Below are 41,928 nucleotides of genomic sequence, written 5' to 3'. Positions count from 1 at the left end.
CGGCGCGGCCCAGGGCGGCGGCGCGGCCCGGGGCGGCGGCGCGGCCGGCGGGACCAGCCCCGCCAGCTCCAGCAGCAGGGCTTTCACCTCGGTCGCGGCGACCCGGTCCCGGGCGGCGGACGGATCGGAGCAGAGCAGCACCGGCCCGTCGGCCGGGTCGGCGGGGAGCCGCCCGTGCGACCCGCGCACCGCCCGGGCGCCGGCGTCCAGCCCGACCACACTCATCAGGTAGCGCATTCCGAGCTTCTTGCGGGCCAGCGCCACGGCGGCGCGGCGCTTGGCGGCCCCCGGGGCGGCGGGGTCGAAGAAGAGTTCGGCGGGGTCGTAGCCGGGTTTGCGGTGGATCTCCACGAGGCGGGCGAAGTCCGGCGCGCGGGTGTCGTCGAGCCAGTAGTAGTACGTGAACCAGGCGTCCGGCTCGGCGACGAGGACGAGTTCTCCGGCGCGCGGATGGTCCAGCCCGTACGCGGCCTTGCCGTCGGCGTCGAGCACCTCGGCCACCCCGGGCAGCGCGGCGCAGAGCTTCGCCACCGCCGGCACGTCGGCCGGGTCACGGACGTAGACGTGCGCGACCTGGTGGTCGGCGACCGCGAAGGCCCGCGAGGTCCACGGGTCGAGGTACTCCATGCCGGCCTGGGTGTGCACCCGCAGCAGCCCCTCGGCGCGCAGCAGCCGGTTGACGTCGACCGGGCGGGAGGCGTCGGTGATGCCGTACTCGGAGAGCACCACCACGGTGGCGTCCCGGGCCCGGGCGGCGTCCAGCAGCGGCCCGAGGACCCCGTCCAGCTCGGCCGCCGCCGCGGCGGCCTGCGGGGAGGAGGGGCCGAAGCGCTGCAGGTCGTAGTCGAGGTGCGGGACGTACACCAGGGTCAGGTCCGGGGACTGCCCGGCGAGGATCCGCTCGGCGGCCCGGCAGATCCACGCCGACGACGCCAGCCCTGCGCCCGGCCCCCAGTAGCTGAACAGCGGGAAGGTGCCGAGCCGGTCGGTGAGCGCGTCGTGCAGCTCCGGCGGGTCGGTGTAGCAGTCCGGCTCCTTGCGCCCGTCGGCGTGATAGACGGGACGCGGGGTGACCGTCCAGTCCACGTCCGCGCCCATCGCGTACCACCAGCAGACGTTGGCGACGGTGTAGCCGGGCTCGGCGCGACGGGCGGCCTGCCAGAGCTTCTCCCCGCCGACCAGCGCGTGGTGCTGGCGCCAGAGCAGCACCTCGCCGAGGTCGCGGAAGTACCAGCCGTTCCCGACGATCCCGTGCCCGGCCGGGGGCAGCCCGGTGAGGAAGGTGGACTGCACCGAGCAGGTCACCGCGGGCAGCACCGTGCCGAGTTCGGCGCGGAAGCCGGTGTCGGCGACCGCGCGCAGCCGCGGCATGTGCGCCAGCAGGCGCGGGGTCAGCCCCACCACGTCCAACACCACCAGCCGCCGGCTCATGTCGGCACCTCGCTCCGCTCGGCGCCGCCATGAGGCAACCCGGCGCTGTGTCGATGATTCACTCGCGGACGCTCGCTCATCCCGGCACCTCGCTCCGCTCGGCGCCGCCATGAGGCAACCCGGCGCTGTGTCGATGATTCACTCGCAGACGCTCGCTCATCCCGGCACCTCCGCCGGACGGGTCGCCGGAGCCAGGCCGAGGGCGACCAGCTCGGCGTGGGCGAAGGCCAGCTCCGCGGCGATCCCGGCGGCCAGCTCCGCGTCGGTGCCCGGCCGCCGCGCCGCCGGCAGCACCCCCCAGGTGTACGTCTCGACGTCGAGGTGGTCGCAGCCCGCCTCGGGCCCGGCGTAGAGCGCGGCCAGCGCGGCGCGCAGCACCGGCAGGGTGGAGTCGAGCGGCGGTTCGGGCGGGGCGTGCAGTGGCACGTGGTAGTGCACCCGCCACGGCCCGGGCAGCCGCGCGGCCAGGGCGGCGTCCAGGTCGTCGGCGGCGTGGGCGGGGTGGGCCGGATCCGCCGCCCCCGCGCAGCCGGCCGCGCGGGTCTGGTGCAGGAAGCGCGGCTCCACCCAGCGGCGCAACGCCGCCGTCGCCTCGGCCGGCGCCTCGATGGCGGCCGATACCTGCACCTTCACCACCGGCAGGCCGGCGGCCCGCAGCCGGCGCAGCGCGTCGGCCGGCTCCTCCCAGGCGCAGGCGAGGTGGGCGAGATCCAGGCAGACGCCGAGACGGTCGGTGTCCACGCCGGACAGTGCCGCGACGGCCTGTCCGGTGCTCTCCACCACGCAGCCCGGCTCCGGCTCGAAGCCGACCCGGACCGGTCGGCCGGTGTCCCGCTCGACGGCCGCGAGACCGGCCGCGAGTTGGTCGAGCCGGCGGCGCGCGGCGTCCGCCCGGCCGGCGTCCCAGGGCCGCCGCCAGGCCAGCGGCAGGGTGGAGACCGAGCCCCGGGCCGCGTCGTCCGGCAGCAGGTCGGCGAGCACCCGGGCCAGGTCCAGGGTGTACGCGAGCCGCCCGCCCGTGGTCCAGTCCGGGTGGTAGACGTCGCCCTTGACCACCGGCGCCTGGAAGGCCGCGTACGGGAAGCCGTTGAGCGTGACCACCTCCAGCCCCCGGACGGTCAGCTCGGTACGCAGCCGGCGACGGGCCGCCGGGTCGGCGGCCAGCTCGGCGGCGACCGGGGCGGCCAGCCACAGCCCGAGGCCGAGCAGGTCCGCGCCGACCCCCTCGCGGACGGGCACGGCGTAGGTGTCCAACTGGCGGAGGATGCCGGCGAGGTCCTCGGCGGGGTGCACGTTGGTGCAGTAGCCGAGGTGGACGGTGTCGCCGCCGGCGTGCCGCAGCCGCATCAGCTGCCGCCGCGCAGGATCGAGTTGCCGGCCCAGGTGCCGGTCGGCGGGTCGACGTCGGCGCGGTCCAGGTCGGTCAGGTCCAGCCGCCCGGACTGGCCGTAGAACTCGACCGGGTTGCGCCACAGCACCCGGTCGACGTCGTCGTCGGTGAAGCCGGCCAGCAGCATCGCCTCCCCCGTGGCCCGGGTGAGCAGCGGGTCCGAGCGCCCCCAGTCGGCCGCCGAGTTGACCAGCACCCGCTCGGTCCCGTACGCCCGCAGCAGCTCCACCATGCGCGGCGGCGACATCTTGGTGTCGGGGTAGATGGAGAAGCCCAGCCAGCAGCCGGTGTCCCGGACCAGCTTCACCGTCACCTCGTTGAGGTGGTCGAGCACCACCCGGCCCGGCTCGATGCCGGACTCGGCCACGACGGCGAGGCTGCGCTCGACGCCCCGGGCCTTGTCCCGGTGCGGGGTGTGCACCAGCGCCGGCAGGTCGTGCGCCACGGCCAGGGCCAGTTGGGCGGCGAAGGCGTCGTCCTCCTCCGGCGTCATCGAGTCGTAGCCGATCTCGCCCACCGCCACCACGCCGTCCTTGTCGAGGTAGCGCGGCAGCAGGTCGAGCACCGGGCGGCAGCGCGGGTCGTTGGCCTCCTTCGGGTTCAGCGCGACCGTGGCGTGGTGGCGGACCCCGAACTGCCCGGCCCGGAACGGCTCCCAGCCGATCAGCGAGTCGAAGTAGTCGGCGAAGGAGGCGGCGCTGGTGCGGGGCTGGCCGAGCCAGAACGCCGGCTCCACCACCGCCCGGACGCCGGCCGCGGCCATCCGCTCGTAGTCGTCGGTGGTCCGCGAGGTCATGTGGATGTGCGGGTCGAAGATGCGCATCACGCCTCCCTGGCGGTGATCGGGACGGGACCGGTGGTGAGCCGGCCGAGCAGCGCGGTGGCGTCGGCGGGCATCGTGCGGCCGGCGGCCTGCCGCTCGGCGGCCAGCCCGGCGAGCATCGCGGCGAGTTCCGCGTCGGCGCGGGCGTCGAGGTCGTGCACCACGGCCAGCGGCACGCCCGTGAACACGCACTTGAGCACCGCCTGCCGCCAGGCGGCCGGGTCGAGGTGCCGGGCGTACGGGCCGAGGGCGGCGGCGACCAGCCGGGTGTCGTTGGTGCGGATCGCGTCGTGCAGCAGCGGCACCCCGGCCGCACCGATCGGCAGCAGCGGCAGGGCCTTGAGCACGGCCCGCTTCTCGGCGGCGTCGCCGTGGCGGTAGAGCGACTCGGCGTGCGGGGCGTGGTCGGCGGGCAGCGCGGTCAGCAGCAGCGCCCGGGCCGCCTCGTCGGCGCTCCAGCCGGCCGGCTCCGTCAGCGGGGCCCGGCCGCAGCGCCGGCCGGCAGCCGCGAAGAGCCCGCCGATCGCCGCCGGTTCCGCCGCCACCCGCCGCACCGCCGCGTCGAGCCAGTCGGGCTCGGGTACGCCCCGCAGCGCGGCCCGCAGTGAATCCGGTGTCATCCCGTCTCCTCTCTCGTGCTGCCCCGCGCGTGGCCCCGTCACCGATCCCGTTGCGCGGCTTCCTTCGTGGCGGTGCGCAGGAAGTCGAGCGAGCGGGCGGCGACGGCGGGTGCGACGTGCGAGTGCCGGGGCAGCTCCACGGCGACCAGCCCCCGGTAGCCGGCGTCGGCCAGGGCCCGCAGCACCGGCGGGAAGTCGATCTCGCCGGCGCCGAACTCCAGGTGCTCGTGCACGCCCCGGCGCATGTCGTCGATCTGCACGTTGACCAGGTGCTCGGCCACCTCGTGCACGCACGCCGGGACCGACCGCGGCTCCAGGCAGCGGCAGTGTCCGATGTCGAGGGTGATGCCGAAGTGGGCCGGGTCGCCGAGCGCGCCGCGCAGCCGGCGCCAGCCGGCGATGTCCTCGACCAGCATTCCCGGCTCCGGTTCGAAACCGAGGGTCACCCCGGCCACGTCGGCGGCGTCGACCACCGTCGCGCAGCCGGCGACCAGGCGGTCCCAGGCCGTCGGCGGCGGGACGGCGTCGGGGCGTACGCCGGCCCAGAAGGAGACGGCCTCCGCGCCCAGGTCGGCGCCGATCCGCACGGCCCGGCGCAGGAACTCGACGCGCCGCGTCGGGTCGTCGTGCAGCAGCGTCGGGGCGTGCTTGTGCCACGGGTCGAGCAGGTACCGCGCGCCGGTCTCGACGACCACGGCGAGGCCGAGCGCCGCCAGCCGGCGGGCGACGGCGGCCACCCGCCGCGCCAGCGCGGGCGCGAACGGGTCGAGGTGGTCGTGGTCCAGGGTGAGCGCGACGCCCTGGTAGCCCAGGTCGGCGATGACCGCCAGCGCGTCGGCCAGCCGGTGGTTGGCGAACCCGTTGGTCCCGTAGCCGAACCGCAGCCCGCCGTCGCCGCGGCCGGCCGCCCCGGCGCTCCGGGGTTCCTGGGCCGCGTGCCGGGGGCGCGGGGCGGTCATGTCGGGGAGACCTTCCGGGCCAGCCGGCGGCCCAGGGGCGCGGCCGCCGCCACCGCCAGTCCGAGCAGCCCGGCCCCGGCGCGCGCGGCCAGGGCGCCCTGCAACGCGGGCAGCCCGGTGATCCCGGCCCCCACCGCCGCACGCACCCGGGCGGCGGAGGGATCGGCCACCACCCGGGCCTGGGCCGCGCCGTAGCGGGCCGCGTACGAGCCGGCCAGCAGGGCCGGCAGCATCTCGACGCCGGCCGGGCCACGCCGCCGTCGGGGCATCGCGCGACCGGCGGGCCGGGCACGCCCCGTCGGGACGGTGGCGGCGCCGGCGGCGACCAGGGCGGTGCCGGCGAGGGTACGCAGCGGCAGCGCCGCGTCGGCGCCGGTGACCTCCCGGCGGGAGAGTGCCGTGACCGTCCACGTGTGGGCGGCCACGGTGACCGCCGCCGGCACCGCCCGCAGCACCCGTCCACCCGTGGCGCCGAGCAGCACGTCCAGCCCCCGACACGCGGCCATCACGGCCGGTCCGGCGGGGGTGTCCTTCGCCGCCAGGTCGTACCCCCAGACGGCGGCGGCGAGCGGGACGGCGACGCTCGCGGCGCGCCGGCCCCCGGCGGTGGCGGCCAGCGCGACCCCGGCGGCGGTGAGCCCGGCAGCGAGGCCGAGCGCCGTCCCGGGGGCGACCCGGCCGCTGGGGATGGGCCGCTCGGGGCGTTCGACGGCGTCCAGCCGCCGGTCGGCCCAGTCGTTGGCGGCCATTCCCGCCCAGTACAGCAGCACGGACGCGGCGGCCAGGGCGGGCGTACGCCGGTCGAGCGCACCGGCCGCGGCCGCGCCGGCGACGACGTCGCCGGGCACCGAGAGCGCGGCCGGGGCCCGGACCAGCTCGACGAGGTCAGTCACGCGGGGCATCGGCACCTCCCGTGTGCAGCCGGCGGGCGAAGCCGCACAGCCGGGCCCACTGGTCGGCCAGCGAGTGGGTGGACGCGCCGAGCGGGTCCTTGAAGAAGAAGGCCAGGTCGGGCAGGGGGCCGGTGTGGCCGGCGGCGTGCGCGGCGGCGACGAGCCGGGCCAGGTCGAGCACCAGGGGCGCGGCCAGCGCGGAGTCGCAGCCGTGCCAGGTGAACTCCATCCGCATCCCGGTGCCGAGGAAGCCCGCGAAGGTGACCAGGTCCCACGCGGTCTTGAAGTCGCCCAGTTCCTCGACGTACTCGATCCTGGTGCCGCCCTGCGGGAGGTAACCGAGTGTCTCGCCGAGCACCCGTTGCTTGCTCTCCACCTTGGCCGCGTTGGCGGCCGGGTCGGCGAGGGTGGCGCCGTCGCCGCCGCCGAGCAGGTTCATCCCGGACCAGGAGCGCACCGCCAGGTGCCGCATCGCGAACATCGGCGCGAGCACCGACTTGACCAGGGTCTCCCCCGTCTTGCCGTCGTGCCCGGCGTACGGGATCCCGCGTTGCGCCGCCAGCGCGGCCAGGGCCGGCAGCCGCAGCCCGGTGGACGGGGTGAAGTCGACGTACGAACAGCCCGCGTGCACCGCCGCGTACGCGTAGAGCGAACTGGGCGGCAGCACCTCCTCGGGACCGGCGAGCGCGGCCCGCAGCGTGTCCGGGTCGGCGTGTGCCGGGTGCGGTCGGGCGACCGGTTCGGTGGCCGAGACGTTGACCACGACCACCCGGTCCAGCTCGTGCCGGCCCCGGAAGTCGGTGAGGTCGCGTACGGTCGCGGCGGCCCGGTCCGCCTGGGTGCCGGCGGTGGGGGCCGCGCGCAGCTCGCGCTCGACGGCGGCCAGTTCGTCGGGGAGGGCGGCGACCAGCCGGCCGGGCAGCACGCCGGCGGCGGCGAGGGCCTCGGCGCGTTTGGCCAGCGGGACGGTGGCGACGTCGTGTCCGCCGAAGACCAGGTCGGTGAAGGCCGGCAGGGCGGGCCCACGCACGTCGGGCAGCTCGGTGACGCAGCCGGTCGGGCCGGTGAGCCCGGCTCGCAGGGCGAGCGCCCCGACGATGCTGGTGGTCGCGACCGAGCCGCGCGCCCCCACCAGCCAGACACCCGTACGCATGGTGCTCCTTCCCGTCAGGAGGAACCAGCCGTGCATTGGCTTACATGGATATCAGAAGTTTGTTCGGAAAGATACGGATCTGTACGGATGGGCCCCGTCCGCCGGCCGTACCCGGGGGAGCCGACCGGCCCGGTGACGACGTCGGCGGCGACGACGCCGGACCGACTCCCGGTGCGGGCGCGGACGGACGGGGCTGGCAGGCAGGGTCGGTCGGCGTCTCGCCCCTGCCTCCCCCGCATCCGCCGGCCGGGGCGACGGCGCGCCCCGACCGGACGTCGTGGGGTGACGCGGCCCGGCGGGATCGCCGGGTGGTGGCGGTCCTCCGGTGCGACTGGGGAATCCCGGTCCGGCCGCACCGGACGACCGTCCTGCTCGTGCGCCACCGGGCCGTGGCGACCCGGCTGCACGTCCTCCGGTGCCGACCTCGTCCCGGCCGCGGGGCGCAACCGCGGCCGGTCCCTCGCCGGTCGACGCCGGAGGTGGCTCAGACGGCCACCGAGGCCAGCGCGGGCTCCACCTCCGTCCACGAGGAGCCCAGCTCCGCCGACCGGGCGACCGCGTCCAGCACGAGCTGGACCTGGAGCCCGTCGGCGAAGGAGGGGGCCGGGTCGACGCCGGTGGCGACCGCCTCGACGAAGTCCCGCATCTGGTGCGTGAAGGAGTGCTCGTAGCCGATGATGTGGCCGGGCGGCCACCACGCCGACATGTACGGGTGCTCCCCCTCCGTCACCAGGATGCGGCTGAAGCCCTGCTCGGCGGCCGGTCGCGTCGCGTCGAAGAACTCCAGCTCGTTGAGGCGTTCCAGGTCGAAGGCCACGGTCCCGAGAGAGCCGTTGATCTCCACCCGGAGCGCGTTCTTGCGGCCGGTGGCGAACCGGCTCGCCTCGTACGTGGCCAGCGCGCCACCGTCGAGCCGGGCCACGAAGACCGCCGCGTCGTCGACGGTGACCGTGCCGGTGGCCGGGCGGTGCCCGTCGGCGCCGTTGCCGTCGACCGCGCCCCCGTCCACCGTGGCCGCCAGCCCGCTCGACCCGCCCGGCAGCGGGCGCTCCTTGACGAACGTCTCCGTCACGGCGCTGACCCCGCTGATCCGCTGCCCGGTGACGTACTGGGTCAGGTCGATGATGTGCGCGCCGATGTCACCGAGCGCGCCGGAGCCCGCCCGGTCCCGCTGCAACCGCCAGACCAGGGGGAACTGCGGGTCCACGATCCAGTCCTGCAGGTACGTCGCCCGGACGTGCCGGATCACCCCGAGCCGCCCGTCGGCGACGAGCTGGCGCATCATCGTGACCGCGGGCACCCGGCGGTAGTTGAACCCGCACATCGACCGCACGCCGGACGCCCGCGCCGTGGCCGCCGCGGCGGCCATCGCCCGGGCCTCGGCGACCGTGTTCGCCAGCGGCTTCTCGCACAGCACGTGCTTGCCGGCGGCCAGCGCGGCGAGGGCGATCTCGGCGTGGCTGTCCCCGGGTGTGCAGACGTCGACCACGTCGATGTCGTCCCGGGCGACGAGGTCGCGCCAGTCGGTCGTGTACGCCTCCCAGCCGAGCCGGTCGGCGGCGTCGGCCACCTTCCCGGCGTCCCGGCCGCAGATGAGCGCCATCCGGGCCCGTGTCGGCAGGTCGTACACCCGGTTCACGGTGCGCCACGCCTGCGAGTGCGCGGCGCCCATGAACGCGTAGCCGACCATGCCGACCCGCAGTTGCCTGTCTGTCGTGGACAAGGTGGGTCTCCCCCCGTGTGTCAGAACCCGAGCTTCAGGTAGTTGCCCGCGTTCTCCTTGGTGATCGTCTCGGAGGCGAGGACGATCTCCTTGGGCACCTGGAGTTCCACCAGGTCGGACATGCCCTTGCCCTGGCCGATCAGCCGGGCCAGGGAGATCGCCGAGGAGGCCATCGACGGGCTGTAGGTCACGGTCGCCTTGAGCACCGTGTTGTCGGCCTGGATGTCCTCCATCGCCTTCTTCGAGCCGGCGCCGCCGACCATGAAGAACTCCTTGCGGTTGGCCTGGTTGATCGCGGCCAGCACGCCGATGCCCTGGTCGTCGTCGTGGTTCCAGAGGGCGTCCATCTTTGGCAGGGCCTGGAGCAGCTGGGAGGCTTCCTGCTGGCCCGAGTCGGCGGTGAACCGGGCCGAGCGGCGGTTGGCGACCTTCAGCCCCGCCTGGGCCAGCGTGTCGGCGAAGCCCTTCGACCGCTCCTGGGTCAGCTCGAGTTCCTCCATGCCGGCTATCTCGCCGATCACCGGGTTGGTGAGGTTCTTGGCCTTCAGCTGGGCGATGATGTACGTGGCGGCGGCCACGCCCATGCCGTAGTTGTCGCCCTTGATCTGCAGCCGGTAGGCCTTGGCGTCGGGGAACGCCCGGTCCAGGTTGACCACCGGGATGCCGGCCTTCATCGCCTCCAGGCCGAAGGCGTTGAGCTCCTTGCCGTCGTGCGGCAGCAGCACGATCACGTCGGGCTTCTGCGAGACCAGCGTCGACAGCGCCGCCCGCTGGGCCGCGGCGTCGGCGCCGGCCTCGACCGTCTTGAACTCCACGTCGGAGTACGTGCCGGCCTGCGCCTTGGCGTTGTTGGTGATGGCGGCGATCCAGCCGTGGTCGGCGGCCGGCGCGGAAAAGCCGATCGTCACCCGCTTGCCGGGCTCGCTGTTGCCGCCGGGGGCGCCCGCGGCCTTGGTCTGCGCCTCGGTGGGCTGGGTCTCGTTGCTGGTGCAGCCGGCGAGCAGCACGCCGGCGCCGACGGCGGCCCCGCCGAAGAGCAGCCGGCGGCGCGACAGGTCGCGGCTGTGCTGGGTCATGACGACCTCCTGTTTTTTACGGGGGGTGAAGGGGGATTTCGGGTGTGCGAGGTCCGGCCACCGTCGTCTGTTCGGGTGGCCCAGGTGCGGCAGGTTGTCACTCGAAGGGGGTCAGGTGGTGGTGAGCCGGTTTCGGCCGAGGAACTGCGTGAGGCTGCGGAACTGCACCTGCTGGACCAGGACGGCCGCGACGATGATGCCGCCCTTGACCATGTTCTGGGCCTCGGTGGTGAGGCCGTTGATCGCGAAGAGGTTGGTGATCGTGGCGAAGATGATCACCCCGAGCAGGGAGCCGATGATGGTCCCCCGCCCGCCGCTGAGCAGCGTGCCGCCGATGATCGCGGCGGCGATCGCGTCCAGCTCGTAGAGGTTCGCCATCGCCGCCTGGGCCGAGTTGGCCTGGGCGGTGAGCATGACGGCGGCGATGCCGCAGCAGAGGCCGGAGAGCGCGTAGAGCAGCAAAGTGTGCCGCTTGACGTTGATGCCGGCGAGCCGGGCCGCCTCCGGGTTGCCGCCGACGGCGACCGTACGCCGGCCGAAGGTGGTGCGGTTGAGCAGCACCCAGCCGGCGGCCACGACGGCGGCGAGGATGTAGACCAGCAGCGGGATGCCGAGCAGGTTGTTGCTGGCGAGGCCGTTGATGAAGCCGTTGTCCGAGACCTGCGTCTGCTTGTCGGAGATCTCGGCGGCCAGCCCCCGGGCCGCCACCAGCATCGCCAGGGTCGCGATGAACGGCACCAGCCGCCCGTACGAGATCAGCAGCCCGTTGATCAGGCCGACCGCCAGCCCGACGGTGAGCGCGCTGAAGATCATGCCGCCGGCGCCGTAGCTCTGGGTCGCCACCGTCGTGCACCAGACCCCGGCCAGCGCGACGATCGCCCCCACCGACAGGTCGATGCCGCCACCGATGATCACGAACGTCATACCGACGGTGACCACGCCGACCACCGAGGCGAGCTTGAGGATGCTGAGCACGTTGTCCCAGACCCAGTCCGGGTTGGAGTAGAGGTCGGAACGGGTGAGGGCGCCGATCACGATCAGCGCGACCAGCACTCCGATCAGGGCGAGGTTGCGGAGGGCGCCCTCGCCGGCGTCGCCGTGCCACCAGGAGAGCCGGCCGGTGGCCTTCTCGCTGGCCAGGGCGGTCTCCGCCGGGTCGACCGGCGGTGACTGCGCCGGAAGGTCCGTACCGCGCCCCGGCGCGGCGGTGGAGGTGGGCACTGTGTCGCTCATGCCGGTGCGCCTTCCATCAGGGACCCCGCCATGACGAGGTCGAGCACGGTGTTCTCGTCGAGTTCGGCGGCCGGGGCCTCGCGAACCACCCGGCCCTCGCGCATGACCAGCACGCGGTCGGCCAGGCCGAGCACCTCCGGCACCTCGCTGGAGACCAGCAGCACCCCGACGCCGCGGGCGGCTAGGGAGCGGACGACCTGGTACAGCTCCGCCCGGGCGCCGACGTCCACGCCCCGGGTCGGCTCGTCCAGCAACAGCAGCTTCGTGTCGCCGAGCAGCCACCGCCCGACCACGACCTTCTGCTGGTTGCCGCCGGAGAGCGTGCGCACCGGCCGGCGGACGTCGCGGGGGCGCAGGTCGAGGCTCTCGGCGATGCGGTCCGCCTCGGCCCGCTCCTTGCCCGTGTCGGTGAAGCCGCCCCGGGCGTACCGGCCGAAGGTGGCCAGCGTGACGTTGCGGTAGATCGGTTCGCCCAGCAGCAGCGCCTGGCTCTTGCGCTCCTCCGGGGCCATGCCGAGGCCGGCGCGGACCGCTGCGCCCACGCTGCCCGGACGCAGTGCCTTTCCGGCCATCGTGACGGTGCCGGCGTCGGCCCGGCGGGCGCCGTAGATGGTCTCCAGCAGCTCCGATCGGCCGGAGCCGACCAGCCCGGCGATGCCGACGATCTCGCCCGCCCGCACGGACAGCGACACGTCGGCGAACTCGCCGGCCCGGGTCAGCCCGTCGACGCGGAGCAGCCCTTCGCCGGCCGCCGCCTCGGCGGGGCGGTCCGGGAAGACGTACTCGATGGTGCGGCCGGTCATCCGGGAGACCAGGTCGCGGGTCGGGGTCTCGCGGGCCGACAGGTTCGCCGCCGTGGTCCGCCCGTCCTTGAGGACGGTGACCCGGTCGCCGATCTCGCGGATCTCCTCGAGCCGGTGGGAGATGTAGATGACCGCGATGCCCTGGGCGGTCAGCTCCCGGATGATCCGGAACAGGTTGCCGACCTCGTCGTGCGCCAGCACCGCGCTCGGCTCGTCCATGATGATCAGCCGGGCCTCGTGCGACAGCGCCCGGGCCATGCTGACCACCTGCTTGGCGGCCGCCGGCAGCGAGCGGACCATCCGGTTCGGCGGGATCTCGGCGTGACCCAGCCGACCGAGGATCTGCCGCGTCCGGCGGGCCATGTGGCCGCGCTGGACGAAACCGAACCGGCGCGGCTCGTGGCCGAGGAAGGCGTTCTCCGCGACGGATAGGTCCTCGACCAGGTCGAGTTCCTGGTAGATCGTGGCGATGCCGGCGCGCATGGCGGCCTGCGGGTTGGCGAAGCCGACCGGCTGGCCGCGCCACTCGACCTGCCCCGAGTCGGGGCGGTGCACCCCGGCCAGCACCTTGATCAGGGTGGACTTGCCGGCGCCGTTCTGCCCGAGCAGGCAGTGCACCTCGCCGGCGCGCACCTCCAACTGCACCCCGTCCAGCGCGCGTACGCCGGGGAAGGTCTTGACCACGTCGGTGAGGCGCAGGACCACCTCGCCCGCGACGGCGTCGGCGGGCGCCTCGACCAGCGGAGTGTCGGCGGGGACGACATCCGCCGGCGTGGTGGAGGCCGTCTTCTCGGGCTGGGCCACGTTCTCCTCCTCGCGCTCGTTCACGACGCCTCCGCGAAGGCCACGTCGCTGGCCAGGACGGCGGCGCCGGCCACGCCGGCGCGGGGCCCCAGCTCGGACAGGACGACCGGGAGATTGCCGGTGGCCAGGGGCAGCGACCGGCGGTAGACCACGCTGCGGATCTCGGCCAGCAGGATGTGCCCGAGCTGGGCGAGCCCGCCGCCGATCACGATCATCGACGGGTTGGTGAAGCTGACCAGCCCGGCCAGGACCCCACCGACCCGCCGACCCCCGTCGCGGATGAGCTGGATGCAGGTGACGTCGCCCTCGCCGGCGCCCTCCGCCACGTCCCGGGCGGTCACCGCGCCCCGCGCGGCGAGCCGCTCGGCCAGCGCGGGCGAGGTGCCGGCGCGCGCCGCGGCGGTCGCGTCCTTGGCCAGCGCGGCGCCGCTGAACAGGGCCTCCAGGCAGCCGAGGTTGCCGCAGGAGCACATCGGGCCGTGCGCGTCGACCTGGATGTGGCCGATGTCGCCGGCGCAGCCGTCGGTGCCCCGGTAGACCTCGCCGCTGAGGTAGATCCCGCACCCGATTCCGGTGCCGATCTTCACGAAGAGGAAGTCGTCCACGGAGTGGGCGACCCCGCCGTGCCGCTCCCCGATCGCCATGATGTTGACGTCGTTGTCGACCACCGCCGGGCAGCCGTGCTCGCGGGTGAGCAGCTCGCGCACCGGGAACCGGTCCCACCCGGGCATGATCGGCGGGGAGACCGGCACGCCGTCGCGGAAGCTGACCGGGCCGGGCACGCCGATGCCGACGGCGTCGAGCCGCTCGTAGGCGCCGTCCACCCGGGCCTTGTGCAGCAGCTCGTTGACCCGCTGGAGGGTCACCTTCGGTCCGGTGCGGATGTCGGCCGGCTCGGCGTACGCGGCGACCGGCTCCAGGCGGCCGTTGACCACCTCGACGTCGATGGAGCTGGCGCCGAGGTCCACGGCGGCGAACCGCAGGTGGGGGCTCAGCTCGACGAGGGTGGAGCGCCGGCCGCCCCGGGAGGCCGCGAGCCCCGCCTCGGCGACGTAACCGAGGCCGACGAGCCGTTCCAGCTCGGCCAGCAGCCGGGGGCGGGGCATCTGCAACCGGTCGCCCAGCTCGGCCCGGGACACCGCCCCCTCGTCGCGGAGCAACCGCAGCAGCCGGACGTGCAGGGGGTCGACCGTCCGCACCGGACTCACCTCTTCCCGCGCCTCGTTCACATCGACGTATCACCGATGTGTTGTGTCCGACACAGTAGGAGCCTTCTGCGCCGGCTGTCCATACCTTCAGCACATCCAACGCCAACTTTTGTCAGATCGAGCAAAAGTCCCCCGCAACCCCGCACGCCCCGCACCCGCCCGTACACCCTCGGCGATCTTGCGGTTCGTGCCCCGGGAAACGCGGCGTACCGGGGCGAGATCCGGGCCGAAAGTGCAAGATCGCGGGGCGTGGGAGCGTGGGGGTGCGGGTGGGGGCAGAAGGGCGCCCCGCCGCCCGGGTGGGCGGCGGGGCGTGGTGGGGCTGGGCCCGGGGGTCGGGTCAGCGGCGGTTGGCCGCGTTCCGCTTCTTGCGGAGCTTGCGGTCGTCGCGCAGCTCGACGTAGGGCTCCTCGTCGGGCGAGTGGCCCGCCTCGATGGCGCGGCTGCGCTCCAGCTCGGCGTCGAACTCCGCGCCGAGGAGGATCGCGATGTTGCTCAGCCACAGCCAGATCAGGAAGATGATCACACCCGCGAGCGCCCCGTACGTCTTGTTGTACGAGCCGAAGTTGCTGACGTAGAGGGCGAACAGCCCGGAGATCACCAGCCAGATCACCACAGCCAGCACGCCGCCCGGGCTCACCCAGCGGAACCCCCCGTGCCTCGCGTTCGGGGAGGCCCAGTAGAGGATCGCGAACATCAGGCTGACCAGGAGCAGCAGCACGGGCCACTTCACGATGTTCCACACGGTGACCGCGGTGGAGCCCAGCCCGATCGCCTCGCCGACCTGCGCGGCGAGGCCGCCCGTGAAGACCACGATCACCGCGCTGGCCAGCAGCATCACGCCGATCACCGCGGTCACCCCGATCCGGATCGGCAGCGTCTTCCAGATCGGCCGCCCCTCCGGAACGTCATAGATCGTGTTGGAGGCGCGCATGAAGGCGGCGATGTAGCCGGAGGCCGACCAGAAGGCGGCCAGCAGACCGAGGACCGCGGCGAGCCCGGCGAAGCCCCCGCTCTGCTGCGCCTGGTTGATCGCCCCCTCGACGATCTGCCGGATGTTCTCCTGCGGAACGGCCTGGTTGACGGTGTCCTTGACGCCCTGCGTCGCGCGCGGGCCGAGCAGACCCAGGATCGAGACCAGCACCAGCAGGCCGGGGAAGATCGAGAGCACCCCGTAGTAGGTCAGGGCCGCCGCCCAGTCGGTGAGGCTGTCGTCCTGGAACTCCCGCAGCGTGCGCCGCAGCGCCGCCTTCCACCCGGTGCCCGGCAGCGCCGTCGGGCTTTCGGGGCCCTCGTCGGGCCCGACCGGGCCGCGCCCGGGGCGGTGCCGCCGCGCCGGATCCGGGCTGTGGTCGGCGCGGCCCGTCCGTCGGTCACCGCCCGCCCCGCCGGCGGCCACGGCGCCGGAATCGTCGCGTTCGCGCCCGCCGCGGGCGGAAGACTCGTCGGAGGCCATCGCCCCTCCCTCTGCTCGGCTCATGTCCCCCCGACATGCCCCGGCAGCGGCGACGATTAACCACCTACCGGTAGAGCAACCTGCCCATCCGGCGCGAAGCGACCAGCAGGCCGACAACCAGCACCGCGAGCAGGTAGAGCACGTCGAGCACCCACGCCCAGCCGGCCGTGCCCACGGTGACGCCGCGGATCAGGTGCACCGCGCGGTAGAGCGGGGTCACCTCGACCACCCAGCGCAGCAGGGACGGGTACGCCTCGGCGGGGACGAACGTGCCGGAGAAGAGGAAGAGGGTGAACTGGGCCGAGCCCATCAGGTCGAAGTCCTGCCAACTGCGCATGAAGGTGGAGATCGTCATGCCGAGCGCGCCGAAGGCGAAGCCGACCAGCACCGCCGCCGGGAAGGCGACCAGGGCCCGGGCCACGGTGGTCAGGTCCATCCCCACCATCACCACGAGGAACGCGGCCGAGTAGGACCCGCCCCGCAGCATCGCCCAGCCCAACTCCCCGAGGGCGATCTCGAACGGCTGCACCGGGGTGGCGATCACCCCGTCGTACAGCTTCATGTACTTCATCTTGCCGAAGAAGTTGAACGTCGTCTCCGACAGCGCGCCGGTCATCGCCGACGAGGCGAGCATGGCCGGCGCGACGAACGCCGCGTACGTGACGACCTGGCCGCCGGACAGCGTGAGGTCGCCGACCAGCGCGCCCACCCCGACGCCGATGGAGAGCAGGTAGAGCAGCGGCTCCACGAAGCCGGAGACGAGCAGCAGCCAGTAGACGGACTTCAGGGCCGCGACGTTGCGCTCGGCCACCGACGTCGACCGGCGGGTCGCGGCGGCGACGTCGACCAGCCGGGGCAGGACGAGACTGACCACAACACCCCTCCTAGACGACGAGCCGGCGACGGAACGCGCGGCGGGCCAGCAACCAGCCGGCGACCGCCCAGGCCGCGAGGTAGAGCAGGTGGCCGGCGACCGACCACTGCGGAGCGACGCCGAGCGTCGCCGCCCGGCACAGGTCGACGCCGTGCCACAGCGGCGTCGCGTACGCCAGCCAGCGCAGCGCCGTGGGCAGCGACTCGACGGGGAAGAACACCCCGGCGAACAGCGTCATCGGGATCACCGCGAAGCGGAGCAGCATCGCCAGCCAACTGTCGGTGGACACCACCGACGCGTACGCGAAGGTCGGCGCGGCGACGGCGAGGCCGAGCAGCGCCACCACCGGCAGCGTGGCCACCGCCCACGGCGAGCGCAGCGCCCCGAACAGCGTCGTCACCAGCAGGAACGCCGCGATGGTGGTGACCACCCGGAACAGCACGAACGCCAGGTGCCCGCTGAGGATGTCGCCCACCCGCAGCGGCGCGGCGCTCTGCGCGAAGTAGGTCTTGATCCACTGGAAGTTGCTGAACACCGGCCACGTCGACTCGCCGATCGCCGTCTGGAGGGCGGTCGACGCGATCAGGCCGGGCACGATCCACTCGAGATAACGCACCCCGCCGACGCCCTGGTCGATGTAGGCCCCGACGCCGACCCCGAACCCCAGCACGGTCAGCACCGGCAGCAGGAACGACGAGAAGACGCCGGCCCGCCAGGTGCGCCGGTAGCCGACCAGGTAGTGCGCCAGAACCGCCAGCGCCGGCACCCGTGGCGGCGACGGCCGCGCCCGCTCCCGCGCCTGTTGCGCCACGCTCACGCGACCACCCCCGTCCACCACGGCCTTCCTACCCAAGGGGTACGACAGGCCGCAGCCACCCTACGACCGGCGTACGCACCTGTCATGGCAGTTTCCGCCCCGAGCGGGGTCCCTCCATTCCCTGGACGGGCTTAATCTACATAGGTAGCCTTGGACTCGTGGAGCCACTCGGACGCATCGGTGCGGCGACGGTCGACGTCCTGCGGGTGCTGGTCGACAGCGACCGGCCACGCTGGGGGCTGGAGATCATCAAGGTCACCGGGCGCCCGTCCGGCAGCGTCTACCCGTTGTTGGAACGGTTGGAGCGCAACGGCTGGGTGACCTCGCACTGGGAGGACGAGACCGACCGCCGCGGCCCACGGCGGCGGATGTACCAGCTCACCGCCGACGGAGCGGTGGCCGCCCGGCGGGTCTGCGCCCGGGCCGACACCCGGGCGACGCACCACCGCCCGGCCCGGCTGCGGGAGGCACGATGACGCCCGTCCGGGCCGCGCTCGTCCTCGTGCGCTGCGCCGCGGCGCTGCTCCCCGGCCCCTCCCGCGCCCGTCATCTCGAACAGTGGCAGGCCGACGTGCACGGCGCCGCCGAACTCGGCATGTCACCCCTCCGGCTCGCCGCGGGCACCCTCGGCGCCGCCGTCCGGATCGCCGCCACCAGCCCGAAAGGACCTCACGCCATGCAGCCCATCGGCCCGCTCGCCCTCGCCCTGAAGCTGATCGGTGGCACGCACGCCCGCCGTCGCGCCGCCACCCTCGCCGCCGTGTTCACCGCGACCCTGCTGGCCGGCGTCGGGCTGCTCATCGTCGGCTGACCGGCGGCGCTCCACCGCGGACCGCCCGGACCAGCGCCCGAAGGTGCGGGGTAACACGGCGACGTGTGGGAACACGCCGTTTAGCCCGGCCGCGCGGGGACCGGCAGGTGGCCGTGGTGGGCGAGCTACCGCCGGGCGACGCCTGAGACGAACGCCCGCCAGGCGGCGGGGTCGAAGGCCAACACCGGACCGGCCGGGTCCTTGGAATCGCGTACGGCCACCACGCCGGGCAGGTTGTCGGCCACCTCCACGCAGGCTCCGCCGCTGCCGTTGCTACGGCTGCTCTTGCGCCACCGGGCGCCGCTCAGGTCCATGTCTCCGCCACTTCCGCCATCAATTCGAGGGACTGCTGCTGCGATAGTGCCTCACCGCGGATCGACTCCCACACCTCGACCATCTGTCGGACGTACTCGGCGCGGTCGATCACCTGGCCGTGGCGCTGCCCGTCCAGGTAGACAACGTCGTCACCGGCGGGTGAGGTGCCGATCACGAAGGGACCATCAAGCCCAGCGTACGCCCCAGCGGAGAGCGGTACGACCTGGATCCGCACCCGGGGCAGCGCCCCACCAAGCTTCACCAAGTGCCGCAGTTGCTCGCGCATCACCTCCGGCCCGCCGATCCGCCGGCGCAGCACGTACTCATCGATAACCACACTGAGCAGCGGCGGTCGGTCGCGGGTGAGCACCGCCTGCCGATCCAGCCGGGTCGCGACCTGCCGCTCGATCTCGTCCGCCGCGAACAGACCGGCACCGACCAGGATGGCGCGCGCATACGTCTCGGTCTGCAACAGGCCCGGCACGTAAAGCGGCTCGAACCAGCGCAGCGCGCTGGCTTCCTGTTCGATGCCGGCCCAGTCGCGGAACCAGGGCACCACGGTCTCGCGGCTGATCCGCCGTTGGATGCGCTCGAAGCGCCCGTCCGCACCGAACACGGTGTCGCAGCGGCGGGCGAAGTCGAGGCTCGGCCGGCGATCGCACGTCTCCACCTTGGCGACCAGGGCGCCCGAATAGCTCAGCGCCTCGGCCAGCGCGGTCTGGGACATGCCACTGGTGGCCCGGGCGAGCCGCAACTCCTCCGCGAAGTGGTCCAGCATGGACGAGCGTTCCACGGACAGCCTCCGTACATCCTCGTACCGCCAGGCAACGGCCGCCGTACGCCCTGGTCGTCGGCGCGCGGGACCTCCCACCGTAGTCGGATCCTCACCAGACTGTCACGCAGCGGAACCGCTCACGGGATCGGACGGCGGGCGGAACCAGGCCGGGGCGCCCGGAGACAACGAGGTCCAGGGCGCCCCCTCCCACCTCGACGGAGGCTCACCGCATGCGACTCAGGTTCTGGCGCTGCCGGCGCTCGACGCCACCCGCCACGCTCCCCCGGCGTACGCCCAACGACCGACCGGCGTGGGCGACCGCGCCGACGGAGGTCTTCCCGACCGATGGCCCGGGCCGCCCGGGGCGGCTGACCCGGGCGCAGGAATGGCGGGCGAACGGCGGCCACTGGCTACCGTCGCCGCGCCGCGCCGGGGAGGGCCCGCGCTGATGCCGCGCTACCGCCCGCACGTCGCGGCGCGCCCGTCCTGGCGCTGCCGGGTGTGCGGCGCCGCGTGGCCCTGCTCCCCGGCCCGCCTGGCGCTGCTCGGCGAGTACCGCGAGAACCGGACCGGCCTGCTGATCTACCTCGGCACGCTGATGTACGAGGCGACGGGCGACCTGGCCGACCTGAACGGGCAGGCCGTGCCGGACGGGCTGGCCGACCGCTTCCTGAGCTGGGCGAGGGCGCGATGACCAGCACGGCCGACCGGCTCGGCTCTGGTGGCACCGCGAGGCCGGGCGCGGGCCGGTCAGCCGCGGACCGCCCGCAGCAGCGACAGCACCGCGGCGCCGAGCAGCAGCAGCCCGGCGCCGGTGCCGACGACCAGGCCCGCCGACACCCCCGAGGTGAGCGCGGTGGCCAGCCCGGCCAGCGCGACGGCGCACATGGCGACGCCGAGGGGCCGCAGCAGCGGGTCGCGCAGCACCGGCACGAGGGGGAAGAAGTGCAGCCCCACCACGGCGCAGACCAGCACCGGGATGAACTCCGACCAGCCGGCGAGACCGAGCACGGCGGCACCCAGCCCGGCGGCGGCGAACTCGGCGACGACGATCAGCAGGTAACGGCGTTCGGCGGCGCGGTCCCGGGCGACGGCGACCCTCCGGCTCCGGGCCACCACGACCGCTCCGGCCACCGCGGTGAGCAGCGCCGCGCCGCTGGCGACGACGAGCAGGGCCCGCAACGGTTGGTCGGCGGCCGGCACGCTGAACCAGATGGTGGCGAAGACCCCCAGGTAGAGCGCACCCAGCCCGGCCTGGTGGCGGGACTGGAACTCCAACCTCGACATGAGACCCCCGTGCTCGTCGCCCGGCCGGCAACGTGCCGCCGGCCCGCCGATGCTACGGAACGAGTCGCAGGAGGCTGACGCCCCCCGCGCCGCCCGTGGACGTGCGCGACTCAGTCGACCAGGGTGCGGCCGGTGAGGTGGAGGAAGACGTCCTCCAGACTGCTGCGCCGGACCAGCACGTTGGCGGGGTGCAGGCCCAGCGCGCCGACCTCGGCCACGGCCGCGTCGCCGTCGGGGACGTAGAGCAGGATCCGGTCGGGCAGCACCTCGACCCGCTCCCCCAGGCCGTCGAGCTTGCCGGCGAACGCCTCCTGCGACTCGGCGGCAAACCGCAGCTCCACCACCTCCCGGGTGGAGTGCCGCTCGATCAGCGCGCGGGGCGAGCCCTCGGCGACGATCCGGCCGCCGTCCATCACGACCAGGCGGTCGCAGAGCTGCTCCGCCTCGTCCATGTAGTGCGTGGTGAGCACCAGCGTGACGCCCTGCTGCTTGAGCCGGAACAGCCGCTCCCACACCAGGTGCCGGGCCTGCGGGTCGAGGCCGGTCGTCGGCTCGTCCAGCAGCACGATCTCGGGCTCGTTGACCAGCGCGCGGGCGATGGTCAACCGCCGCTTCATGCCCCCGGAGAGCGGCTCGACCTTGCTGTCGGCCCGCTCGGTGAGCTGGACGAAGTCGAGCAGCTCGGCGGAGCGGGCCCGGGCCACCCGGCGGGGGATGCCGAAGTAGCGCGCGTAGGTCGTGAGATTTTCCCGGACGGTCAGCTCCGGGTCGAGGTTGTCGAGCTGGGGGCAGACGCCGAGCCGAGCCCGGATGGCCGGCCCGTCGCGGACGGGATCCATGTCGAGGATGCGCAGCTCACCGCCGCTGGGCGGGGAGATGCACCCGATCATCCGCATGGTGGAGGACTTGCCGGCGCCGTTGGGCCCGAGGAAGCCGAACGCCTCACCGGCGCGCACCTCGACGTCGATGCCGTCGACGGCGGTGAAGTCGCCGAACCGCTTCACCAGCCCCCGCGCCCGGATGAGTGGCTGAGGCGTGGTCACCGCCCGACCCTAACCGCCCGGTCCGACACGTCCCACCGGTTTGTCGGGCGGGACGCCCGACCCCGCCACCGGGACGCGCCGCGGGCCGACCGGGCCGGGTCCCGCCGCCCCTCGGGCCGACCGGGGGCGACGGCCCGACAGGGGCGGTGGCCAGGTAGGGGACCCCTCGGCGGCCGGATCGGCCGAGCGGGCGCACGGAGAGCGACGACACTACTCTCCGTCGCGGCGCCGCCGGGGCGGGCGTGCCCGCGTCGGCCGCTGGGCAGGGCAGACGATCCGGAGGGCGTTGTCGGGACCATAGTGGACAAGACGGATTCAATCGCCGCCGGACATTCCGTATTGTCGCCAGTTCCGGGTTACATTCCGATCAAAAGGCGACCACAACCGCAGTATCTCTGCGTAATTGTTCACCCGTCGCCATTACCGGCTGCAATCATGGCCGGCAATATTCCCTAAGGTATGCAATTCGCGTATCGTGCCCCCTCGTGTCACCAGTACGTTCTTCCGGCGACCCCGCCCCACAGCCACCTTCCGTGGGCCCGGGATCCACCGTGGACGAAGACCCGATGCCGCTGCCGCCGGAACCGCCCGACAAGAAGGATTCCGCCGGCGCCGATCCGCGCGACCTCGCCGCCCAGTTCGAGGACGAGAAGCCGGGACGGGTCCTCTCCGGGCCGGTCGGCGTCCTGATCACCGGCACCACGCTCGCGATCGCGCTGCTCGCCCTCTGGCAGGTGTTCAGCCCGCTGTCGCAGGGCAGCAAGTTCTACCTCGTCATCTTCCTGGCCGGCGTCCTGCCGGTCGTCTTCCTGGCGTTCCCGGCGGACCTGCGGCTGCCCGAGCGGCTGCGGCGCGGGGCCCGACGAGCGGGCGGGGAGAGCCGGCCCGACACCGGCGACCGCGACGAGGGCGGGGGCCCGACCGTGGTCGACTGGGTGCTGGCCGCCGCGGCGCTGGTGAGCTGCCTCTACCCGGTGCTGCCGGTCCCCCTCGGCGACGGCGGCGGCGGGTACGACGCCTTCCTCGACCGGCAGGGCCTGCTGGTCGGGGTCGACGTGGCCATGGGCACCGTGTTGCTGCTCCTGCTGCTGGAGGCGTGCCGGCGCACCACCGGGTGGATCCTGCCGGCCGTCTGCCTGGTCTTCCTCGGCTACGGCTACTACGGCGGGCTGCTGCCCCAGTCCTGGCCGGTGGCCCACGCCGGCCTCGACTTCGGGCAGCTCGTCGACGCCTTCTACAACTCCGACAGCGGCTTCTACGGCACCCCGCTCGACGTCGCGGCGACGTACATCGTGCTGTTCACCATCTACGGCGCGGTGCTGGACCTCTCCGGAGCCGGGCGGTTCTTCGTGGAGCTCTCCGCCGCCGCCTTCCGGCGCTCCCGGACGGCGGCCGGCCGCACGGCCGTCGCCTCGGGCTTCCTGCTCGGCACCGTCTCCGGCTCGGGCGCGGCGACGACGGTCAGCATCGGCGCGGTCACCTGGCCCGTCCTGCGCCGGGCCGGCTACCCGCCGGAGCGCGCGGGCGGCATGCTCGCCGCGGCCGGCGTCGGGGCGATCCTGTCCCCGCCCACCCTCGGCGCCGCGGCCTTCATCATCGCCGAGTACCTGGGCGTGTCGTACCTCCAGGTGCTCGGCTGGGCCACCGTCCCGACGGTGCTGTACTACCTCGGCATCCTGCTCGCGGTCGAGATCGACGCCCGGCGCTCGGGGGTGCGCCCGGTGGTGCTCGACACCGCCTCCCCGTGGCGGCTGCTGGGCCGGTTCGGCTACCACTTCCTGTCGCTGCTCGCGATCGTCGTGCTGCTGGCCGTGGGCTTCTCCGCGACCCGGGCCGTCGTGGTGTCCACCGTCCTGGCCGCGGTGCTGTCCTTCCTGGACCGGCGGCACCGGCTCACCCCGGCCCGGCTGCTGGCCGCGCTGAGCGCCGGCGTACGCGGGGTGCTCGCGGTGAGCGCGGTCTGCGCCGCGGCGGGCATCATCACCGCCACCACCACCAAGACCGGCCTCGGTCCGCAGGCCGCGGCGCTGCTGGTCAGCGGGGCCAAGGCCGTCAGCTCGGATCCGGCCGTGGTGCTGGCGCTCACCGCGCTGCTCGCCGCCGTCGCCCTCACCCTGCTCGGGCTGGCCGTGCCGGTCACCGCGTCCTTCGTGATCGGCTGGGTGATCATCGGTCCGGCCCTGCTGGACCTGGGCGTCACGGCGCCGGCCGCGGCGATGTTCGTCTTCTACTTCGCGGTCCTGTCCGAGGCATCCCCGCCCACCGCGCTCGCCGCCGTGGCCGCCGCCGCCGTGACCGGCGGCCGGCTGGTGCCGACCATGTGGCAGACCCTGCGGTACGCCCTGCCGGCCTACCTCATCCCGCTCGCCTTCGTGGTCACGCCGACGGGCCTCGGGCTGCTCGGCATCGGGGGCGCGCAGCGGATCGCCGTGGCGGGGGTGGTGGCCGCCCTCAGCGTCGCCGTGCTGGCGGTGGCGGCGGGCGGCTGGCTGCCCGGCGTCGGCCCGGCCGGCACGCCGGAGCGGATCCTCGGCGCGCTCGCCGGGCTGACGCTGCTCTGGCTCGAACCCGTACCCGTCGCCGTCGGCGCCGCCCTGGCTGCCGTCATGGTGGCGGGTGTGCTCGTCAGACGCGGCACCGCCGGCCCGACCGGCGTGCCGTCAGCAGGCGCAACGGTCATCCATGGGGAGGAGAAACAGTGAGACGGATCAACGTGCGGATCGCCGCGGGGGTGGGCACGCTGGCGCTCGTCGCGGCGGGCGCCGCCGGTTGCGGGGGGCGTCAGGGCGGCGCCACCAAGGACGACGCCGCCAGCGAGATCACCTGCAAGGTCACCGAGAGCACCCGCGTCGGCATCGCCACCGGCAACGCCACCGGCGTCTACTACGTGGTCGGCAACGCCCTCGCCGGCCAGCTCTCCGGGGCGACCGACGGCAAGCTGAGCGGCACCGCCGCCGAGACCGGCGCGTCGGTGCAGAACATCGAACAGCTCGTCGGCGGCCAGTACGACGTCGCCTTCTCGCTGTTCGACACGGCGGTCAACGCGGTGCAGGGCAAGGGCAGCTTCACCGCCCCGCAGCCGGTCGAGGCGCTCGCCCGCATCTACGACAACTACACGCAGGTCGTCGTCCGGGCCGACGCGGGGATCAACTCGGTCGCCGACATGAAGGGCAAGAAGATCTCGACGGGCTCCCCCAAGTCCGGCACCGAGGTCATCGCCAACCGGCTGCTGGAGGCCGCCGGCCTCGACCCGGCCAAGGACATCCAGGCGCAGCGGCTCGACCTGACCAAGACCGTCGAGGGCGTCAAGGACGGCAGCATCGACGGCTTCTTCTGGTCGGGCGGGGTGCCCACGGGCGGCGTGACCGACCTGTTCACCACGGCCGGCGACAAGGTGAAGTTCCTCGACATCACCCCGCTGCTGCCCAAGATGGCCGAGCTCAACCCGGCGTACCAGGCGGGGACCATCAAGGCGGACGTGTACAAGACGTCGGCCGACACCCCGACCATCGTGGTGCCGAACGTGCTGCTGGTGCGCAAGGACCTCAACGCGAACGTGGCCTGCGCGATCGCCCGGACGGTGTTCGACAGGAAGGACGCGCTGGCCCAGGCCAACCCGGCGGCCAAGGGCATCAGCCTCGACACCGCCCGCAAGACCGACCCCGTGCCGCTGCACCGCGGCGCGGCCAAGGCGTTGCAGGACCTCGGCGCGAGCTGACCCGTCGGTGCCGGGCCCGGGGCGTACCGCCCGGGGCCCGGCACCCTCCCGACCCACCCCGGAGAGCCCGCGTGTCGCTTCCCGACCCCGCCCGCGTGCGCCGGCACCACCGGCCCACCGACCACACCGACCGGCTGTGGTCGGTACGCACCCAGCTGCTCGCGCCGATCCTGGTGGCCACGGTCGGTCTGGTGGTGCTGGGGGCCACCCAGACCGCCACCGCGCTGGACGCCTCCGCCGACGCGGACCGCGCCCGGGTGCTCGCCGGCACCGCGACGGCCACCGTGCGCCTGGTGCACGAGCTGGAGCGGGAACTCGGCGAGACGGCGGCCCTGCGCCAGCGGGGCGGCTCGACCGGCCGTCCCCTCGTCGAGGCGCAGCGGCGGCGGGTCGACACCTCCGTGGAGCGTTACCGCGGTGCCAGCCGGGACGCCCGCCGGGCCGCCCCGGACCTCGGCCAGGTGCTCGACGGCGCCGACGCGCAGCTCGGCCAGCTCGTCCCGGCCCGCCAGGCCGCGCTCAACGCCACCACCGCCGACCCGACCTACCTGGCGCTGGTCGAGTCGCTGCTCGCCGTCGCCGACGCGCTGCCGGCCCAGGTCCGCGACCGGGACCTGGCCAACGGGGCCCGGGAGGTGGCGGCGGTGGCCGCCCAGGAACACCTCGCCGCCCTGGAACGCGACCTGCTCCGCACCGTCTTCGTGCGGGGCGCGCTGGCGGACGGGGAACTGGTCCGCCTCGGCCAGTTGCGCGGCGCGCAGGAGCAGCGCCAGGCCGAGTTCTCCCGGATCGCCGGCGGGCGGTCGGCGGCCGCGTACGCCCGGCTGGTGACCGGCACCGACGTCTCCACGGCGCGGCGGATGCGGGACAGCGCGCTCAACGCGGAGACCGAACCGGGCGGGCTGCGGACCGACGGCGACGCCTGGTACGTGGCCCAGAGCGGCGCCATCCGCCGGTACAACCTGCTCGGCCGGGAGCTGTCCGAGGAACTCGACCGCCAGGCCGCCGGCCTGGCCCGGGACGCGCGGCGGCGGGCCCTGGTCACCGGCGGCGCGACCACCGCCGTCGCGCTGGCGTCGCTGACCGCCGCCGCGCTGCTCGCCGTGCGCACCAGCCGCCGGCTGCGCCGGCTGCGGGTCGCGGCGCTCACCATGGCCCACCGCGAGCTGCCGGAGCGGATCACCGCGATCGCGGCCGGTGACGGTACGCAGACCGAGGGCGCGGCCACCCGGCTCACGGCCGGCATCCGGCAGGGCCGGGACGAGGTCGCCCAGGTCGCCCAGGCGTTCGACACGGTGAACCGGGCCGCGCTGCGGCTGGCCGGCGAGCAGGCCGAGCTGCGGATGGACGTGACCCGGATGGTCGAGGCGCTGGCCCGGCGGATCCGCACCCTGATCACCCGGCAGCTGCGCCTGCTCGACGAGTTCGAACGCGAGGAGACCGATCCCGACGCCCTGGCCCGGCTCTTCGCGCTGGACCACCTCGCCGCACGGATGCGGCGCAACGGGGAGAACCTGCTGGTCCTCGCCGGCGGCGAGCCCGGCCGCGCGCACGAGGGCGCCCACCTGCTGGCCGACGTGATCCGGGCGGCGGCCTCGGAGATCGAGGAGTACCCCCGGGTGGAGGTCGACGTGCCCACCGTCGCGGTGCACGGAAACGCCGTCGGCAACCTGGTCCACCTCCTCGCCGAGCTGCTGGAGAACGCCACCGTCTACTCGCCGCCGGACGCGCCGGTGCACGTCGACGGCCGGCGCACCATCGACGGGCTCACGCTGCGCGTGCACGACCGGGGCATCGGGATCAGCGACAGCCGGCTCGCCGCGATCAACGAGCGGCTGCGCGTCCCCGCGATGCTCTCCAGCGCCGCCGCCGGCAGCATGGGCCTGCACGTGGTGTCCCACCTGGCGGCCCGGCACGGCGTGCGGGTGCACCTGTACGCCACCGGCGCGGGCACCGTCGCGCAGGTGGACATCCCCGAGTCGGCGCTGACCCGGGTCGAGTCGGTCGCCCCGCGGCCCGCCCCGGAACGGCGTACGCCGGAGCCCACCGCCGCGGCCCCCTGGTTCCGGCCACCGTCCACCCGGGCCGTCCCGCCCGTGTCGACCGGCGCCCGCCCGGGCGAGTCGGGTGACCCGGCCGCCCTGCCCGACATGGCCGGCATCCACCGCGCGCCGACGGTCGCGCTCCCGGTGCTCCGGGCGCGGCCGGCCGGCCCCGCCACCGCGCCGCCCCCGCCGTCCTCCGTTCCCGCGCCGCCCCCGCCGGGCCCGGCGCCGGCCTCCACCACCGGGGTCGGGCTGCCCCGCCGCACCCGGGGCGGCCAACTCCCGGCCGCGCTGCACGACGCCCCCGCGCCGCCGCCGAAGGACGACCTGCTCGACCCCGAGCTGGTGCGCTCCCGGCTGTCCGCGCTCGCCGAGGGCGTCGCCGCCGCGACGCGACGTACCCAGCAGACGACACCCCCCAGGAGAACCCCATGACCCCATCCGCGAGCGCCAGCCTCGACTGGCTGCTGGCCAACTTCGCCGAGCAGGTGCCGGACGTGTCGCATGCCCTCGCCGTCTCCGGCGACGGGCTGCGGCTGGCGGCCTCCCCCGACCTCGCGCCGGACCAGGTGGACCAGCTCGCCGCCGTGATCAGCGGCCTGGCCAGCCTGACCGTCGGCGCCGCGCGGCTGATGTCCGCCGGCCGGGTACGCCAGCAGATCGTCGACATGGACGGCGGGGTGATGCTGGTGATGGCGGTGGGCGAGCGCGCGCTCGTCGGGGTGCTGGCCGCGCCCGGCTGTGACCTGGGCCAGATCGGCTACGAGACCGCCATGCTGGTCCAGCGGGTGGCGGAGGCGCTGGAGCCGGCGGTCCGGGCGTGACCGGACGGCCCCGACGGCTGCTGGCGGCCCTGCTGGCGGCCCTGCTCGCCGCCGGCTGCGGCACGTCCGAGGCCGGGCCGCAGCCCTGGCACGGCGGTCGCATCTTCCTCGCCACCGGCAACACCACCGGCGTCTACTACCAGCTCGGCGGCGGCTACGCGGACGTGATCAGCCGCCACCTGCCCGGCTACGAGGCCCGGGCCGAGCCGACCGGGGCGTCGGTGGAGAACATCAACCGGCTGGCCAGCGGCGACATGGAGATCGCGTTCAGCCTCGCCGACACGGCCGCGGACGCGGTGCAGGGGCGCGGGGCCTTCGAGGGCCAGCCCCAGCCCGTCCGGGCGCTGGCCCGGGTCTACAGCAACTACACCCACGTGATCGTCCGGGCCGACGCGAAGATCACCGCCCTGTCGGGGCTGCGCGGCAAGCGGGTCTCCACCGGCTCCCCGAAGTCCGGCACCGACATCATCGCCGGGCGCCTGCTGACGGCCGCCGGCCTCGACCCGGACCGCGACGTCCGCCGGGCCACGCTGTCCCTGCCGGAGACGGTCAAGCGGATGCGGGCCGGCACGCTCGACGCGATGTTCTTCTCCGGCGGCCTGCCCACGCCGGGCATCGCCGACCTGCTCTCCAGCGCCCCGGGGAGGTTCGCGCTGCTGCCGATCGCCGACCTCATCGAGCCGCTCGGCGCCCGGCACGGCTCGGTCTACACGACCGCCGAGCTGCCGAAGGAGGTCTACGGCACGACGAGCGCCACGCCGACCGTCACGGTGGCGAACGTGATCCTGGTCGGCGCCGACATGCCCGACCAGTTGGCGTACGACCTGACCCGGCTGCTCTTCACCTACCAGGCCGACCTGGTCGGCGTGCACCCGGAGGGCGGCAACTTCACCCAGCAGAGCGCCGCCGGCACCGACCCGATCCCGTTGCACCCGGGGGCCGCCCGCTTCTACCGGGGCGGGTGACCGACGTCGGTCAGGCGTCCGCCGGGGTGGTGGCGGCGCGGGCGGCGGCGACGAGGCGGTCGGTCTCGGCGAGCACGTCGGGGTCGTCCGCCGGGGTGCCGGGATCGAGGCGGACCGTCCAGGTGAGGCCGTCCACGCCCGGCGCCCGCCGCGCGGCGACCCGGCCGGCACCGCCGGGCACCGGGTGGTGCCGGGTGTACGCCACCGAGCGGGTGACCCGCTCCCGCACCTGGTGGGGCAGGTCGCCGGGGTCGAGCAGCAGGTAGGTCTCGGCCGGGCAGTCCGCCACCACCAGGTAGCCGTCGCGCTCGGCGACCCGCTCGGCCGGCGTGACGGTGAGCTCCCGGCCGGACCAGACCGCCTTGAGGATGTCGTGCCAGCCCAGCCGGTGCGCCCGGCCGGGCAGCCAGAGCCCGAGGTTGCTGGCCACCACCACGCCGTCGCCCTCGCCGTTGCCGGCCGCGGCCCAGGCGAGCACCCGCTCGTCGGGGGCCAGCGGCGGCCGGGCGGCCGTCGGCAGCTTCGGCCTGCGGCGGAACAGTCCCATCTACAGCCCTCCCGCGGCCTGCTCGCGCAATGCCCGGGCGTGCTGCTCCAGCGAGAGCAGCTCGCCGAAGGCGGCGAAGTACTCGTCCTTGTTGTTGACCGGGTTGATCCGCTGGATCCGGGACTTCAGGTCCCTGATCCGGCCGGTCACCGAGCCCCACTGCAACCGGGCGATCGTGACCGACACGTAGCGCGGGTCGGGGTCGCCGTCGATGCGCAGCGGCTCCACGGCCAGCTCGCCGACGAGCGCCCGGGCCGCGAGGTCCTCGCAGGCGTCGCGGACGGACTCGATCCAGACCGCGCCGCCGGTCGCCGTGGCGGCCCCGCCGACGGCCGCGACGGCCGCCCGCACCGCCACGTGCACGGGGTGGCGGTACTCCGACGCCTCGACCGCGTCGAACATCGGCCCGGCCAGCACCGGCTCCTGGAGCGCGAGCTTCAGCGCCTCCCGCTCGACCATCGACTGCGGGTTGTCGACGACCGGCTCGGCCGGGGCGGGGCGGGCCGGCGGCGGGGTGTCCCGACCGGGCGGGGCGGAAGCGGCGGCCAGCACGGCCCGCTGCACCGGCTCGATCTCCATGCCGAGGTCGCCGGCGAGCTTGCGGACGTACTCCGGGCGCTTCTCCCGGTCCTTGATCTTGGCCACCAGCGGCGCGGCCCGGCGCATCGCCTCCACCCGGCCGTCGACGGTGTCGAGGTCGTACCGGCTGATGACGTGCCGCAGCGCGAAGTCGACCAGCGGCTCGCGGCGGGCGACCAGGTCGCGGACCGCCATGTCGCCCTTGGCCAGGCGCAGGTCGCACGGGTCCATGTTGTCGGGGCTGACCGCGATGAAGGTGCGCCCGACGAAACGCTGGTCGTCCTCGAAGGCCCGCAGCGCGGCCTTCTGGCCGGCGGCGTCCCCGTCGAAGGTGAAGATGATCTCGCCGGCTCGTTCGTCGCTGTCGAAGAGCACCCGGCGCAGCACGCCGATGTGGTCCGCGCCGAACGCCGTGCCGCAGGTCGCCACCGCTGTCGGGACGTCCGCCAGGTGGCAGGCCATCACGTCGGTGTAGCCCTCGACCACGACCACCTTGCCCTGCTTGGCGATCTCCCGCTTGGCCTGGTCGATGCCGTAGAGGACGTGCGACTTCTTGTAGATCGGCGTCTCGGGGGTGTTCAGGTATTTCGGGCCGTCGTCGTCCTCGAAGAGCTTGCGGGCGCCGAAGCCGATGACGTCGCCGGTGATGTCGCGGATCGGCCACATCAGCCGCCGCCGGAACCGGTCGATCAGCGTGCCGGAGCGCGACGGCCGGGACAGCCCGCCGGTGACCAGCTCGTCGTGGGTGAAGCCCTGCTGGCGCAGGTGCTTGGTGAGCAGGTCCCAGGCGTCCGGGGCGAACCCGCAGCCGTAACGCTCGGCGGCGGCCCGGTCGAAGCCGCGGCGGGCCAGGAACTCCCGGGCCGGACGCGCGCCGGCCGTGGTGAGCTGGGCGCGGTAGAACTCCACGGCGGCGGCGTGCGCGGCGACGAGGCGCTGCCGCTGCCCCTGCTGCGGGCGGGGCCGCGGCGCGGCGGAGTCGCCCTCGACGTAGCGCAGCTGGATCCCCGCCCGGGCGGCGAGCCGCTCCACCGACTCGACGAAGCTGAGGTGCTCGGCGTCCATCAGGAACTTGATCGCGTCGCCGCCGGCGCCGCAGCCGAAGCAGTACCAGACGTTGCGGGCGGGCGAGACGTTGAACGAGGGGCTCTTCTCGTCGTGGAACGGGCACAGCCCCTTGAGGTTGCCGCCGCCGGCCGACTTCAGGGTCACCGTCTCCGAGATGACGTCGGCGATGGAGCTGCGCTCCCGGACCAGCGCGATGTCCTCGTCCCGGATCCGCCCAGCCATGTCCGCCACCCCCTCGCCGTACATCCTGCCCTGCCCGGCCGGCGTCGCGCCGCCGGGGGACGCCGGTTGTGGCGACCACCGCCGCCACCTCGGCGGTTCCGCCGGCGCGACCGGGTCACCCCCGGCGGGCCGCGCCGGTCACCGCGGCCGGCGCCGCAGGTAGCGCCGTACCGGCGGCGGGTCCTCCTCCTCGTACGACCGGGCGGCGCGGATCGCCGCGGCCAGGCCGTAGCGGCGGGCCCGGGGCGGCGGGTTGACCGCCGGGTCCAGGGCCATGTCCCGGACCAGCGCGACGGCCAGGCCGAGCATGACCACCACGAACGGCAACGCGACCAGGATGGTCGCCTGTTGCAGCGCGTCCAGCCCGCCGACCAGCAGCAGCACCGCGGCCACCGCGCCGATCAGCACGCCCCAGACCACCACCAGCGCGCGGTGCGGGCGCAGCGCGCCCCGGGAGGTCAGCGAGCCGAGCACCAGCGCGGCGGAGTCGGCGCCGGTGACGAAGAAGAGCGCGACCAGCACCATCGCCAGCAGGGTGGTCAGGCCCGCCAGGGGCAGGGCCTCGAGCAGGCCGAAGAGCGCCCGCTCGGTGCCCGCGCCGACGTCGGCGACCAGGTCCCGGGTGCCGGTGGCCTGCACCCGCAGGGCGCTGCCGCCCATCACCGCGAACCAGACCACGCTGGCCCCGCTGGGCACCAGCAGCACGCCGGCGACGAACTGCCGGACGGTGCGGCCCCGGGAGATCCGGGCGATGAAGATGCCGACGAACGGGGCCCAGGAGATCCACCACGCCCAGTAGAAGATCGTCCAGGAGCCCAGCCAGGCCGGGTCGGAGAACGCGCCGGTACGGGTGGACATGGTGATCAGGTGGCTGAGGTAGTCGCCGACCGACGCGGGCAGCACCTCCAGCACGTAGATGGTCGGGCCGGCCACGAACACGAAGACCATCAGCGCGACGGCGAGCACCACGTTGGTGGTGGACAGCCACTTGATGCCCTTGTGCAGGCCGGAGAAGGCGGAGACCACGAAGGCCAGGGTGAGGGCGGCGATCACCACCAGCTCGACCGCCGTGCTGTCCGGCACGGGGGTGACCAGATCCAGCCCGGCGGCGACCTGGAGGGCGCCGAGGCCGAGGCTGGTGGCCGAGCCGAAGACGGTGGCGAAGACGGCCAGCAGGTCGATCGCCCGGCCCACCGGGCCGTCCACCCGCGCGCCGAGCAGCGGCTGGAAGGCCGCCGAGATGCGGTTCTCCCGCCCCTTGCGGAACGTCGAGTACGCCAGCGCGAGCGCCACCACCGCGTAGATCGCCCACGGGTGCAGCGTCCAGTGGAAGAGCGTGTACTGCATCGCCACCGACCCGGCCGCCCCGGTGTTCGGCGCGATGCCGCTGGCCGGGGGCGGCGCGGCGTAGTGCTCGATCGGCTCGGCGACGGCGTAGAAGACCAGGCCGATCCCCATGCCGGCGCTGAACATCATCGAGACCCAGGCGAGGGTGCTGAACTCCGGTTCGTCCTCGTCGGCGCCGAGCCGGATCCGGCCGAACTTCGTCGCGGCGATGGCCACCGAGAGCACCAGGAAGGCGTCGGCGGCCACCACGAAGAACCAGCCGAAGGTGCTGATCACCCAGCCCAGGCCGGACTCGCCGAAGCCGGCCAGGGACCCCCGGCCCAGCACGCCCCAGGCCACCACGGCCAGCACGCCGCCGACGCTGAACGCCAGCACCACCGGGTCGACCCGGCCCACGGCCTGCGGCCGGTCCCGCACCTGCTCGCTCATGGTCACCCCCCGCCCATCCTGCTGGGCGCGGGGGCGACACACGGCGATATCGGGCGAACGCCCGCTCCCGGAGCGCCCGGGAGGGCCACTCAGGCGGGGACGGCGGCGGACTCCTCGGCCTCGACCTGGCGGTTCCAGTCGGGCTTGCTGGCGCGCCAGCCCTCGTCGTCCATGCCCCGGCGCCAGTAGCCGGAGATGGAGAGCCGGTCGCGGGGGACGCCACGCTCCACGCGGAGCAGGCGGCGCAACTCCTTCACGAAGGTCGCCTCGCCGTGGACGAAGGCGTGCACCTCGCCGGGCGGGAACTCCAGGTCGCGGACCGCCGCGACGAGGGCCTCCCCGACCGGGCGCCCGCCCCGGTGCAACCAGGTCAGGCGCACCGCGCCCGGGCTGGTCAGCCGCTGCTCCTCGGCCGGGTCGGCAACCTCGACGAACGCGACGGCCGGGGCGCCTGCCGGCAGCCGCTCCAGGGCGGCGGCGATCGCCGGCAGCGCGCTCTCGTCGCCGACCAGCAGGTGCCAGTCGGCGTCCGGGCTCGGGGCGTACGCGCCGCCGGGGCCGACGAAGTGCACCGGGTCGCCGGGGCGCAGCGCGGCCGCCCACGGCCCGGCGAGCCCCTCGTCGCCGTGGTGCACGACGTCGACGGTCAGCTCCCCGGCCAGCGCGTCCCAGGCCCGCACCGTGTACGCCCGCAGCCGGGGCCACTGCTCCCGGGGCAGGTCACGGCGGATCGCGGCGAGGTCCATCGGGCTCGGGTGGTCGACCCCCGGCACCGGGAACACGATCTTGATGTAGTGGTCGGTGAACTCGCCCACCGGCAGGCCGGTCAACTCCTCCCCGCCGAGCACGAGCCGGATCAGGTGGGGGGTGGGCCGCTCGGTGCGCAGTACCCGGGCGGACGTGACCTTCTTCGGGCGCTCCGTCATCCTGGTTAGGCTAACCTAAGTACGTCGGGTCGCCCATTCCCGCCCCTCCGCCGGCCGCACCCCGGGCGCGCCCGGGGCCGGACGCCAGCCGCGCGTGCCAGGCCACGGCCGCCGGATCGGTCAGCGAGGCGACCTGGTCGATCACCACCCGGAGTCGGGCGGCGTCGTCCGGCGCGGCCCGCCAGAGCGGGGCGAAGACCGGGTCCAGCGCGTCCGGCGCCCGGCCGGCCAGGGCGTGCACCAGGTCGGCCAGCACCTCCCGCTGCCGCTGGTAGCGGCCCTCGGCGCCGGGGCGGCGCATCACGTACCGCAGGGCGATGCCCTTGAGCAGGGCGCACCGCGCCCGGATCCGCCGGGGCACGACCAGGTCGGCGGCGTACCGGCGGTGCGGGCCGGGGCCGTACCGCTCCTCGGTGGCCGCCACGACGGTCGAGACGAACCGGCCGGTCAGCACGCTGGTGGTCGCCTTGAGCGCGGCCAGCGCGCGGTGGCTGCCGTCGTAGCCGGCCAGCGGGGCGAGCACGGGGTCGTCGAGCAGTTCCCGCAGCACCTCGTCGAGGTCGGCCGGGGACTCGCCGGAGTAGGTGGCGGCGACGTCGGCGCAGAGCGCGGCCCGCTCGTCCGGGTCGTCCAGCAGCGGGCGCAGCGTCACGTACCCGCCGTGGATGCCGTCCTCGACGTCGTGCACCGAGTACGCGACGTCGTCGGCCCAGTCCATCACCTGCGCCTCCAGGCAACGCCGCGCGGTGTCGCCGCCGGACGCGGGCGGGCCGGGCGGGGCGCCGGCCCGGAGCCAGGCGAAGACGGGCAGGTCGTCGGCGTACGCCCCGAACTTCCGCCGACCCGGACGGCGGGGCCACGGGTACTTGCTGACCGCGTCGAGCGAGGCGCGGGTCAGGTTCAGGCCGGCGGACGTGCCGTCCGGGGCGACCACCTTCGCCTCCAGCCGGGTCAGCACCCGCAGCGTCTGCGCGTTGCCCTCGAAGCCGCCGCACCCGGCGGCCAGCGCGTCCAGCGCGTCCTCGCCGTTGTGCCCGAACGGCGGGTGCCCCAGGTCGTGGGCGAGCCCGGCGGTGTCCACCACGTCCGGGTCGCAACCCAGCCGGGCGCCCATCTCCCGGGCGATCTGCGCGACCTCCAGCGAGTGGGTCAGCCGGGTCCGCAGGAAGTCGTCGGTGCCGGCCGTGTGCACCTGGGTCTTCGCGGCGAGCCGCCGGAACGCCGCCGAGTGCAGCACCCGGGCCCGGTCCCGCTCGTACGCCGACCGCCCGTACCCGGTGTCCTTCGGCGGCTCGACGACCCAGCGGGCCGTGTCCGGGTCGTCCGGCCCGGGACGCTCAGTCCGCACGCTGCCGCAGTACGCAGAACTCGTTGCCCTCCGGGTCGGCGAGCACGGTCCACCCGACGTCGCCCTGCCCGACGTCGACGTGCCGGGCGCCCATGTCGACAAGCCGCTCGACCTCGGCCTCCTGGTCGTCGGGGCGCAGGTCGAGGTGCAGCCGGTTCTTGGTCTCCTTCTCGTCGGCGGCCGGCACGAAGACGATGCCGGGCAGCCGGTCGGCGGACCGGCGGATCTCCACCTCGTCCGGCTTCTCGGCGACCACCTGGTAGCCGAGTGCCTCGGCCCACCAGCGGGCGAGCCGGGCCGGGTCCCGGGCGTCGACGGTCAGGCTCTCCCAGGCGCTGCTCATGCCGATCAGGTTACGCCCGGACGGCCCGAACGGCTCACCGCTGGCGCGCGGGGAACGGGCCCGCAACCTCCGTTCAGACGAGAGTTGTCGGCCGATCGCCGACCGTTACGGGACCCCCGTCCGGCATGGCCGGCGGTAGCGTGCCCGGAGCGGAACGTGACCAGACTGAGGGCCCGACGGTGGGAGTGACACCCGTGGACGCGGACACGATGATGGGAACGGAGTTGCAGGGGTTGCGCCGACGCCGCCCCGAGGTGGCGGGCACGGTGCTGGCCGGCACCGACGGCCTGCTGATCTCCAGCGACCTGCCGGCGACCGACGCCACACACCTGGCGGCGCTCGCGGCGGCGAGTTTCGGCCTCGGCCACCGGGTGGCCGACACCGTGCGGCACGGGGAGTTCCGGGAGTCGGTGCTCCGCACCGCGTCCGGCGCGGTGGTCACCTACCCGGCCGGGCGCAACGCCCTGCTGACGCTGGTCGCCGACGGCGCCGCCGACCTGGAGGCGCTGCACGCCGACGCCCGGGCGGTGGCCCGGCGCACCGGCTCGGTGCTGGACACCCGCCGGCCGGTCGGGGTGACGCCGATGCCGGAGGCGCACGCCCCGCTCGCGGCCCGCACCTCCAGGGGCGCCCTGCCCCGGCGCGTCACCCACCACACCTGGCGCCGCCCGCCGATCTGAGCCCTGCGGGAGTCGACCGACGATGCGGTCGCGCCCGCACGGCAGCGGCGGCGGATCCGCTCCCCCGGTTCCGCCGCCGGTCTGCCGAACGTCCCGCGTCAGCGGCTGTCGGAGCCGTCCGTCTCCACCGCGGCGCGGCCGGCCTCCAGCCGGGCGACGGGCACCCGGAAGGGCGAGCAGGACACGTAGTCCAGGCCCACCTCGTGGAAGAAGTGCACCGAGTCCGGGTCGCCGCCGTGCTCGCCGCAGACGCCGAGCTTCAGCTCCGGCCGGGCCGCCCGGCCCTCCTCCGCGGCGATCCGGACCAGCCGGCCCACGCCGTCCCGGTCGATCGACTCGAACGGCGAGATGCCGAAGATGCCCAGCTCCAGGTAGCGCCAGAAGAAGGCGCCCTCCACGTCGTCCCGGGAGAAGCCCCAGCCCATCTGGGTCAGGTCGTTGGTGCCGAAGGAGAAGAACTGCGCCGCCTCGGCGATCTGGCCGGCGGTCAGTGCCGCCCGGGGCACCTCGATCATCGTGCCGATCAGCACCTCGACCGGCTGCTCCCGGGTCACCTCGGCGATGATCCGCTCGGCCTCGGCGCGGACCGTCTCCAGCTCCTGCACCGCCCCGACCAGCGGCACCATGATCTCCGGGCGCGGCGTCACGCCGCTCTTCGCGCACTCGACCGCGGCCTCCACGATCGCCCGGACCTGCATCGCGAACAGGCCGGGGATGACCAGGCCGAGGCGTACGCCGCGCAGGCCCAGCATCGGGTTCTGCTCGTGCATGCGGCGGACGGCGGCGAGCAGCGCCTCCTCCTGGGCCACGTCCTCGCCGCGCTCCTGGGCGACCGCCACGTTGACCGCGAGCTGCTCCAGCGGGGGCAGGAACTCGTGCAGCGGCGGGTCGATCAGCCGGACGGTGACCGGCAGCCCGTCCATCTCCCGGAAGATCTCCACGAAGTCGGCCCGCTGCAACGGCAGCAGCGCGCCCAGCGCGGCTTCCCGCTCCTTCTCGTCGCGGGCCAGGATCAGTCGCTCGACCAGCTCGCGCCGGTCGCCAAGGAACATGTGCTCCGTGCGGCAGAGCCCGATGCCCTGCGCACCGAAGCGCCGGGCCCGGGCGGCGTCCGCGGCGGTGTCGGCGTTCGTCCGGACGGCCAGCCGGCGCGCGGCGTCGGCGTGCGACATGATCCGGTGTACGGCCTTGACCAGCGCGTCGTCGGTCTGTTCCGGGTCGAGCTCACCCTCGAAGTACTGCACCACCTCGGAGGGCATGACCGGCACCTCGCCGAGGTAGACCTTGCCGGTGGTGCCGTCGATGCTGACGACGTCGCCCTCGGTGACGGTCTGCCCGGCGACCGTGAACTTCCGCTGCGGGATGTTGATGTCCAGCTCGTCGGCGCCGGAGACACAGGTCTTGCCCATGCCCCGGGCCACCACGGCGGCGTGGCTGGTCTTGCCGCCCCGCGAGGTGAGGATGCCCTTGGCGGCGATCATGCCGTTCAGGTCGTCCGGGTTGGTCTCCCGGCGGACCAGGATCACGTCCTCTCCCTCGGCGGCCAGCTCGACCGCGCGGGCGGAGGTGAAGACGACCTTGCCCACCGCCGCGCCCGGGGAGGCGCCGATGCCCTTGGCGACGGGCTGGAACTCGTGGTCGAGCTGGAAGCGCGGGAACATCAGCTGGGCGAGCTGCGCGCCGTTGACCCGGTGCAGCGCCTCGTCGAGGTCGATCAGGCCCTCGTCGACGAGCTGGCCGGCGATGACGAACGCCGCCGCGGCGGTGCGCTTGCCGACCCGGGTCTGGAGCATCCAGAGCTTGCCGCGCTCGATGGTGAACTCGATGTCGCAGAGGTCCTTGTAGTGCCCCTCCAGTCGGGCCATGTAACTGAGCAGCTCGTCGTACGACGTCTTGTCGAGCTTCTCCAGCTCCTGCAACGGCACGGTGTTGCGGATGCCGGCGACCACGTCCTCGCCCTGGGCGTTGGCCAGGTAGTCGCCGTAGATGCCCTGGGCGCCGCTGGCGGGGTCGCGGGTGAACGCGACGCCGGTGCCGGAGTCCGAGCCGAGGTTGCCGAAGACCATCGCCACCACGTTGACCGCGGTGCCGAGGTCGGCGGGGATCCGCTCCTGCCGGCGGTACACCACCGCCCGCTCGGCGTTCCACGACTCGAAGACCGCGCGGATGGCCAGGTCGAGCTGCTCGCGCGGCTCCTGCGGGAACTCCCGGCCGGTGTGCTTGAGGAAGATCCTCTTGTACGCGTCGACCAGCCCGCGCAGGTCGTCCGCGTCGAGGTCGAGGTCGTTCCGGGTGCCCTTGGCACGCTTGGCGTCGTCCAGCGCGTGCTCGAACTCCTCGCCCGGCACCTCGCAGACGGTCTTGCCGAACATCTGGATCAGTCGGCGGTACGAGTCCCAGGCGAACCGGTCCGCGCCGCCGGCGGCGGCCTGGTCGCCCGAGCCGCCGGCCTGCCGCGCGAGTCCCTGGACGCTGCGGTCGTTGAGGCCGACGTTGAGGACGGTCTCCATCATGCCCGGCATGGAGAACTTGGCCCCGGAGCGGACGGAGACGAGCAGCGGGTCCTGCGGGTCGCCGAGGCGCTTGCCCATCGCCTGCTCCAGCGACGCCAGGTGCGCGGCGATCTGGTCGGCCAGCCCGTCGGGCTCCTCACCGGTGGCGAGGTACGCCTTGCAGGCCTCGGTGGTGATCGTGAAGCCCGGCGGGACCGGCAGGCCGAGGTTGGTCATCTCGGCCAGGTTGGCCCCCTTGCCACCGAGCAGGTCCTTCAGGTCCTTGTTGCCCTCGGCGAAGTCGTAGACGTACTTGTGTTCCACCGTCTCTTGCGCTGCCACCAGAGCCTCCCACGCGCGCCGGTCCGACACTTAACGAAGGTTCAGTTGCTCCATACCCCGGGGCGGACCACCGGTAATCCCGATGCCATGCCGGCTGGTGGGCGAAGGCTAAGCGAACATCGAGCGGCCCGGGGCCGTTCGGTGACAATAGGCACAGCCATCACGACTATCCGCGTTCGTACCGGTTTTTGGGAACGCTTCCACGCGCACGATCACGCAACTCCGGCCTCCCCCTCGTACTCTTGACGGCACGCATTTCGGTGAACCTCACCTTTGCCATAACAGCCGCGAATACACCCCCGGGGAGCCATCGCCGTGCCATCCGTTCCCACCGCCTCGGAGCCGCTCGACCCGTCCGCCACCGGGCCGGACGACCGGGCGCCCGGGCACCTCGACCTGCCGGCCCACGCGCCCGCCGCCGCCGAGCTGGCCCGCGCGGCGGCCCGGACCGCCGGCGACCTGCTCGCCCCGCCCACCCCGGTCCGGCTGGGCGACGTGGTGCCCGCCCCCGAGCTGGTCGCGCCCGACCCGGCCGCCGACTTCGTCCTCACCGCCGAATCGGCCGTCCGGGTGAGCGCCGACGACGCCGTCCGGGCCGTCGGCGAGCAGCTCGCCGCCCTGCTCCGGCCGGCCACCGGCTACCCGCTGCCGGTCGCCGACGCCGCCCGGCCGGAGCCGGCCGGCGGCATCGCGCTGGCGCTGGTCGACGCCGCCGACCTCGGCGCGGAGGGCTACCGGCTCGACGTGACACCCGAGGGGGTACGCATCGAGGCCGCCACCCCGGCCGGGCTCTTCTTCGGCACGCAGACGCTGCGGCAGCTCCTGCCGGCGGCGATCGAGAGCCCCACGCCGGTCGCCGAGCGCTGGGCGCTGCCGGGCGGCTCGATCACCGACCGCCCCCGGTTCGCCTACCGGGGGGCGATGCTCGACGTGGCCCGGCACTTCTTCGGTGTGCCGGACGTGCTCCGGGTGATCGACCACCTGGCCCGCTACAAGCTCAACCACCTGCACCTGCACCTCACCGACGACCAGGGCTGGCGGATCGCGGTCGACTCGTGGCCCCGACTGGCCACGGTCGGCGGGGCGTTCGAGGTGGGCGACGGCCCCGGCGGGCACTACACGCGCGACGACTACCGCCGGATCGTGGCCTACGCGGCGCAGCGGCACATCACCGTGGTGCCGGAGATCGACCTGCCGGGGCACACCCACGCGGCACTGACCGCGTACGGGGAGCTGGCGCCGGACCGGGTCGCGCCGCCGCCGTACACCGGCACCGAGGTCGGCTTCAGCTACGTCGACCCGGACAGCGAGCGGACGTACGAGTTCGTCGCCGACGTGCTCGGCGAGATCGCCGCGCTCACCCCCGGGCCGTGGCTGCACATCGGCGGCGACGAGGCGTTCAAGGTGCTCCCCGACGCGTACGCCGCGTTCGTCGAGCGCGTCCAGCGGATCGTCGCCGACACCGGCAAGACGGTGGTCGGCTGGCACCAGATCGCCCCCGCAGGGCACGCCGACGGGCGGGTGCTCCAGTGGTGGGGAACGACGGGCGAGGACCCGGTCACCGCGGACGCCGTCCGCCGGGGCGCCCGGCTGATCCTCTCCCCCGGCAACCACGCCTACCTCGACATGAAGTACGCCCCCGACACCCCCATCGGGCACGACTGGGCGGGCCTGATCGACGTCCGCCGGGCGTACGACTGGGACCCCGCCGCCCACGTGGCCGGCGTCCCCGCCGACGCGGTGCTCGGGGTGGAGGCGCCGCTGTGGACCGAGTCGGTCACCTCGCGGGCCGAGGTCGAGTTCATGCTCTTCCCCCGGCTGCCCGCGATCGCCGAGCTGGGCTGGTCCCCGCGGACGGCGCACGACTGGGCCGGGTTCCGCGACCGGCTGGCCGGGCACGGCCCGCGCTGGTCCACCGCCGGCATCGCCTTCCACCCCGCCCCGGAGGTGCCCTGGCCGGCGGAGCAGCCGGCTCCGGCCGCGTCCCCGGCGGCGATCCCCACCCAGCGCGGCCCTGAGGGGGCGTCCGCCCCGTCCGCCTGACGTCGCACGGCCGGCGGGCCCGCCAACCGGATTGGTGGCGGACCCGCCGGCGCGGCGGCCCCGACTGCGCCCCACGTCCTGTCGGGCGGCTGTCGACGACCGTTCGGCGACGTCGACGACCTGCGCCGCGTGTCCCCGAATGCCCGGCTCACGTCGCCCGATATGCCCCGGATGTCGCCGCCGCGTGCGGCCCCGTCCCGTGGCCGGCGCCACCCCGGCGGCGGAATCGTCGGCCGGCCGGGGTCGTTGAACATGGCATACCCGCGGCACTCCCCCACGCCGCGGCGGCCCGAACGACCGGCGGAATGCGTCGCCGGCCCGGGTCGTTGAGACACCCCGGACGCCCGAGCAGGCCCCGCCGCCGGAGCGATCCGTTCTGACATCCCCTTTCGCGGCACGCCGTTCCCCGTGCGCGCCGCACACCCCCGATCGAAAGGTGCTTCATCATGCGTACCGATCTGATCCGTAAGGCTGCCCTGACCGCTGCCGGCCTCGCCTTCACCGGCGGCGCCATCG

The 41,928-nt window shown here is 74.4% G+C and carries 36 protein-coding genes; 10 read left to right on the top strand and 26 right to left on the bottom strand.

The window, feature by feature from the left end:
- The 15 genes from AB0L34_RS14335 to AB0L34_RS14265 all read right to left on the bottom strand — a co-directional run.
- Positions 1–1,431 (bottom strand): nucleotide pyrophosphatase/phosphodiesterase family protein (locus AB0L34_RS14335; RefSeq protein WP_363704902.1); only part of this gene is annotated, 1,431 nt, incomplete at its 3' end.
- Positions 1,432–1,587: 156 nt separating this feature from the next.
- Positions 1,588–2,778: a metabolite traffic protein EboE gene (eboE, locus tag AB0L34_RS14330; RefSeq protein ID WP_363704900.1), complete on the bottom strand. Its 1,191-nt coding sequence runs from the start codon at positions 2,776–2,778 to the stop codon at positions 1,588–1,590.
- Positions 2,778–3,644 carry a TatD family hydrolase gene (locus AB0L34_RS14325; protein ID WP_363704898.1) on the bottom strand — a complete coding sequence of 289 codons (867 nt, stop codon included), beginning with the start codon at positions 3,642–3,644 and terminating at the stop codon, positions 2,778–2,780. The genes eboE and AB0L34_RS14325 overlap by 1 nt, the downstream gene beginning before the upstream one ends.
- Positions 3,644–4,264: an EboA domain-containing protein gene (locus AB0L34_RS14320; RefSeq protein WP_357450746.1), complete on the bottom strand. Its 621-nt coding sequence runs from the start codon at positions 4,262–4,264 to the stop codon at positions 3,644–3,646. Before AB0L34_RS14320 ends, AB0L34_RS14325 begins: the two co-directional genes overlap by 1 nt.
- A 38-nt stretch (positions 4,265–4,302) precedes the next feature.
- Complete coding sequence (locus AB0L34_RS14315; protein ID WP_363704896.1) at positions 4,303–5,223, bottom strand: sugar phosphate isomerase/epimerase family protein; 921 nt, start codon at positions 5,221–5,223, stop codon at positions 4,303–4,305.
- Positions 5,220–6,125: an SCO3242 family prenyltransferase gene (locus AB0L34_RS14310; protein ID WP_363704894.1), complete on the bottom strand. Its 906-nt coding sequence runs from the start codon at positions 6,123–6,125 to the stop codon at positions 5,220–5,222. The genes AB0L34_RS14315 and AB0L34_RS14310 overlap by 4 nt, the downstream gene beginning before the upstream one ends.
- Positions 6,109–7,269 (bottom strand): inositol-3-phosphate synthase, encoded by a 1,161-nt coding sequence (locus AB0L34_RS14305; RefSeq protein WP_363704892.1) that lies wholly within the window; start codon positions 7,267–7,269, stop codon positions 6,109–6,111. Before AB0L34_RS14305 ends, AB0L34_RS14310 begins: the two co-directional genes overlap by 17 nt.
- A gap of 484 nt (positions 7,270–7,753) precedes the next feature.
- Positions 7,754–8,992 (bottom strand): Gfo/Idh/MocA family oxidoreductase, encoded by a 1,239-nt coding sequence (locus AB0L34_RS14300; RefSeq protein ID WP_357450734.1) that lies wholly within the window; start codon positions 8,990–8,992, stop codon positions 7,754–7,756.
- A gap of 20 nt (positions 8,993–9,012) precedes the next feature.
- Positions 9,013–10,068 carry a substrate-binding domain-containing protein gene (locus AB0L34_RS14295; protein WP_363704890.1) on the bottom strand — a complete coding sequence of 352 codons (1,056 nt, stop codon included), beginning with the start codon at positions 10,066–10,068 and terminating at the stop codon, positions 9,013–9,015.
- A gap of 111 nt (positions 10,069–10,179) precedes the next feature.
- Positions 10,180–11,301: an ABC transporter permease gene (locus AB0L34_RS14290; RefSeq protein WP_363704888.1), complete on the bottom strand. Its 1,122-nt coding sequence runs from the start codon at positions 11,299–11,301 to the stop codon at positions 10,180–10,182.
- On the bottom strand, positions 11,298–12,809 hold the full coding sequence (locus AB0L34_RS14285; RefSeq protein ID WP_363704910.1) for a sugar ABC transporter ATP-binding protein: 1,512 nt from the start codon (positions 12,807–12,809) through the stop codon (positions 11,298–11,300). The genes AB0L34_RS14290 and AB0L34_RS14285 overlap by 4 nt, the downstream gene beginning before the upstream one ends.
- Before the next feature lie 119 nt (positions 12,810–12,928).
- Positions 12,929–14,107 (bottom strand): ROK family protein, encoded by a 1,179-nt coding sequence (locus tag AB0L34_RS14280; protein WP_357450725.1) that lies wholly within the window; start codon positions 14,105–14,107, stop codon positions 12,929–12,931.
- A 349-nt stretch (positions 14,108–14,456) separates the two neighbouring features.
- A complete protein-coding gene (locus AB0L34_RS14275; protein WP_363704886.1) occupies positions 14,457–15,572 on the bottom strand; it encodes a YihY/virulence factor BrkB family protein in 1,116 nt (371 codons plus the stop codon).
- Positions 15,573–15,636: 64 nt separating this feature from the next.
- Complete coding sequence (locus tag AB0L34_RS14270) at positions 15,637–16,446, bottom strand: ABC transporter permease (protein WP_363704884.1); 810 nt, start codon at positions 16,444–16,446, stop codon at positions 15,637–15,639.
- A 10-nt stretch (positions 16,447–16,456) separates the two neighbouring features.
- Complete coding sequence (locus AB0L34_RS14265; protein ID WP_363704908.1) at positions 16,457–17,257, bottom strand: ABC transporter permease; 801 nt, start codon at positions 17,255–17,257, stop codon at positions 16,457–16,459.
- A 164-nt stretch (positions 17,258–17,421) separates the two neighbouring features.
- On the opposite strand from AB0L34_RS14265, the gene AB0L34_RS14260 reads away from it, so the two are divergent.
- Entirely contained in the window at positions 17,422–17,739 is a 318-nt protein-coding gene (locus AB0L34_RS14260) for a PadR family transcriptional regulator (RefSeq protein WP_350712258.1), read from the top strand.
- On the top strand, positions 17,736–18,074 hold the full coding sequence (locus AB0L34_RS14255) for a hypothetical protein (RefSeq protein WP_363704882.1): 339 nt from the start codon (positions 17,736–17,738) through the stop codon (positions 18,072–18,074). The genes AB0L34_RS14260 and AB0L34_RS14255 overlap by 4 nt, the downstream gene beginning before the upstream one ends.
- Before the next feature lie 125 nt (positions 18,075–18,199).
- Here the strand turns inward: AB0L34_RS14255 and AB0L34_RS14250 are convergent, their stop codons facing one another.
- Positions 18,200–18,388 carry a DUF397 domain-containing protein gene (locus AB0L34_RS14250; protein WP_363704880.1) on the bottom strand — a complete coding sequence of 63 codons (189 nt, stop codon included), beginning with the start codon at positions 18,386–18,388 and terminating at the stop codon, positions 18,200–18,202.
- Positions 18,379–19,182 (bottom strand): helix-turn-helix transcriptional regulator, encoded by an 804-nt coding sequence (locus AB0L34_RS14245; RefSeq protein WP_363704878.1) that lies wholly within the window; start codon positions 19,180–19,182, stop codon positions 18,379–18,381. Before AB0L34_RS14245 ends, AB0L34_RS14250 begins: the two co-directional genes overlap by 10 nt.
- Before the next feature lie 430 nt (positions 19,183–19,612).
- Between AB0L34_RS14245 and AB0L34_RS14240 the strand changes: the two genes are divergently transcribed.
- Complete coding sequence (locus AB0L34_RS14240; protein ID WP_363704876.1) at positions 19,613–19,858, top strand: flavin reductase; 246 nt, start codon at positions 19,613–19,615, stop codon at positions 19,856–19,858.
- A gap of 56 nt (positions 19,859–19,914) precedes the next feature.
- On the opposite strand, the gene AB0L34_RS14235 is transcribed toward AB0L34_RS14240, so the two are convergent.
- Positions 19,915–20,451 (bottom strand): hypothetical protein, encoded by a 537-nt coding sequence (locus AB0L34_RS14235; RefSeq protein WP_363704874.1) that lies wholly within the window; start codon positions 20,449–20,451, stop codon positions 19,915–19,917.
- A gap of 110 nt (positions 20,452–20,561) precedes the next feature.
- A complete protein-coding gene (locus tag AB0L34_RS14230) occupies positions 20,562–21,494 on the bottom strand; it encodes an ABC transporter ATP-binding protein (RefSeq protein ID WP_357450704.1) in 933 nt (310 codons plus the stop codon).
- Between the two features lie 566 nt (positions 21,495–22,060).
- On the opposite strand from AB0L34_RS14230, the gene AB0L34_RS14225 reads away from it, so the two are divergent.
- The 5 genes from AB0L34_RS14225 to AB0L34_RS14205 all read left to right on the top strand — a co-directional run bounded on the left by AB0L34_RS14225 (position 22,061) and on the right by AB0L34_RS14205 (position 29,046).
- Positions 22,061–24,196: a TRAP transporter fused permease subunit gene (locus AB0L34_RS14225; RefSeq protein ID WP_363704906.1), complete on the top strand. Its 2,136-nt coding sequence runs from the start codon at positions 22,061–22,063 to the stop codon at positions 24,194–24,196.
- Positions 24,193–25,212: a TAXI family TRAP transporter solute-binding subunit gene (locus tag AB0L34_RS14220; protein WP_363704872.1), complete on the top strand. Its 1,020-nt coding sequence runs from the start codon at positions 24,193–24,195 to the stop codon at positions 25,210–25,212. Before AB0L34_RS14225 ends, AB0L34_RS14220 begins: the two co-directional genes overlap by 4 nt.
- Positions 25,213–25,283: 71 nt before the next feature.
- Positions 25,284–27,692: a nitrate- and nitrite sensing domain-containing protein gene (locus AB0L34_RS14215; protein ID WP_363704870.1), complete on the top strand. Its 2,409-nt coding sequence runs from the start codon at positions 25,284–25,286 to the stop codon at positions 27,690–27,692.
- Complete coding sequence (locus tag AB0L34_RS14210) at positions 27,689–28,081, top strand: roadblock/LC7 domain-containing protein (RefSeq protein WP_357450697.1); 393 nt, start codon at positions 27,689–27,691, stop codon at positions 28,079–28,081. The genes AB0L34_RS14215 and AB0L34_RS14210 overlap by 4 nt, the downstream gene beginning before the upstream one ends.
- Entirely contained in the window at positions 28,078–29,046 is a 969-nt protein-coding gene (locus AB0L34_RS14205; protein WP_363704868.1) for a TAXI family TRAP transporter solute-binding subunit, read from the top strand. The genes AB0L34_RS14210 and AB0L34_RS14205 overlap by 4 nt, the downstream gene beginning before the upstream one ends.
- A gap of 10 nt (positions 29,047–29,056) precedes the next feature.
- On the opposite strand, the gene AB0L34_RS14200 is transcribed toward AB0L34_RS14205, so the two are convergent.
- From AB0L34_RS14200 to AB0L34_RS14175, 6 genes are all read right to left on the bottom strand, one after another.
- Positions 29,057–29,593, bottom strand: coding sequence for a hypothetical protein (locus tag AB0L34_RS14200; RefSeq protein WP_363704866.1), 537 nt, complete (start codon positions 29,591–29,593; stop codon positions 29,057–29,059).
- Entirely contained in the window at positions 29,594–31,486 is a 1,893-nt protein-coding gene (dnaG, locus tag AB0L34_RS14195; protein ID WP_363704864.1) for a DNA primase, read from the bottom strand.
- Positions 31,487–31,600: 114 nt separating this feature from the next.
- Complete coding sequence (locus AB0L34_RS14190) at positions 31,601–33,238, bottom strand: BCCT family transporter (RefSeq protein WP_363704862.1); 1,638 nt, start codon at positions 33,236–33,238, stop codon at positions 31,601–31,603.
- Between the two features lie 89 nt (positions 33,239–33,327).
- Positions 33,328–34,164 (bottom strand): siderophore-interacting protein, encoded by an 837-nt coding sequence (locus AB0L34_RS14185; RefSeq protein ID WP_363704860.1) that lies wholly within the window; start codon positions 34,162–34,164, stop codon positions 33,328–33,330.
- A gap of 10 nt (positions 34,165–34,174) precedes the next feature.
- Positions 34,175–35,512, bottom strand: a complete 1,338-nt coding sequence (locus tag AB0L34_RS14180; RefSeq protein WP_363704858.1) for a deoxyguanosinetriphosphate triphosphohydrolase — start codon at positions 35,510–35,512, stop codon at positions 34,175–34,177.
- The gene (locus AB0L34_RS14175; RefSeq protein WP_350712273.1) at positions 35,502–35,855 is read right to left on the bottom strand and encodes a VOC family protein; all 354 of its coding nucleotides are present in this window, start codon (positions 35,853–35,855) and stop codon (positions 35,502–35,504) included. The genes AB0L34_RS14180 and AB0L34_RS14175 overlap by 11 nt, the downstream gene beginning before the upstream one ends.
- A 194-nt stretch (positions 35,856–36,049) precedes the next feature.
- Here AB0L34_RS14175 and AB0L34_RS14170 point away from each other — a divergent pair, with 194 nt between their 5' ends.
- Complete coding sequence (locus AB0L34_RS14170) at positions 36,050–36,535, top strand: roadblock/LC7 domain-containing protein (RefSeq protein ID WP_357450678.1); 486 nt, start codon at positions 36,050–36,052, stop codon at positions 36,533–36,535.
- 98 nt (positions 36,536–36,633) lie between these two features.
- Here AB0L34_RS14170 and ppdK read toward each other — a convergent pair whose 3' ends face one another.
- Positions 36,634–39,369: a pyruvate, phosphate dikinase gene (gene ppdK / locus AB0L34_RS14165; protein WP_363704855.1), complete on the bottom strand. Its 2,736-nt coding sequence runs from the start codon at positions 39,367–39,369 to the stop codon at positions 36,634–36,636.
- A 396-nt stretch (positions 39,370–39,765) separates the two neighbouring features.
- Here ppdK and AB0L34_RS14160 point away from each other — a divergent pair, with 396 nt between their 5' ends.
- A complete protein-coding gene (locus AB0L34_RS14160) occupies positions 39,766–41,412 on the top strand; it encodes a beta-N-acetylhexosaminidase (protein ID WP_363704904.1) in 1,647 nt (548 codons plus the stop codon).
- Positions 41,413–41,928 lie beyond the last annotated feature (516 nt).

Origin of the sequence: Micromonospora sp. NPDC052213, from assembly GCF_040679695.1 — a bacterium.
Lineage (GTDB): Bacteria > Actinomycetota > Actinomycetes > Mycobacteriales > Micromonosporaceae > Micromonospora.
The sequence above is the reverse complement of the archived record's forward strand: the minus strand, read 5'-3'. Positions and strand labels throughout refer to the sequence as shown.

What these genes read in the sequence shown, in the direction of transcription:
- eboE (WP_363704900.1), bottom strand. Translation starts at nt 2,778, where the DNA reads ATGCGGCTGCGGCACGCCGGCGGCGACACCGTCCACCTCGGCTACTGC.
- AB0L34_RS14325 (WP_363704898.1), bottom strand. Translation starts at nt 3,644, where the DNA reads ATGCGCATCTTCGACCCGCACATCCACATGACCTCGCGGACCACCGAC.
- AB0L34_RS14320 (WP_357450746.1), bottom strand. Translation starts at nt 4,264, where the DNA reads ATGACACCGGATTCACTGCGGGCCGCGCTGCGGGGCGTACCCGAGCCC.
- AB0L34_RS14315 (WP_363704896.1), bottom strand. Translation starts at nt 5,223, where the DNA reads ATGACCGCCCCGCGCCCCCGGCACGCGGCCCAGGAACCCCGGAGCGCC.
- AB0L34_RS14310 (WP_363704894.1), bottom strand. Translation starts at nt 6,125, where the DNA reads ATGCCCCGCGTGACTGACCTCGTCGAGCTGGTCCGGGCCCCGGCCGCG.
- AB0L34_RS14305 (WP_363704892.1), bottom strand. Translation starts at nt 7,269, where the DNA reads ATGCGTACGGGTGTCTGGCTGGTGGGGGCGCGCGGCTCGGTCGCGACC.
- AB0L34_RS14295 (WP_363704890.1), bottom strand. Translation starts at nt 10,068, where the DNA reads ATGACCCAGCACAGCCGCGACCTGTCGCGCCGCCGGCTGCTCTTCGGC.
- AB0L34_RS14290 (WP_363704888.1), bottom strand. Translation starts at nt 11,301, where the DNA reads ATGAGCGACACAGTGCCCACCTCCACCGCCGCGCCGGGGCGCGGTACG.
- AB0L34_RS14275 (WP_363704886.1), bottom strand. Translation starts at nt 15,572, where the DNA reads ATGGCCTCCGACGAGTCTTCCGCCCGCGGCGGGCGCGAACGCGACGAT.
- AB0L34_RS14255 (WP_363704882.1), top strand. Translation starts at nt 17,736, where the DNA reads ATGACGCCCGTCCGGGCCGCGCTCGTCCTCGTGCGCTGCGCCGCGGCG.
- AB0L34_RS14250 (WP_363704880.1), bottom strand. Translation starts at nt 18,388, where the DNA reads ATGGACCTGAGCGGCGCCCGGTGGCGCAAGAGCAGCCGTAGCAACGGC.
- AB0L34_RS14240 (WP_363704876.1), top strand. Translation starts at nt 19,613, where the DNA reads ATGCCGCGCTACCGCCCGCACGTCGCGGCGCGCCCGTCCTGGCGCTGC.
- AB0L34_RS14235 (WP_363704874.1), bottom strand. Translation starts at nt 20,451, where the DNA reads ATGTCGAGGTTGGAGTTCCAGTCCCGCCACCAGGCCGGGCTGGGTGCG.
- AB0L34_RS14225 (WP_363704906.1), top strand. Translation starts at nt 22,061, where the DNA reads ATGCCGCTGCCGCCGGAACCGCCCGACAAGAAGGATTCCGCCGGCGCC.
- AB0L34_RS14210 (WP_357450697.1), top strand. Translation starts at nt 27,689, where the DNA reads ATGACCCCATCCGCGAGCGCCAGCCTCGACTGGCTGCTGGCCAACTTC.
- AB0L34_RS14200 (WP_363704866.1), bottom strand. Translation starts at nt 29,593, where the DNA reads ATGGGACTGTTCCGCCGCAGGCCGAAGCTGCCGACGGCCGCCCGGCCG.
- dnaG (WP_363704864.1), bottom strand. Translation starts at nt 31,486, where the DNA reads ATGTACGGCGAGGGGGTGGCGGACATGGCTGGGCGGATCCGGGACGAG.
- AB0L34_RS14190 (WP_363704862.1), bottom strand. Translation starts at nt 33,238, where the DNA reads ATGAGCGAGCAGGTGCGGGACCGGCCGCAGGCCGTGGGCCGGGTCGAC.
- AB0L34_RS14185 (WP_363704860.1), bottom strand. Translation starts at nt 34,164, where the DNA reads ATGACGGAGCGCCCGAAGAAGGTCACGTCCGCCCGGGTACTGCGCACC.
- AB0L34_RS14175 (WP_350712273.1), bottom strand. Translation starts at nt 35,855, where the DNA reads ATGAGCAGCGCCTGGGAGAGCCTGACCGTCGACGCCCGGGACCCGGCC.